Source organism: Vibrio sp. 2130-1, assembly GCF_033339515.1.
The window spans coordinates 1-51,678 of the sequence record NZ_JAWOUT010000021.1 but is presented as its reverse complement, the minus strand read 5'-3'; the positions used below and the strand labels follow the sequence as shown (position 1 = coordinate 51,678).

At 45.0% G+C, this 51,678-nt stretch carries 47 protein-coding genes and 1 pseudogene; 36 read left to right on the top strand and 12 right to left on the bottom strand.

The genetic code is table 11. The annotated features are described in order from the left end of the window. From R7Q09_RS21920 to R7Q09_RS21905, 4 genes and pseudogenes are all read left to right on the top strand, one after another. A pseudogene (locus tag R7Q09_RS21920) lies at window positions 1-71 on the top strand (elongation factor Tu); the annotation flags it as partial. Window positions 72-402: 331 nt separating this feature from the next. Then, window positions 403-591, top strand: a complete 189-nt coding sequence (locus tag R7Q09_RS21915; protein WP_005381360.1) for a (2Fe-2S)-binding protein — start codon at window positions 403-405, stop codon at window positions 589-591. A gap of 93 nt (window positions 592-684) precedes the next feature. Then, window positions 685-1,161, top strand: a complete 477-nt coding sequence (bfr, locus tag R7Q09_RS21910; protein WP_005381359.1) for a bacterioferritin — start codon at window positions 685-687, stop codon at window positions 1,159-1,161. 206 nt (window positions 1,162-1,367) lie between these two features. Continuing rightward, window positions 1,368-2,645 (top strand): malic enzyme-like NAD(P)-binding protein, encoded by a 1,278-nt coding sequence (locus R7Q09_RS21905; RefSeq protein WP_005381358.1) that lies wholly within the window; start codon window positions 1,368-1,370, stop codon window positions 2,643-2,645. A gap of 113 nt (window positions 2,646-2,758) precedes the next feature. On the opposite strand, the gene metJ is transcribed toward R7Q09_RS21905, so the two are convergent. Next, window positions 2,759-3,079, bottom strand: coding sequence for a met regulon transcriptional regulator MetJ (gene metJ / locus R7Q09_RS21900; RefSeq protein WP_005381353.1), 321 nt, complete (start codon window positions 3,077-3,079; stop codon window positions 2,759-2,761). A 225-nt stretch (window positions 3,080-3,304) separates the two neighbouring features. Between metJ and R7Q09_RS21895 the strand changes: the two genes are divergently transcribed. The 3 genes from R7Q09_RS21895 to metF all read left to right on the top strand — a co-directional run bounded on the left by R7Q09_RS21895 (window position 3,305) and on the right by metF (window position 8,054). Continuing rightward, window positions 3,305-4,465, top strand: a complete 1,161-nt coding sequence (locus R7Q09_RS21895; RefSeq protein ID WP_005382793.1) for an O-succinylhomoserine (thiol)-lyase — start codon at window positions 3,305-3,307, stop codon at window positions 4,463-4,465. Window positions 4,466-4,480: 15 nt separating this feature from the next. Then, a complete protein-coding gene (locus tag R7Q09_RS21890; protein ID WP_115386339.1) occupies window positions 4,481-6,889 on the top strand; it encodes a bifunctional aspartate kinase/homoserine dehydrogenase II in 2,409 nt (802 codons plus the stop codon). A 262-nt stretch (window positions 6,890-7,151) separates the two neighbouring features. Next, window positions 7,152-8,054 (top strand): methylenetetrahydrofolate reductase, encoded by a 903-nt coding sequence (gene metF, locus R7Q09_RS21885; RefSeq protein WP_005381345.1) that lies wholly within the window; start codon window positions 7,152-7,154, stop codon window positions 8,052-8,054. Window positions 8,055-8,124: 70 nt separating this feature from the next. On the opposite strand, the gene R7Q09_RS21880 is transcribed toward metF, so the two are convergent. From R7Q09_RS21880 to argE, 3 genes are all read right to left on the bottom strand, one after another. Next, window positions 8,125-8,664, bottom strand: a complete 540-nt coding sequence (locus R7Q09_RS21880; protein ID WP_005382791.1) for a PadR family transcriptional regulator — start codon at window positions 8,662-8,664, stop codon at window positions 8,125-8,127. A 425-nt stretch (window positions 8,665-9,089) separates the two neighbouring features. Beyond that, on the bottom strand, window positions 9,090-11,723 hold the full coding sequence (ppc, locus tag R7Q09_RS21875) for a phosphoenolpyruvate carboxylase (RefSeq protein ID WP_318071198.1): 2,634 nt from the start codon (window positions 11,721-11,723) through the stop codon (window positions 9,090-9,092). Between the two features lie 272 nt (window positions 11,724-11,995). After that, the gene (gene argE, locus R7Q09_RS21870) at window positions 11,996-13,132 is read right to left on the bottom strand and encodes an acetylornithine deacetylase (RefSeq protein WP_005381335.1); all 1,137 of its coding nucleotides are present in this window, start codon (window positions 13,130-13,132) and stop codon (window positions 11,996-11,998) included. A gap of 144 nt (window positions 13,133-13,276) precedes the next feature. Between argE and argC the strand changes: the two genes are divergently transcribed. From argC to argH, 4 genes are all read left to right on the top strand, one after another. Beyond that, window positions 13,277-14,281 (top strand): N-acetyl-gamma-glutamyl-phosphate reductase, encoded by a 1,005-nt coding sequence (argC, locus tag R7Q09_RS21865; RefSeq protein ID WP_017633525.1) that lies wholly within the window; start codon window positions 13,277-13,279, stop codon window positions 14,279-14,281. Between the two features lie 21 nt (window positions 14,282-14,302). Then, on the top strand, window positions 14,303-15,094 hold the full coding sequence (argB, locus tag R7Q09_RS21860; RefSeq protein WP_005381333.1) for an acetylglutamate kinase: 792 nt from the start codon (window positions 14,303-14,305) through the stop codon (window positions 15,092-15,094). 84 nt (window positions 15,095-15,178) lie between these two features. Continuing rightward, entirely contained in the window at window positions 15,179-16,393 is a 1,215-nt protein-coding gene (locus R7Q09_RS21855) for an argininosuccinate synthase (protein WP_005381332.1), read from the top strand. 242 nt (window positions 16,394-16,635) lie between these two features. Next, window positions 16,636-18,510 carry an argininosuccinate lyase gene (gene argH / locus R7Q09_RS21850; RefSeq protein ID WP_318071199.1) on the top strand — a complete coding sequence of 625 codons (1,875 nt, stop codon included), beginning with the start codon at window positions 16,636-16,638 and terminating at the stop codon, window positions 18,508-18,510. 194 nt (window positions 18,511-18,704) lie between these two features. Here the strand turns inward: argH and R7Q09_RS21845 are convergent, their stop codons facing one another. From R7Q09_RS21845 to R7Q09_RS21835, 3 genes are all read right to left on the bottom strand, one after another. After that, window positions 18,705-18,986, bottom strand: a complete 282-nt coding sequence (locus tag R7Q09_RS21845; protein WP_017821737.1) for a DUF3624 domain-containing protein — start codon at window positions 18,984-18,986, stop codon at window positions 18,705-18,707. Between the two features lie 373 nt (window positions 18,987-19,359). Then, window positions 19,360-20,832 (bottom strand): dihydrolipoyl dehydrogenase, encoded by a 1,473-nt coding sequence (locus R7Q09_RS21840; RefSeq protein ID WP_213898971.1) that lies wholly within the window; start codon window positions 20,830-20,832, stop codon window positions 19,360-19,362. 191 nt (window positions 20,833-21,023) lie between these two features. Then, window positions 21,024-21,752 carry a redoxin family protein gene (locus tag R7Q09_RS21835; protein WP_005382781.1) on the bottom strand — a complete coding sequence of 243 codons (729 nt, stop codon included), beginning with the start codon at window positions 21,750-21,752 and terminating at the stop codon, window positions 21,024-21,026. A 169-nt stretch (window positions 21,753-21,921) separates the two neighbouring features. On the opposite strand from R7Q09_RS21835, the gene oxyR reads away from it, so the two are divergent. Continuing rightward, window positions 21,922-22,833 carry a DNA-binding transcriptional regulator OxyR gene (oxyR, locus tag R7Q09_RS21830; RefSeq protein ID WP_005381326.1) on the top strand — a complete coding sequence of 304 codons (912 nt, stop codon included), beginning with the start codon at window positions 21,922-21,924 and terminating at the stop codon, window positions 22,831-22,833. A gap of 53 nt (window positions 22,834-22,886) precedes the next feature. Here oxyR and R7Q09_RS21825 read toward each other — a convergent pair whose 3' ends face one another. Next, complete coding sequence (locus R7Q09_RS21825; protein WP_005381325.1) at window positions 22,887-25,448, bottom strand: penicillin-binding protein 1A; 2,562 nt, start codon at window positions 25,446-25,448, stop codon at window positions 22,887-22,889. A gap of 144 nt (window positions 25,449-25,592) precedes the next feature. On the opposite strand from R7Q09_RS21825, the gene pilM reads away from it, so the two are divergent. From pilM to rplI, 14 genes are all read left to right on the top strand, one after another. Beyond that, window positions 25,593-26,609: a type IV pilus biogenesis protein PilM gene (pilM, locus tag R7Q09_RS21820; protein ID WP_064354359.1), complete on the top strand. Its 1,017-nt coding sequence runs from the start codon at window positions 25,593-25,595 to the stop codon at window positions 26,607-26,609. Then, a complete protein-coding gene (locus R7Q09_RS21815; protein WP_064354358.1) occupies window positions 26,593-27,168 on the top strand; it encodes a PilN domain-containing protein in 576 nt (191 codons plus the stop codon). The genes pilM and R7Q09_RS21815 overlap by 17 nt, the downstream gene beginning before the upstream one ends. Next, window positions 27,161-27,754 carry a type 4a pilus biogenesis protein PilO gene (locus tag R7Q09_RS21810; RefSeq protein WP_064354357.1) on the top strand — a complete coding sequence of 198 codons (594 nt, stop codon included), beginning with the start codon at window positions 27,161-27,163 and terminating at the stop codon, window positions 27,752-27,754. Before R7Q09_RS21815 ends, R7Q09_RS21810 begins: the two co-directional genes overlap by 8 nt. Next, the gene (locus R7Q09_RS21805) at window positions 27,744-28,259 is read left to right on the top strand and encodes a pilus assembly protein PilP (RefSeq protein ID WP_005382766.1); all 516 of its coding nucleotides are present in this window, start codon (window positions 27,744-27,746) and stop codon (window positions 28,257-28,259) included. Before R7Q09_RS21810 ends, R7Q09_RS21805 begins: the two co-directional genes overlap by 11 nt. 25 nt (window positions 28,260-28,284) lie before the next feature. After that, window positions 28,285-30,030, top strand: coding sequence for a type IV pilus secretin PilQ (locus R7Q09_RS21800; protein WP_005382765.1), 1,746 nt, complete (start codon window positions 28,285-28,287; stop codon window positions 30,028-30,030). Window positions 30,031-30,217: 187 nt separating this feature from the next. Continuing rightward, the gene (gene aroK, locus R7Q09_RS21795) at window positions 30,218-30,736 is read left to right on the top strand and encodes a shikimate kinase AroK (protein ID WP_005381319.1); all 519 of its coding nucleotides are present in this window, start codon (window positions 30,218-30,220) and stop codon (window positions 30,734-30,736) included. A 32-nt stretch (window positions 30,737-30,768) separates the two neighbouring features. After that, window positions 30,769-31,869, top strand: coding sequence for a 3-dehydroquinate synthase (gene aroB, locus R7Q09_RS21790; RefSeq protein WP_318071200.1), 1,101 nt, complete (start codon window positions 30,769-30,771; stop codon window positions 31,867-31,869). 52 nt (window positions 31,870-31,921) lie between these two features. Continuing rightward, window positions 31,922-33,433 carry an SPOR domain-containing protein gene (locus R7Q09_RS21785; RefSeq protein WP_213894364.1) on the top strand — a complete coding sequence of 504 codons (1,512 nt, stop codon included), beginning with the start codon at window positions 31,922-31,924 and terminating at the stop codon, window positions 33,431-33,433. Between the two features lie 69 nt (window positions 33,434-33,502). Then, complete coding sequence (locus R7Q09_RS21780; protein ID WP_005381301.1) at window positions 33,503-34,342, top strand: Dam family site-specific DNA-(adenine-N6)-methyltransferase; 840 nt, start codon at window positions 33,503-33,505, stop codon at window positions 34,340-34,342. Between the two features lie 92 nt (window positions 34,343-34,434). Next, window positions 34,435-35,106, top strand: coding sequence for a ribulose-phosphate 3-epimerase (gene rpe / locus R7Q09_RS21775; RefSeq protein ID WP_005381300.1), 672 nt, complete (start codon window positions 34,435-34,437; stop codon window positions 35,104-35,106). 244 nt (window positions 35,107-35,350) lie between these two features. Then, entirely contained in the window at window positions 35,351-35,740 is a 390-nt protein-coding gene (gene rpsF, locus R7Q09_RS21770; protein ID WP_005381299.1) for a 30S ribosomal protein S6, read from the top strand. A gap of 8 nt (window positions 35,741-35,748) precedes the next feature. Next, window positions 35,749-36,051 carry a primosomal replication protein N gene (priB, locus tag R7Q09_RS21765; RefSeq protein ID WP_005381298.1) on the top strand — a complete coding sequence of 101 codons (303 nt, stop codon included), beginning with the start codon at window positions 35,749-35,751 and terminating at the stop codon, window positions 36,049-36,051. A 16-nt stretch (window positions 36,052-36,067) separates the two neighbouring features. Next, window positions 36,068-36,295, top strand: a complete 228-nt coding sequence (gene rpsR, locus R7Q09_RS21760; RefSeq protein ID WP_000090472.1) for a 30S ribosomal protein S18 — start codon at window positions 36,068-36,070, stop codon at window positions 36,293-36,295. 33 nt (window positions 36,296-36,328) lie between these two features. Further along, complete coding sequence (gene rplI, locus R7Q09_RS21755) at window positions 36,329-36,781, top strand: 50S ribosomal protein L9 (protein WP_005382760.1); 453 nt, start codon at window positions 36,329-36,331, stop codon at window positions 36,779-36,781. Between the two features lie 77 nt (window positions 36,782-36,858). Here the strand turns inward: rplI and R7Q09_RS21750 are convergent, their stop codons facing one another. Continuing rightward, window positions 36,859-37,623 (bottom strand): DUF481 domain-containing protein, encoded by a 765-nt coding sequence (locus tag R7Q09_RS21750; protein ID WP_005381276.1) that lies wholly within the window; start codon window positions 37,621-37,623, stop codon window positions 36,859-36,861. A gap of 221 nt (window positions 37,624-37,844) precedes the next feature. On the opposite strand from R7Q09_RS21750, the gene R7Q09_RS21745 reads away from it, so the two are divergent. Both R7Q09_RS21745 and alr read left to right on the top strand, forming a co-directional pair. After that, window positions 37,845-39,245, top strand: coding sequence for a replicative DNA helicase (locus R7Q09_RS21745; RefSeq protein WP_005382759.1), 1,401 nt, complete (start codon window positions 37,845-37,847; stop codon window positions 39,243-39,245). 13 nt (window positions 39,246-39,258) lie between these two features. Then, window positions 39,259-40,335, top strand: a complete 1,077-nt coding sequence (gene alr, locus R7Q09_RS21740) for an alanine racemase (protein WP_031777284.1) — start codon at window positions 39,259-39,261, stop codon at window positions 40,333-40,335. 38 nt (window positions 40,336-40,373) lie between these two features. On the opposite strand, the gene R7Q09_RS21735 is transcribed toward alr, so the two are convergent. Further along, window positions 40,374-40,793 (bottom strand): secondary thiamine-phosphate synthase enzyme YjbQ, encoded by a 420-nt coding sequence (locus R7Q09_RS21735; protein WP_042523680.1) that lies wholly within the window; start codon window positions 40,791-40,793, stop codon window positions 40,374-40,376. 306 nt (window positions 40,794-41,099) lie between these two features. Between R7Q09_RS21735 and pgi the strand changes: the two genes are divergently transcribed. Then, window positions 41,100-42,752, top strand: a complete 1,653-nt coding sequence (gene pgi / locus R7Q09_RS21730; RefSeq protein ID WP_005381270.1) for a glucose-6-phosphate isomerase — start codon at window positions 41,100-41,102, stop codon at window positions 42,750-42,752. 98 nt (window positions 42,753-42,850) lie between these two features. Here the strand turns inward: pgi and R7Q09_RS21725 are convergent, their stop codons facing one another. Further along, window positions 42,851-43,312 carry a chemotaxis protein CheX gene (locus R7Q09_RS21725; protein ID WP_005381269.1) on the bottom strand — a complete coding sequence of 154 codons (462 nt, stop codon included), beginning with the start codon at window positions 43,310-43,312 and terminating at the stop codon, window positions 42,851-42,853. A gap of 9 nt (window positions 43,313-43,321) precedes the next feature. Continuing rightward, entirely contained in the window at window positions 43,322-43,786 is a 465-nt protein-coding gene (gene zur / locus R7Q09_RS21720; RefSeq protein ID WP_005381268.1) for a zinc uptake transcriptional repressor Zur, read from the bottom strand. Window positions 43,787-44,107: 321 nt separating this feature from the next. On the opposite strand from zur, the gene dusA reads away from it, so the two are divergent. The 7 genes from dusA to R7Q09_RS21685 all read left to right on the top strand — a co-directional run bounded on the left by dusA (window position 44,108) and on the right by R7Q09_RS21685 (window position 51,111). After that, on the top strand, window positions 44,108-45,088 hold the full coding sequence (dusA, locus tag R7Q09_RS21715; protein WP_017821727.1) for a tRNA dihydrouridine(20/20a) synthase DusA: 981 nt from the start codon (window positions 44,108-44,110) through the stop codon (window positions 45,086-45,088). A gap of 164 nt (window positions 45,089-45,252) precedes the next feature. After that, window positions 45,253-45,468 (top strand): envelope stress response protein PspG, encoded by a 216-nt coding sequence (pspG, locus tag R7Q09_RS21710; RefSeq protein ID WP_005381266.1) that lies wholly within the window; start codon window positions 45,253-45,255, stop codon window positions 45,466-45,468. Window positions 45,469-45,566: 98 nt separating this feature from the next. Then, the gene (locus tag R7Q09_RS21705) at window positions 45,567-46,226 is read left to right on the top strand and encodes a TIGR04219 family outer membrane beta-barrel protein (protein WP_130545458.1); all 660 of its coding nucleotides are present in this window, start codon (window positions 45,567-45,569) and stop codon (window positions 46,224-46,226) included. Window positions 46,227-46,383: 157 nt separating this feature from the next. Next, window positions 46,384-46,614 (top strand): hypothetical protein, encoded by a 231-nt coding sequence (locus tag R7Q09_RS21700; protein WP_005381264.1) that lies wholly within the window; start codon window positions 46,384-46,386, stop codon window positions 46,612-46,614. Window positions 46,615-46,731: 117 nt separating this feature from the next. Further along, window positions 46,732-48,603 carry an assimilatory sulfite reductase (NADPH) flavoprotein subunit gene (locus R7Q09_RS21695; protein WP_005381262.1) on the top strand — a complete coding sequence of 624 codons (1,872 nt, stop codon included), beginning with the start codon at window positions 46,732-46,734 and terminating at the stop codon, window positions 48,601-48,603. Continuing rightward, window positions 48,603-50,339, top strand: coding sequence for an assimilatory sulfite reductase (NADPH) hemoprotein subunit (cysI, locus tag R7Q09_RS21690; protein ID WP_262681895.1), 1,737 nt, complete (start codon window positions 48,603-48,605; stop codon window positions 50,337-50,339). Before R7Q09_RS21695 ends, cysI begins: the two co-directional genes overlap by 1 nt. Beyond that, the gene (locus tag R7Q09_RS21685; RefSeq protein WP_005382748.1) at window positions 50,332-51,111 is read left to right on the top strand and encodes a phosphoadenylyl-sulfate reductase; all 780 of its coding nucleotides are present in this window, start codon (window positions 50,332-50,334) and stop codon (window positions 51,109-51,111) included. The genes cysI and R7Q09_RS21685 overlap by 8 nt, the downstream gene beginning before the upstream one ends. The last annotated feature ends 567 nt before the right edge of the window (window positions 51,112-51,678 follow it).

The following is a 51,678-nucleotide window of genomic DNA, read 5'->3' as shown; positions in this document are numbered from 1 at the left end:
GTCTACGTTTCGCGATCCGTGAAGGTGGCCGTACAGTAGGTGCTGGTGTTGTTGCTAAGATCTTCGACTAATTCATAACGAATTAAACGAAATCTTGCACTGTTCTTCTTTTTGAAGAAAGCGCATCGAAAAGGGAAGCTTAGGCTTCCCTTTTTCATTTCTAGATTACATTTAGTTATAAGTGTTGAAATAAAAGACGTCACTTTTTCGATTTAAAAACAGAGTTTTACCGGCTTTATTTCTTAACGCTTTTACTCACCCCTCTTAACCCTTTGATCTTTTCCTGCAGCGGTAAAATCTTTATAACCAAATATTCTGAGCGGACACCATAATGCGACTGGTAACAAGAACTATTCTTGTTTATATTGTTTGTCACAGATTAGTTTTATAGGTTTTTTGAGTATGTACGTTTGTCTTTGCCATGGTGTCTCCGACAAAAAAATTAGGAAGTTGGCGATAGATGAAGGCGTAACAGATATTAAAGGAATCAAAAAGTGCACGGCATTGGGCAGCCAATGTGGTAAGTGCATCAGACAGGCCAAGGAAATTTTAGCGGAAACTAGTTACACGGAATTTAAACAAGCCAGCTAATTGCTGTAAGTATGCAGTAATTATTTGCCTTACATTTTGACACCTTCTCATTTGCTTCTACATTTAAATGAAGCCAAAGAGGAGGGTTTTGTCATGAAAGGCGATCCAATCATCATTCAACATCTCAATAAAGTGCTCGGTAACGAGCTCGTCGCTATTAATCAGTATTTTCTTCACGCCCGAATGTATAAAGACTGGGGCTTAAAGCACCTAGCAGACAAGGAATATCACGAATCTATCGATGAGATGAAGCATGCCGATCATCTAATTGAGCGTATTTTGTTCCTTGAAGGCCTACCGAACCTACAAGATTTAGGTAAGTTGATGATTGGTGAAGATACCAAGGAAATGCTCGAGTGTGACTTAAAGCTTGAAATGGCGGCTATTCCAGATTTAAAAGATGCGATTGCCTACGCTGAAGACATTCGAGATTATGTGTCTCGAGATCTCTTCCAAGATATTCTTGAAGATGAAGAAGAACATGTTGATTGGCTAGAGACGCAACTTGGCTTGATTGAAATGTCTGGTATTGAGAATTATCTCCAAGCGCAATACGTGGACGAAGAGTAACGATACTTTCTGAGTTTGCATACTCCAATAATAGTAAGAAGAAAGAGCACCTGACTCGAAAATCAGGTGCTTAACCCCGTTATCTGGTCTAATCTCTTTTATTATCGGCTTTTTAAGGATATTGCTCGCAATCTTGCCTATGAAGTTTGATTTCTATCCGATAGAATTTATGCCCCCTTACCTAAAAATAAAAAAGAGAAACGTCCATGTCTGAAGACAACCACCAAGCAGCCACTCCAGAAGAAGAACATCGCCAAAAAGCATTGGATTACCATGCTTATCCAACTCCAGGAAAGATTGCTGTCGAACTTACAAAGCCTGCGGAAACGGCGGGTGATCTTGCCCTTGCTTACAGCCCTGGTGTTGCAGAGCCAGTGCGTGAAATCGCACAAAACCCGGATAACGTGTACAAGTACACTGCAAAAGGGAACATGGTTGCTGTTATTTCTAACGGTACCGCTATTCTAGGTCTAGGTAACCTAGGTCCACTTGCATCTAAGCCAGTGATGGAAGGTAAAGCGTTACTGTTTAAGCGTTTCGCAGGTCTTGACTCTATTGATATTGAAGTTAAGCACCGCACGATCGATGAATTTGTGGATACTGTTGCGAGCATTGCAGACACTTTTGGCGGTATCAACCTTGAAGATATTAAAGCACCAGACTGTTTTGAGATTGAAAAGCGTCTGATTGAGCGTTGTGATGTACCAGTATTCCACGATGATCAACATGGTACTGCTATTGTAACGGCAGCGGGTATGCTGAATGCAATCGAACTTCAAGGTAAGAAACTTGAAGATTCAACAATTGTTTGTCTTGGCGCTGGCGCTGCCGCTGTAGCGTGTATGGAGCTTCTGATCAAATGCGGTGCAATGCGCGAAAAAATCTACATGCTAGATCGCAAAGGTGTGATTCACACTCGTCGTGATGACCTTAATGAATATAAGCAGTTATTTGCGAACAATACAGATAAGCGCACACTAGAAGACGTAATTGAAGGTGCAGATCTGTTCCTAGGTGTATCTGGTCCAAACCTGTTGCCAGCGGAAGCGTTGAAGTTGATGGCTGATAAGCCAATCGTATTCGCATGTTCTAACCCGGATCCTGAAATCAAGCCGGAACTTGCTCACGCAGTTCGTGATGACTTGATCATGGGTACTGGCCGTAGTGATTATCCTAACCAAGTTAACAACGTATTGTGTTTCCCATTCATTTTCCGTGGTGCTCTTGATGTGCGTGCAAGTGAAATCAATGATGAAATGAAACTTGCAGCCGTTGAGGCGATTCGCGAGCTAGCAAAAGAGCCTGTACCTGAAGCCGTATTGAAGGCTGCCGGTGTTGATAAGCTAGAGTTTGGTGCGGACTATATTATTCCAAAACCAATGGATTCACGTTTGCTACCACGTGTTGCAAAAGCGGTTGCTCAGGCGGCGGTTAATTCAGGTGTAGCTCGTATCGAGATGCCTGAAAACTACATGGCAGAGTAATATATCTTTCAGATGTGATACACAAAAAATGGGACGCTATTGCGTCCCATTTTTTATGTCATCCATTTGGCTCGAGGCAAGAGTTATTACCTGAAACCTTTTATCAGGCTTTTTTATTCTTCGTCGAATGACTCAAATTCGATGCCCATTTCCGTCATCAGCGCTTTTACTTCTGTTGGAATATCATCAGGACGGTCTTTACGAAGGTCTTCATCTGTCGGAAGTGGCTGACCTGTGTACGCGTGCAAAAATGCCTCGCATAGCAATTCGCTATTGGTTGCATGGCGTAAGTTATTGATCTGACGGCGAGTACGCTCATCAGTTAGCACCTTTAAAACTTTTAGCGGGATAGAGACGGTAATTTTTTTTACTTGTTCGCTTTTTTTGCCGTGCTCTGCATATGGGCTAATGTATTCGCCATTCCAGTCAGCCATTGCACACCTTCATTTATGTAATCGGTTAAAAATAATTTAGGTGCTGATTTTAGCTGCATTTACCGCCATAAGCAAAGACATATAGACGTCTAGAAGTGTTGACGTCTCATTTTTTGACGAGTAAAGTGAACATAACAGCAAAGGAAGCGTGTTGATCACTTTATGTTACTCATTAGATATAGCGCATTCCTATTTAGAAGTCATTACCCGTGAAAGGATACACCCATGAGCACTCGCAAACCTGCGACCATTGCAGTACGCACTGGTATTGAATCAGACAGCCAATATCATGCTGTCGTTCCACCTATTTATCTTTCCACTAACTATGGTTTTCCTGCTTTTGGTGAAGTGCCCAAGTATGATTACACACGATCTGGTAATCCAAACCGCGGACTGTTGGAAAGTGCGCTATCTGAACTTGAGTCTGGAAAAGGAGCGGTTGTTACTAACTGCGGTACGTCGGCATTAAATTTATGGGTTTCCGCTTTTCTCGGCCCAGATGATCTCATTATTGCTCCTCACGATTGTTATGGTGGTACCTATCGTCTTTTTAATACCCGAGCTAACAAAGGCGATTTTAAGGTTCAGTTTGTCGATCAATCAGACGAACAGGCTTTAGATGCTGCATTGGCACAAAAACCAAAACTCATTTTGCTAGAAACTCCGTCAAACCCTCTGGTTCGCGTAGTGGATATTGCAGCTACTTGTGAAAAAGCGAAACAAATCGGCGCGTTAGTTGCGGTGGACAATACCTTTTTGACACCCGTGTACCAAAAACCTTTAGAGCTAGGTGCGGATTTTGTTATCCACTCCACAACAAAGTACATCAACGGTCATTCGGACGTAATTGGTGGAGTAATCATCACCAACACAGAAGCGCATGCAGAAGAGCTTGCATGGTGGGGTAATTGTATTGGTGCAACGGGCACACCTTTCGATAGTTACATGACACTGCGAGGTATTCGTACGCTTGCTGCTCGTATGAGAGTACATGAAGAGAGCTCACAGCAGGTACTAGCTTACCTACAGAAACAAGCGTTAGTTAAAACTATCTATCATCCAAGCCTGCCGGAACATCCAGGTCACGACATTGCTAAAAAGCAGCAAACGGGCTTTGGCTCTATGTTGAGTTTTGAGTTTGCTGGTTCGTTTGAGCAGTTAAAGGTGTTTGTGAAAGAGCTCCAACTGTTTTCATTAGCAGAGTCATTAGGTGGTGTAGAAAGTTTGATTTGCCACCCAGCATCCATGACGCACCGTGCAATGGGTGAGGAGGCGCTGGCGGAGGCTGGGGTCTCTCATCAACTATTGCGTTTGTCTGTCGGTTTGGAAGATGCACAAGACCTCATCACAGATTTAGAACAAGCGTTCGCTAAAGCTACCCAGTAATAGGAGACGATAACAATGACTGTACAACGTCAGCTGCATAAGTTTGGTGGCAGTAGCTTAGCAAACCCAGAATGCTACTTACGCGTTGTGGGTATTCTCAAGGAGTATTCGACAGAAAATGATCTTGTGGTCGTATCTGCTGCAGGAAAAACCACTAACCGCTTGATTGAGTTTTTGGAAGGGTTAAGTAAAGATGGCCGAATTGCGCATGAAGCGCTTCAAAGCTTGAGACAGTTCCAAACTGAGCTAATAGAAAGCTTGTTGGAGAGTGAAGCAAAAGAAGAGCTGTTAGCTTTATTACATGATGAGTTCAGTACTCTCTCGGAACTGACTGCACCACTCACTAATGCGCAAAAAGCTGCGGTACTGGGACACGGAGAAGTATGGTCTGCTCGCCTACTGGCCGCGTTATTATCTCAACGTTCTATCCCTGCGGTTGCACAAGATGCACGAGCGTTTTTACGTGCAGAAGCGGGAACTCAACCAGAGGTTGATCGCGCTCGTTCATACCCTTTAATTAAAGAGATCCTCGCGCAGCATAACCATAAACGTGTGGTAATTACTGGCTTTATGGCTCAGAACGAGGCAGGAGAAACCATTCTACTTGGTCGTAACGGCTCTGACTATTCTGCAACGGTCATAGGCGCGCTTGCTGAAGTCAGTACTGTCACGATTTGGAGTGATGTTGCTGGTGTTTATAGTGCCGATCCACGTTTGGTGTCTGACGCTTGTTTATTACCGTTACTTCGATTGGATGAAGCCAGTGAACTTGCTCGCTTAGCTGCCCCAGTGCTACACAGTCGTACGCTTCAGCCTGTGGCGCAAAGTACCATGGACCTTAATCTCAAGTGTAGCTATCTGCCAGAGTCGGGTTCTACTCGTATTGAGCGTGTATTGGCATCTGGTCGTGGCGCTAAAATTATTACTTCACTGGATGATGTTTTATTGGTGCAGTTGTCTTTCATGCATGGGCACGACTTCGAAAAAACACAGAGTGATGTATTACAAGCGTTGCAGCGCGCGCAATTAGAGCCATTGGCATTTGAAGCTCAATCCGATCAGCATACGCTACGCTTGGCTTACACCGCAGAAATCGCCGGTGGTGCATTGAAACACTTGCAAGAGCTTGCGGTAGAGGCAGAAATTAAGCTAAAAGAAGGTTACTCGCTCTTAGCTGCGGTAGGTGCAGGCGTTACGAAAAACGCCAATCATTGCTTTGGCTTTTATCAGAAGCTAAAGCACTCTCCGGTAGAATTTATCTCTGAAACAGACTCAGGGCTGAGCCTAGTCGCTGTTTTGCGCCGTACTGATACCGAGGCGTTGGTTCAAACGATTCATAGCCAGTTGTTCCAAGCGCAAAAACGCGTGGCAGTGGCTTTATGTGGCAAGGGTAATATTGGTTCTAGTTGGCTAAATTTATTTGCTACGCAAAAAAGTGAGCTCGAAAAACGTCATGGTATGAGCTTTGATCTTGTCGCGGTTGTGGATAGCCAAACCTATTGGTTCGATGAGCAAGGTATTGAGGCGGCGAGTGTTGCTGAACGATTTGATGATGAAAGCATAGCAAACAATGGGGATTGGCTGGCACGTTTGGGAGCGCTTAAAAGCTATGATGAAGCCGTCGTGCTTGATGTTACCGCGAGTAAAGAGTTAGCTCAGCGCTACGTAGAAATCGCACAGCAAGGCATTCATTTGATTTCCGCTAACAAAGTGGCCGGTTCCGCAGATAGCCAGTACTACCATCAGGTTCAAGATGCATTCGCTAAAATTGGTCGTCATTGGCTATACAACGCAACGGTTGGTGCTGGGTTACCGATAAACCATACCGTGCGAGATCTTCGTGAAAGTGGGGATGAAATCGTCGCTCTATCGGGTATTTTCTCGGGGACGCTATCATGGCTGTTCCAACAGTTTGATGGTTCTGTGCCATTTAATGATTTAGTCGATCTTGCTTGGCAGCAAGGTTTAACCGAACCTGATCCTCGTTCTGATTTAGATGGCTCCGATGTAATGCGCAAGTTAGTCATCTTGGCTCGAGAGTCGGGCCTAGATATAGAACCAGACAGCGTTAAAGTTGAGTCTTTGGTGCCAGAAGAATTAAGAGAACTGAGCTTAGATGATTTCTTCGATAATGGAGCGTTGTTGAGTGAAATACTTCAAGAGCGTCTGACAAAAGCACAGAGAAACGATCAAGTGCTTCGCTATGTGGCGCGTTTAGAAAAAAATGGTAAAGCAACGGTGGGAGTCGAAGCGTTATCTCGTGAGCACGCGCTCGCCAACTTATTGCCATGCGATAACATTTTTGCCATAGAGAGCAAGTGGTACAAAGATAACCCTCTGGTCATTCGAGGACCAGGCGCAGGCAGAGAAGTGACAGCCGGCGCTATTCAATCCGACCTCAACCGATTGGCTGGTTTATTTTAAAGTTGCGATTGACCTAAAAACCCTGGAATTAATCCAGGGTTTTTTATTCCCCTATCAGTGCCATACTGAAGTCATAACCCGTGCAAAATGGTGAGATGATGCTCAAGTAGAAACTTGAACTATCTTCATTATTAACTTGAGAAAAATTCATAATTACAAGGTTGACATTAAATCGTATTCAATACATTCTGTAGACATATAGACGTCTAAACGTCGATTTTAAGGATTTGTTTTCGTGGCGGAGTGCCGCAGGGAGAGTAAGATGGGATATACGCACGCAGGCCATATCGACGCCTTGAACCAGAATATTGCTGAGTTATCAGATAACATCAATGTATCGTTTGAGTTTTTTCCGCCAAGCAGCGCTAAGATGGAAGAAACACTTTGGAATTCAGTGCACCGTCTTAAAACGCTTCAACCTAAATTTGTTTCTGTGACTTACGGTGCGAACTCCGGCGAGCGTGACAGAACACACTCCATCATTAAAGAAATTAAAGCAACAACCGGATTGGTTGCCGCTCCCCATCTCACTTGTATTGATGCGACTCGTGAAGAGCTGATTAATATTGCCGATGACTATTGGAACAATGGTATTGAAAATATCGTCGCTCTGCGTGGTGATATTCCTCCAGGTGGCGGTGCGCCTGATATGTATGCCTCGGATTTGGTTGAGCTGCTGAAATCACGCCACGATTTCGATATCTCCGTTGCTGCATTCCCTGAGGTTCACCCTGAAGCTAAAAGCGCTCAGTCTGACTTATTGAACCTAAAACGTAAGGTAGATGCAGGTGCAAACCGTGCTATTACTCAGTTCTTTTTTGACGTTGAGTCTTACCTGCGATTCCGTGACCGTTGTGTCGCAGCAGGAATTGACGTAGAAATTGTGCCAGGAATTTTGCCTGTATCGAACTTTAAGCAAGCTTCTCGCTTTGCGGCACAGAACAACGTGAAAGTACCAGGATGGATGAGCAAACAATTCGATGGTTTGGATGATGATCCGGTGACTCGCCAGCTTGTAGGAGCTAGCCAAGCTATTGATATGGTGCGTGTACTGAGTCGTGAAGGGGTTAAGGACTTTCACTTCTACACACTAAACCGTGCAGAGATGACTTACGCGTTATGCCATACGTTGGGTGTTCGTCCTCGCGCAGTAGTCGGTGCGTAAATCTGGTTTCAAAAGGATAAAAGGCTTGCCAAGTGGCAAGCCTTTTTCGTTTTATCAAAGCAAAAGGAGTTTAACCAATCACTTCAAGTTCAGTTAGAACTTCTTCTGCCCAAGTGATCCAAGTTTCACGTAACAGAAGGTTACGGCGAAGCGTTAGACGTTCTAGGCGAGCTTGTTTATCTAAAGTTGACGGCGTTGCGTAGTAAGCCGCTTCAATTTCTTTGTAGTGAGAAACCAGTTTGCGAGACTCTTCAACTAGCTCGGCGAGTTGGTCACGGAATGGAGCTGCAGGTTGAACGGCACATGCCATCAATTTCGCTGAAAACTCATCACGAACTGTTGGGTGTGCAGTTGGTTGATCAAACCACTCTCCTAAAGCGCTGCGACCAGCGTCTGTAATGGAGTAAACCTTGCGGTCTGGTTTGCCTTCTTGGGGTTCTAATACGCAAGTAACCAGTTCTTTCTCAGCCATTTTGTTGAGTTCACGGTACACCTGTTGGTGGCTTGCTTTCCAGAAGTAACCGATGCTAGCAGAGAATTCTTTAGTGATATCGTAACCGGTTGCGTCGCGAGTGCTAAGAACAGTTAAGATTACGTGTGGTAATGACATGTCTTCAATCCAAATGGTCAATAAACTTGTAAACAAGCTACTTATACTTTCAGCTGCGCTCTTACTGGCACTTGAGTTTTTTAATGTATAAGTAGCACCAACAATGTTGGTCCTGTCACCTTAAAGCCGTTTATCACCTAGAGAGATGGGGAGTCCCATCAAGGCTGGAGCAGGTATGATTGGATTTATGAGCTCTCAGCAGGCAAGTAGTATATAAATAATAAGCATGAAGTGGAATAGTAGGACAAAATTACCCTAAAAAACTAACATAATAATCAATAGTGTTAACTTGTGGTTTTTTATTCTTTTGTTTTGGTATTTTTTGGGTCTTTAGTGGTTTATTTGACTGCTTTTGTTTTGGTGCGATTATCCTGTGATAAAAAAAAGCTGAGCATTTGCCCAGCTTTTTATTAAAAATGAAACGATTAGCCTGTGTTACGCATACCTGCAGCAATACCAGCAATCGTCACCATCAACGCTTCTTCCAAGTTTGCAGAAGCTTCTTCGGTTTGACGCGTGCGGTATAGCAGCTCTGCTTGTAGCATATTCAATGGCTCAACGTAGATATTGCGTAAGCGAATAGACTCGAGTCCCCAAGGGTCATGCTGCATCAAGTTTTCATTGTTCTCTACATTCAGTACCGCTTTGATGTCTTCTTGAAGCTGAGCACGAAGCTTTTCACCGAGTGGACGGAGCGACTCATCCACCAATCGCTCATCGTAGTAGCGAGAGATATCAATATTACACTTCGAGTACACCATTTCCAGCATGCCGAGACGAGTTGAGAAAAATGGCCATTCGCGGCACATCTCTTCGAGCAATGCTTGGTGGCCTTTATCGATCGAGTATTGAATCGCTTCACCTGCGCCTAGCCATGCAGGAAGTACCAAACGGTTTTGACTCCATGAGAAGATCCACGGGATTGCACGTAAGCTTTCTACTCCGCCCTTAGGGTTGCGTTTTGCAGGACGAGAACCAAGTGGCAACTTGCCGAGTTCGAGTTCTGGTGTTGCTTGGCGGAAGTAAGGCACGAAATCTGGCTCGCCACGAACCACATTTCGGTAAGACTCACAGCTTACTTCTGATAGCACTTCCATCAAGTCGCGCCATTCTTGTTTTGGCTCTGGTGGCGGTAACAAGTTGGCTTCCAGAATCGCACTTGCGTATAGGTTAAAGCTGTTTACTGCGACATCTGGGAGACCCAGTTTAAAGCGGATCATCTCGCCTTGCTCTGTTACACGTAAACCGCCTTTCAAGCTTTTTGGTGGTTGCGACAAAAGCGCAGCATGCGCAGGTGCGCCACCGCGACCGACTGTGCCCCCACGACCATGGAATAGAGTTAGCTCAACGCCTTCTTCTTCAGCCACTTTAACTAACGATTCCATCGCATGATACTGAGCCCAACCTGCAGACATAACACCTGCATCTTTCGCTGAGTCAGAGTAACCAATCATGACCATCTGGTGGTTTTGGATAAAACCACGGTAAAGGTCAATCCCCATAAGCTGCTTGATGACCGATTCCGCGTTGTTCAAATCGTCTAGCGTTTCGAACAGAGGACACACATCCATGCGGTAAGGGCAACCAGCTTCTTGTAGCAGTAGATGAACGGCTAGTACGTCAGAGGCGGTACGTGCCATTGAAATAACGTAAGCGCCAAACGCTTCACGCGGTTGTGCTGCAACAATCTTGCAGGTATCCAAAACCTCTTTGACGGGTTCAGACGGTTCCCAATCACGAGGGAGAAGCGGACGTTTAGATGCCAGCTCGTTAGTTAGAAAAGCAATCTTATCTTGCTCACTCCATTGTTCGTAATCACCAATACCTAAGTAGCGAGTCAGTTCAGACAAGACGTCTGAGTGACGCGTGCTCTCCTGGCGGATATCAAGACGTACAAGATGGATACCAAATGCTTTTACGCGGCGTAGTGTATCCAGTAGTGAGCCGTTGGCTATTACACCCATGCCACATTCGTTTAGTGACTGGTAGCAGGCATACAGCGGTTCCCAAAGTTGCTCGACTTTTTGCAGTGGTGCTTTAACAGCCAGCTTTTGACCGTGGATCTTAGCATCGAGAATATCTTTGGTTTCATTGAGCAGAGTGCGTAATTGCTTCAGGATCGCACGGTATGGTTCGTGCTGATCTTCGCCAGCAAGTTCACGGACTTGATCGTTTGAAACTGTCATTGACAGCTCGCTGATCAACTCGTTGATGTCATTGAGATAAAGATCGGCGGCTTTCCAACGAGACAATAGTAAGACTTCACGCGTAACGTTGTGAGTAACAAACGGGTTACCGTCACGGTCACCGCCCATCCAAGAGGAGAAGTGCACTGGGCGAGCATCAATGGGTAAACCTTCTCCAAGGTAAGATTTTAGACGGTCATTCATCTCACGTAGGAAGTCCGGTACCGCTTCCCATAGCGAGTTTTCAACGACCGCAAAGCCCCACTTTGCTTCATCCAACGGAGTAGGGCGTTGTTGTCGAATCACGTCTGAATGCCAGCCTTGGGCAATCAGTTGCTCTAGGCGGCGTTCGGTTTTTCTGCGCTCTTTAGAAGAAAGATCGCTTAGCTCCAACTTTGATAAGCACTCGTTTATCTTGACCAGTTTGTTGATCATCGTACGGCGCGTAATTTCTGTTGGGTGAGCCGTCAATACCAATTCAATATTTAGATCACGAACCGCTTGGGCAGTGTCCAGTTTGCTCACATCGTTTTGTACCAGTTTGGAAAACAGCGAGTTAATCGCGTCTGGTTCACAAATGTGCTCTTCACAATGGCGTGAAATCGTGTGGTATTGCTCAGCGATATTGGTGAGGTTTAGAAATTGGTTAAACGCGCGAGTAACGGGCGTTAGCTGCTCATCAGGTAGATGTTTGATTTCTTCGATCAAGCTGTCCCTGTCTGCTTGATTCCCTGCTTGAGCTGATTTGGATAATTTACGAATGGTTTCCACTTTCTCGAAGATTTCTTCGCCATGGGCATCGCGAATGGTGCTACCCAATAAGTGGCCTAACATGCGCACATTACTTTTGAGTGCGGCGTATTTCTCGTTCATTGTCGTCCTGCCTCGTAAAAAAACTACATCCATTGTCCTTGTTAAGACTCCAATCTAGCGAAAAGCACCAGTTATAGTCAAATAAAGCAGACTAAGTTTGCAATTATTCCGCTGTCTCCTGATTTAGAGCAAATTTACGGCAGCCATAGAGTAAGAAGTGAAAATTAATTACAAAATAACAAGTTAAATAAGTGTTAAGACTAGCGCTAAATTGTGAAGATAAAAAGATGCAGCTCAATCGAGCTGCACAGACTTTTGAGCTTAAACGCGTATTAACAGCAGTACTTGACCATCGCCTTTGAAAGCACATCAATTGTGGGGTCGATAAAGTCGAAGGATAGAAACTCATCCGGTTGATGGGCTTGGTCGATTGACCCAGGGCCGAGCACCAAGGTTGGACACAACTGCTGTAGAAATGGTGCTTCAGTACAGTAGTTCACGGTTTCTGAACTGGTTTGGCAGATCTCTTCAACACCACCAATAAATGGGTGGTCATGTTGGCATTCGTAACCCGGAATAGGCTCATGCAATGGAATAATCTCCAGTCTCCCAGGCCATTTCGCTTCGACTTCTTTTAATGCTCCGCGCAACATGTTCTCTAAACCATCAAGGCTAATGCCGGGAAGAGGACGCACGTCGTAATGCAGCTCACAGCAACCACAAATACGGTTAGCGCTGTCACCACCGTGAATGTGTCCAAGATTTAGGGTAGGGCTTGGAATGGCAAAACCCGGATGGTGATATTCTTTAATCAATTTGTCACGCAGTTGCATCATGGCGAACATGACTTCATGCATGATCTCAATAGCGTTAACGCCAAGCGCTGGGTCCGATGAGTGACCGGACTTGCCTGTTACGCGAATGGCATTTGCCACATGCCCTTTATGACCTCGAATTGGTACAAGGCTGGTGGGTTCACCAATGATGCAGTAATCCGGCTTAAATGGGGCGTTTGCTGTGAAATGTCGCGCGCCCAGCATGGTGGTCTCTTCGTCACAAGTGGCTAATACGTAAAGTGGTTTGCTCTGCTTGCTCCAATCGACTTTCTTCACTGCTTCATAAATAAAGGCGAAAAAGCCTTTCATGTCTGCTGTGCCTAAACCGTAGAAGCGGTTGTCTTTTTCCGTCAGTTTATGCGGATCAAAATTCCATCGCCCTTGATCGAATGGCACGGTATCACTATGGCCAGCAAGTAAAAGGCCACCTTCTCCCTCTCCCATACGTGCGATCATATTGTGCTTGCCTGGCTCGACTTCGATCACTTCAACGCTAAAACCCAGATCTTTAAACCAAGATGCGAGTTTTTCGATGACTTTTGCATTGCCCTGATCCCAGCTCGGATCCGTGGAGCTGATAGAAGAGGTGCTGATGAGTCCTTCATAGACCTCTAGAAAAGTTGGTAATTGCATGGATTCTTCAAATCTCCTGTTGACAGACAGACCACAAAAATGTAAAAAACATATTAAATCATATTTAATGAATAAAAAATCAAAATAAAGCAAAAATTAAATATGAATAGTCATTTGAGCCTTTAAGTATATGGATGTCACACAATGCTAAAAACCACGATTATTGGAGCCAGCGGTTACACCGGCGCAGAGTTAGCGTTAATGGTTAATAAACACCCACAACTCACGCTATCAGGTTTATACGTTTCCGCCAACAGTGTTGATGCGGGAAAGAGCATCGCGCAGCTGCACGGTAAGCTAGCGGGCATCATTGATATGCCAGTTTTACCACTAACGGATCCACTGCAAATCGCTCAAGAATCGGACGTGGTGTTTTTGGCAACGGCTCACGAAGTCAGCCATGATTTAGCCCCAACTTTCTTGGAGGCAGGCTGTCAGGTATTCGATTTATCGGGTGCATTCCGTGTGAAAAGTGAAGGCTTTTACGACACTTTTTATGGCTTCGCACATCAACATAACAACTGGCTAGATAAAGCAGCATACGGCTTAGCTGAGTGGAACCAAGAATCAATAAAAACCACTCCTTTGATTGCAGTAGCAGGTTGCTACCCAACCGCTTCACAGCTTGCAATCAAACCTTTATTAGAACATGCGTTGCTCGATACCAACCAATGGCCAGTGATCAACGCAACCAGTGGTGTATCAGGTGCAGGGCGTAAAGCCTCCATGGTTAACAGCTTCTGTGAAGTGAGCTTGCAACCCTATGGTGTATTTAACCATCGTCACCAGCCAGAGATTGCTCAGCACTTGGGTTGCGATGTGATTTTTACTCCGCACCTCGGCAACTTTAAACGCGGCATTCTTGCCACTATCACCATGAAGCTTGCGCAAGGTGTGACAGAAGCACAAGTGGCACAGGCGTTTGAACAAGCTTATCAAGGCAAGCCTGCGGTGCGTCTTAAAGGCGACGGTATTCCACGTATTCAGGATGTCGAAAATACCCCTTTCTGTGATATCGGCTGGAAGGTACAAGGCGAACACATCATTGTGATTTCAGCTATCGACAACCTACTTAAAGGTGCATCGAGTCAAGCGATGCAATGTCTCAATATTCATTACGGTTACCCAGAACTGACAGCGTTGCTGTAGTCGTTTAAAGAGGGAAATGCGATGACGCAAACCAATCAAGCTCCTTTAGTCATTAAGCTAGGTGGTGCAGCTCTATCATGCACTCAAACCTTAAGCCAACTTTTTGGTGCCATTGCGGCTTACCAAAAATCGGCACAGCGACAAATCGCCATCGTTCATGGCGGTGGCTACCTAGTTGATGAGTTGATGGCAAAGCTTCAGCTTGAAACCGTTAAGAAAAACGGTTTACGCGTAACGCCTTACGATCAAATTCCTGTGATTGCAGGCGCGCTTGCAGGCACTGCGAATAAGTTACTTCAAGGTCAAGCGATTGCGGACGGTCTTAACGCTGTGGGCCTTAGCCTTGCGGATGGTGGTTTGTGTCTTGTTGAAGAACTTGACCCAGAACTCGGCGCGGTAGGCAAAGCATCACCGGGTGACTCAGCACTATTACAAGCGGTGCTAAACACAGGTGCACTGCCGATCATCAGTTCAATTGGTTTAACCAAAGATGGCCAGATGATGAATGTGAATGCTGATCAAGCAGCAGTCGCGGTTGCGGGCGCATTAGATGCGGAGTTAGTCCTGTTATCAGACGTGAGTGGTGTATTAGATGGAAAAGGCCATTTGATCAAAACCCTGTCAGAGCAGCAAGCTAACTCGTTGATCGATGGACATGTGATCACCGATGGCATGATCGTCAAAGTTAAAGCCGCTTTGGAGGCCGCCAATGATCTTGGCCGTCCAATTGAAGTCGCGACCTGGCGTTACCCAGAAAAATTAGCACAGTTATTCGCTGGTGAAAGTATTGGTACTCAATTCTTGCCTCAATAAGCATCAGCAAAAGAATTCAATATTAGGAAGTCGTAGTTGGCACTGACCGCCGAGCGCAGCGCCAGTTAAGTTTGGAGAAAAAACATGAGCAAAGTGAACGTAAATAAAGTGGTAGTCGCATACTCAGGCGGTCTAGATACTTCAGTAATTATCCCGTGGCTAAAAGAGAACTACGACTGTGAAGTAGTGGCTTTCGTTGCCGATGTTGGTCAAGGTGCCGAAGAGCTAGAAGGCATTGAAGCGAAAGCAAAAGCCTCTGGTGCTTCTGAGTGCTACATCGCTGACTTGAAAGAAGAAATGGTCGCAGACTACATTTACCCAACGCTAAAAACCGGCGCGTACTACGAAGGTAAGTACCTGCTAGGTACATCAATGGCGCGTCCAATCATTGCCAAAGCGCAGGTTGAAGTGGCACGTAAAGTGGGCGCGGACGCTCTGTGTCATGGCTGTACAGGTAAAGGTAACGACCAAGTACGTTTTGAAGGCGCATTCGCAGCACTAGCACCGGACTTACAAGTGATTGCACCTTGGCGTGAGTGGGACCTAGTGAGCCGTGAAGAGTGTTTGGATTACCTAGCTGAGCGTAATATTCCTTGCTCTGCGTCTCTTACTAAGATCTATTCACGTGATGCAAACGCATGGCACATTTCGACGGAAGGCGGCGTTTTAGAAGATACGTGGAACGCACCAAACGAAGACTGCTGGGTGTGGACTGTCGACCCAGAGCAAGCGCCAAATGAAGCGGAATACGTCACGCTGAAAGTAGAAAAAGGTGAAGTGGTCGAAGTTGATGGTGAAGTGATGACACCATACAACGCACTGGTTTACCTAAACGAGAAGGGCGCTAAGCACGGTGTTGGCCGTATCGATATCGTGGAAAACCGTCTTGTTGGAATGAAGTCTCGTGGTTGCTATGAAACACCGGGAGGCACCATCATGATGGAAGCGCTGCGTGCTGTAGAGCAGCTTGTGCTAGACAAATCATCATTCGAATTCCGTGAGGAGCTAGGTCTAAAAGCGTCTCACCTTGTATACGATGGCCGTTGGTTTACGCCACTATGTAAATCTATCCTTGCTGCTTCAGAAGAGCTAGCGCAAGACGTTAACGGTGAAGTGGTTGTTAAGCTCTACAAAGGTCAAGCGACAGTGACGCAAAAACGTTCTGACAACAGCTTGTATTCAGAAGAGTTCGCGACTTTTGGTGAAGATGAAGTTTACGACCAAAGCCATGCAGGTGGGTTCATCCGTCTTTACTCGCTATCAAGCCGTATTCGTGCATTGAACAGCCAGAAGAAATAATCCCTTAACATCCATCTTGGATTGAATAAAGACCCGCCATTTATAGGCGGGTCTTTTGGTTTCTAAAAGCGGGTACCTAAATTTTGCTTGAATATATATGTGAAAATATTGAATTTATACTTTATTTTTTATCGAAATTGCCGTAACGTTGACCCATAAGAAAAAGTGAGCAAATGACCATCAAATTGGTTACTACTCATTCGAGAACGTTAGAGTAAGCAATAGTCATCAGGAGAGACGCAATGGCATTATGGGGCGGAAGATTTACCCAAGCGGCAGACACCAGATTTAAAGAGTTCAATGATTCGTTGCGTTTTGACTACCGATTGGCTGAGCAAGACATCGTAGGTTCAATCGCATGGTCTAAAGCTCTGCTTTCTGTTGGTGTGCTATCGGCAGAAGAACAGCAAAAACTGGAACTTGCTTTAAATGAGCTGAAGTTAGAAGTGATGGAAGACCCTCACCAAATTCTTCGCTCTGATGCAGAAGATATCCACTCTTGGGTTGAACAGCAGCTAATCAGTAAAGTGGGAGATTTAGGTAAAAAACTCCACACTGGGCGTTCTCGTAATGACCAAGTCGCCACAGACTTGAAACTTTGGTGTCGTCAGCAAGGTCAGCAATTGTTGATTGCTTTAGATCGCCTACAAGCACAAATGGTCCATGTTGCTAAACAGCACCAAGGCACCGTATTACCAGGCTATACTCATCTTCAGCGTGCTCAACCTGTAACCTTTGCTCACTGGTGCTTGGCTTATGTTGAAATGTTCGAGCGTGACTACTCTCGTCTGAATGATGCCTTACAGCGTCTCGACACTTGTCCACTTGGCTCGGGTGCGTTAGCGGGAACGGCTTATCCGATTGACCGCGAACAATTAGCACATAATCTCGGTTTCCAACGTGCTACGCGTAATTCACTCGATTCGGTTTCAGATCGTGATCATGTGATGGAACTGATGTCGGTGGCGTCGATTTCTATGCTTCACCTTTCTCGTCTTGCAGAAGATATGATCTTCTACAATTCAGGCGAGTCAAACTTCATTGAGTTAGCGGATACGGTGACATCTGGTTCGTCATTAATGCCACAGAAGAAAAATCCAGATGCACTTGAGTTGATCCGTGGTAAGACAGGGCGTGTCTATGGCGCATTATCGAGCATGATGATGACAGTTAAAGCCTTGCCATTGGCGTACAACAAAGACATGCAGGAAGATAAAGAAGGGTTGTTTGATGCTTTAGATACATGGAACGACTGCATGGAAATGGCAGCTCTGTGTTTTGACGGTATTAAAGTGAATGGCGAGCGCACACTAGAAGCGGCGAAACAAGGTTACGCAAACTCGACGGAGTTAGCTGATTACCTAGTGGCGAAAGGCATCCCATTCCGTGAAGCTCACCACATCGTCGGTGTCGCGGTCGTTGGTGCTATTGCTAAAGGTTGTGCGCTAGAAGAGCTGTCTATCGAAGAGTTAAAAGCCTTCTCAGAAGTCATTGAAGCGGATGTGTATGACATCCTGACTATCGATTCGTGTTTGGAAAAGCGTTGTGCTTTGGGTGGTGTTTCGCCTCACCAGGTCGCTTACGCGGTAGAACAAGCGGATAAGCGCCTGAGCCAACGTGACAGCTCGGCGGTGAAAGTGCGTCCTGCACGTTTGACGGACATTGAAACGCTGGAAGGTATGGTTGCTTACTGGGCGAACCTTGGTGAGAATCTTCCGCGCTCTCGTAATGAGCTCGTGAGAGATATTGGCTCTTTCGCGGTGGCTGAGCATCATGGTGAAGTGACGGGCTGCGCTTCTCTATATGTGTATGACTCAGGGTTGGCTGAAATACGCTCTCTTGGTATCGAAGCGGGCTGGCAAGGCCAAGGGCAGGGCAGTGCGATTGTGAACTATTTGGTTGAGAAAGCGCGCCAGATGGCGATCAAGAAAGTCTTTGTTCTAACGCGAACGCCTGAGTTCTTTATGAAGCAAAGCTTTTTGCCGACATCGAAGTCATTACTGCCGGAGAAAGTTCTGAAAGATTGCGATCAGTGCCCACGTCAACATGCATGTGATGAGGTAGCGCTTGAGATCAATTTAATGGAGCAAGTGATCCAAAAAACGCATGTGGCATGAACTGAAGTTGTGGAGTGATTTTATTAGCATTCAATGACATAGTCATTTTCCTGCTTACTTACATCAGTATTCGCTAAAAAAATCGAAAAAATTTGGAACCTTTGAGAGGAAGCCCGGTCTATTAAAGTACCACTGCTTTTTCTTAGAAGAATCTAAGAGAGCCCCAGAACTGACATTGGTTTTGGGGCTTTTTTCTATCTGTCACTTTTCTCTTTTTTATTCGTCTTTTTTTGTCCCCGTCGACGCTGCCAAGGCAAGATGACAAAACGCATCCATAAGTGTAAAAACAACAAAACGTTGAAAGCGAAGCCGGCAAAGATCAAAGCGATCGACTCGATGCTTTGTGGATCATCTTTGAGCGTAAACCACCATACAATCCAACACAGTACAGAAAGTACCGTCAATTGATCCAAGCATCGTTGGCAACGTCCAAGTTTTTTCCAAAACCAATGTTCTTCGCAGCGGCGACAAGTCATAGTGTTTTCCAAACCATTAGTGTTGCTTCAGATTATATATCTAACTATATGGTGGAAAGCGTTTCTTGTACCGGACTTAGAGCGCTATGACACAACCAAAAATGGAAAGTTAGCTTTGTAAAAGCTTCGTGGCACGTAATTGATGTATGGTGCGCTGTCAGTCTTTAACAGGAAATATAATGATGTCGACAGAGTTGAAACTTGCGCTGAGTATCGCTGGTGGGTTCTTTATGATCGGTGTTGTCGCGATTTGTATGGTCAGCCGCTATGCAATGATGGCAGCGTAAGAGAGATTTCATTGCGCCGAAGTAGTAAAGCAAAGCCTCGTTGATGAAGAGGCTTTGCTTTATATTTAGATAGAAGCCTGAAAGCGTTAGCAGCCAGGGCCGCAGTCAAGACAATGTTTCACCATTTCTGGCCCTAAGTGTAGTTTTGCATTCAAATCACGTAGAGCGGTGCGGACGCCTTCTTCAATCACTGGGTGATAGAAGGGCATATCTAACATCTCAGAAATCGTCATCCTATTTTGGTGCGCCCACGCTAAAAGGTGCGCAAGATGCTCTGCATTCGGGCCCATCATTTCTGCACCTAAAAAACGTCCAGTGCCTTGCTCTCCGTAGACATGCATAATACCTTTATTACGAAGCATGACGCGCGAACGTCCTTGATTTTCAAACGAGACTTCACCGGTTGCGAAACATCCACATGTGCCTAGACGTGTTTCTAGTTGTTTATATGTTTCGCCAACCATAGCAATTTGAGGGTCGGAGAACACGGCTGAAATTGGTGAGCGACGCAGACCCGCACGAATATCTGGGAAACGGCCTGCGTTGTCTCCAGCAATACGGCCTTGGTCAGCGGCTTCGTGCAGCAGTGGAATTTGGTTACTTGCATCACCTGCGATGAAGATGCTCTCTACCGAAGTTTGCAATGTATAGTGATCCGCCGTTGGTACGCCTCGTTCATCGAGCGCCACATTGGTGTTCTCGATCGTCAGCTTATCGACGTTTGGACGACGACCCGTTGCGGCCAATACGTAATCGACAACGAAAGTTTCTAATTTGCCATCATGGTTGATGAATTGGATTTCGACCTTGTCTTCGCCGTCATTGTCTGACGAAGCAATGCGTTTCATGCTTTCGACTTTTACATCTGCATCAAGGTAGAACTCTTCCTTAAAGGCTTTATCTGCATACGCCATCACCTCTGGGTCCGTCAGTGGGCCCACTTGTCCTCCAAGGCCAAAGAGCTTCACGTTCACTCCTAGGCGGTGTAAAGCCTGACCCAATTCAAGGCCGATGACTCCTGGGCCAAATACTGCCACGGACTCTGGTAAGTCATCCCAGTCAAACACATCATCGTTAATCACTAGGCGATCACCCAGTTCATTCCAAGCTGCCGGATATGCTGGACGAGATCCTGTCGCAATAACAATGCGCTGTGCGGTGACCTGAGTATGATCATCTATGATGAGAGTGTGGTCATCGGCAAACTTCGCGTAGCCGGATAGTTTGTCTTCAGCGGGAATATCATCGACACTTTCAAGCACAAAGCCAACAAAACGATCGCGTTCGCGCTTTACACGATCCATAACTTCTCGTCCGTTAATTCGTACTTCACCTTGCGGGTGTATCCCAAATCCAGGTGCTTTTTCGATTTGATGAACACTTTCTGCTGCCGCAATTAACAGCTTAGACGGCATGCATCCGACACGAGCACAGGTTGTTCCGTAGGGACCGCCCTCAATCATTACCACGCTGTTGGTATGAGCTTTTGCTGCTCGATAAGCACCAAGACCAGCCGTCCCGCCACCAATAATCGCTACGTCGACATTAACTTGTTTCATCGTGAACTCTCGCTTTTGTTTTAAGCCAAGCTAGCTACATTGAGCTTGGAGAGTGAATTGGATAGTTGAATCTGGATAAGTAGTCACCTTATTGGCAGATGACTACTTATCTAGACTAGTAGAAGAAGTGGTTTAGGGTTGGCCTCCGAGCCAAAAGGCACCGGAGACCGAGGGTGTAGGCTATGGACAGCTTAGCCTAGATACGCTTCTAGCTCTTCGCTACCGCCGATATGCTTGCCACCGATAAAGACTTGTGGAACAGTCGTGCGACCAGATATAGCTCGTAGACTAACTGTTGTTGCGTCTTTACCCAGAATCACTTCTTCATATTGAAGACCGTGGTCAATCAGATTTTGTTTCGCTTTCATACAGAAAGGGCAGCCTGGTTTAGTGAACACCGTGATGGATTCTTGCGTTTTGTAGTCAGGCGCTATGTAGTTCAGCATCGTATCTGCGTCTGACACCTTGAATGGGTCGCCTGGTTCGTTTGGCTCAATGAACATTTTTTCCACTACGCCATCTTTTACTAGCATGCTGTAACGCCATGAACGTTTGCCAAAGCCGATGTCGTTTTTATCCACTAACATACCCATGCCATCGGTGAATTCACCATTACCATCCGGGATGAAGGTAATGTTTTCTGCTTCTTGGTCTTGTTTCCATGCATTCATCACGAACGTATCATTGACCGAGACACAAATAATCTCATCCACTCCGTGCTCTTTAAATACAGGGAACAATTCGTTGTAACGAGGTAGATGGCTTGATGAACAGGTTGGAGTAAATGCACCCGGTAAGCTAAATACGATAACGGTCTTACCTTTAAATAGCTCATCGGTCGTTACATTCACCCAAGAGTCACCTTGACGAACTGGAAAAGTAACTTGAGGGACTTGTTGACCTTCTTTAGATACAAACATAATGATTTCCTTTAACTATTTTAAATTATGCGTATAGAGCTTAGCGTTTTTCGTCGCTCTGTTTCGTTTTGTTGAGCCCATTATTGTAAAAATCCTTTGATAGCTCTAATCGTTTGGTGTTATGGTTTTGATAGGTATTAGCTATTGTTAAAGAAGCGAAGCGTGAAGTATGAATATTCGAGATTTTGAGTACTTAGTTGCACTTGCGGAACATAAGCACTTTCGCAAAGCGGCAGAGGCATGTTTTGTTAGCCAGCCAACATTGAGTGGGCAAATTCGTAAACTAGAGGATGAACTCGGGACCACGCTTTTAGAGCGAAGCAGCCGACGTGTTTTGTTTACCGATTCAGGGTTACAGCTGGTGGAGCAGGCTAAACGCATCTTAAGTGAAGTGAAAACCTTCAGAGATATGGCAAGCGGTCAAAGCGGAGCCATGACTGGACCGATGCATATTGGTTTCATCCCGACGGTTGGGCCTTATCTATTACCCAAAATTCTGCCGCAGATAAAAGAAGCATTTCCTGAGTTGGAACTATTTCTGCACGAAGCTCAGACACATCAATTAGTGCGTCAATTGGAAGAAGGCAAACTAGATTGCTTAGTTTTAGCTTCGGTTGATGAAACTGCGCCATTTAAAGAGATCGAAGTGTATCAAGAGCCATTAAGTGTCGCAGTGCCATGTGACCATGAATGGGCCTCTCTCGACCATGTTGATATGTTGGAGCTGAATGGTAAAACCGTTTTAGCGTTGGGAGATGGCCACTGTCTGCGAGATCAAGCGTTAGGTTTTTGTTTTGCCGCTGGAGCAAAAGACGATGAGCGTTTTAAAGCCACCAGCTTGGAGACGTTACGCAACATGGTTGCTGCCGGTGCGGGGATTACGTTATTGCCTCAGCTTTCTATCCCTAATGAGAAGCAAAAAGATGGAGTATGCTACGTACCAGCTGTTAACCCAACCCCCTCGCGTAATATCGTTCTCGTATACCGTCCGGGCTCACCATTACGAGCTAGGTTTGAAGCTTTAGCAGCGAAGATTAAAGAGGTGTTGGCTTCTTATCCATCATTGAATGCAGCAGCATAAAAAGCAGAAATAAAAAAGGGAGAGCTTGATGCTCTCCCTTGTGCTTTTGTGATTTAGAACAGTTCTTCTGCGCCAGAGCCTGAAGAATAAATACTATCTTCTAAACGGTCGCCAGCGTATTCGGTAGGCTCCGTGCCTTTTTCAAAGTATTCGAACATTGATGTGCTATCTACTTTGTGCGTTAGCATACCGCTGTTGCGATCAATACGAACTCGAATAATATCCTCTGGAATATTTTTACCTTGCTCCGGCGTCCCTTCTAGCGCAACACGCATGAAGTCAATCCAAGCAGGCTCTGCGGTTTTCGCACCCGACTCGGCACCAGAAATTTGGCCTTGCCCTAGGTTGCTGTTAACAGTGGTGCGGCCAAGTGCACGTGAATGATCATCAAAGCCAACCCAAGCTATCGCAACGACACCAGGTCCATAGCCATTGTACCAAGCATCCTTGGAATCATTCGTTGTACCCGTTTTACCCCCGATATCTCGACGACCAAGTTTTTGCGCGCGCCAGCCTGTACCATTCCAACCTGTGCCTTCACGCCAGTTACCGCCACCCCAAATGTTGCTGTACATCATCTCACGCATTAAGAATGCATTCTGTTCAGAGATAACTTGCGGTGCATATTGAGGTTCATCATTTTCAAGGGCATTGTCTGTTGCAAGGCCATCAATTGCGACGTCTTGTTCGCCAAATTCATCAGCGTAGCGATTTTCTGGCTGCTCGCTCATTTGCGGACAATCCTTATGACAAACACTCTTTGGATTGGCTTTAAACAGTACTTCACCGAATGCATCTTCCACGCGTTCTACATAGAATGGTTCAACGTAATAACCACCGTTCGCAAACACAGAGTAACCTTGTGCCACTTTCATTGGTGTTAAGCTGCCAGCTCCGAGTGCGATGGTCTCTGAGCGCGGTACTTGGTTAATATCAAAACCGAAACGAGTAAGGTACTGACGTGTCTCCTCGAGGCCAACTTCACGGAGTGTACGCACTGCCATGACGTTTTTTGATTGAGCTAAGCCGAGGCGAAGACGCGTTGGACCACCATAAGTCGGTGGTGAGTTTTTTGGTCGCCAAGCTGAACCAGAACCTGCATCCCACTTGTTAATCGGCGCATCGTTAATCAAAGTGGCTAGAGTCAGCCCTTTGTCAATTGCTGCCGAGTAGATGAAAGGCTTGATACTTGAACCAACCTGACGCACTGACATGGTTGCACGGTTAAACTTGCTGTGAACAAAGTTGAAACCACCAACCAGCGACAATATCGCGCCATTTTCTGGGTTCATCGCAACAAACGCGGTGTTTGCTGTCGGCACTTGGCTCAGTTTCCAGCTCAGTGTTGTGTTGTCATCTTCATCGGTTTCACTTACTTCGCGAACCCAAACTTGTTGACCTGTCGCTAGCACATCATGCGCTGACTTTGGTGTTGAGCCTTGGCGGTTATCAGTAATGTACTTACGCGCCCAGTGCATTCCAGTCCAAGGGATGGTTTGCTCTTCATGGTTCTTAACCCATACTTGTGCCGTCTTATCATCGACTTTCGTCACAACCGCAGGGTAAAGGTCACCATAAGTTGGCTGTTTCTTCAGGTGCTTTTCTATTTGCTCATTGTCCCAGGCCGCTTCCCCTTCTTTCCAAAGCACACTTTCTGCACCACGGTAGCCATGACGTTCATCGTATGACAAGAGGTTATTTACCGCAGACGTATTTGCAGCATCTTGCAGTTTAGAATCCACAGTCATGTAGATATTCAAGCCAGAGGTATAAGCTTCTTCTTCACCGTATTCTTTTACTGCCCATGCACGAGCCAACTCTGCTACGTAAGGTGCGGAAAGCTCAATCTCAGCGCTATGATAACGCGCCACAATAGGCTCATTGCGTGCTTCGTCATACTGCTCTTGTGTAATGTATTTCTCATCAAGCATTCGCATTAATACAACGTTACGGCGTTTTGTTGCGCGCTCAAGAGAGTAAATTGGGTTCATGGTTGATGGCGCTTTTGGCATACCAGCGAGTGTTGCAATCTCACTTAACGTCAATTCATCAAGGCTCTTGCCAAAATACACTTGAGCGGCAGCACCAAAGCCATATGAGCGGTAACCAAGGAAGATTTTATTGACATAAAGCTCCATGATTTCTTGCTTACTTAAAAGCTGCTCAATATGGATAGCAATAAAAATCTCTTTAATCTTACGCATGATCTTCTTCTCATTAGATAAGAAGAAGTTACGAGCTAGCTGTTGCGTAATCGTACTTGCACCCTGTTTAGCCGAGCCTGAAACCGCAACAACAACCGCTGCACGAGTGATGCCGATAGGGTCGATACCAGGATGCTCATAGAAACGACTATCTTCGGTTGCGATGAGCGCGTGAATTAAGTCTTGAGGAATTTCGTCATAAGTAACAGGAATACGACGCTTTTCACCGAACTGTGCGATCAGCTTCCCGTCTTGACTAAACACCTTCATAGGTGTTTGTAATTCAACGTCTTTTAGAGTTGCAACATCTGGCAATTCAGGCTTCACGTACTGATAGAAGCCAAATATTGTGGTGACTCCAAGAATTATGCAAATCAATGTTAAAAATAATAAACGCTTTATGAACTTCACCGGAGAATCCCTGATTGGTTGAGGCTGTGTAACGGCAAACCCTTGTACTCTTAGGTCAAAAATTTAGCACATAAGAGATATTAACTCTTATTTGGATGCTAATAACAACCTTTGCACGAAGAAATTTCGGAGCGAGAGTAAGAGATGGATAAGCTAATCGTTACCGGCATCGATATAGGCCATAACAGCCTCAAAGCCGTAGTACTTAAACCCACAGGCAACAATTACGCTCTGTTGGGTTACAAAGAAATATTACTAAAGGAAGGTATTGTCGCTGAAAATAACACCATAAATCATCAAGAAATTGTAAAGACCCTCAAGCAGATAAAAAAAGAACTGCCTTTTGGCGCTAAAAAAGTTGCGATCTCAGTTCCTGATAACTCGGTAATTAGCAAGAAACTGCAAATAGAACAAAATCTTGAAGAGAGTGAAGTTGAGTTTGCAGTGATACAAGCCTTTTCTCATCAATCGCCATTCCCTGTCGAAGAGCTGAGTTTAGACTTCGTTCGTCTTCGCGCTGAGGGCGGGCAGAGTGGCAGTGATAGCTATCAAGTGTTTGCGACAAGAAAAGATGTGGTAGAAGGCCGAGTCGATGCATTACAAAAGTCCGGACTAAAACCTGTTTTAGTGGACGTGCATTCGCAAAGCCTTGGTCATATCTGGAAGCTCACCGCCGATCGCTTTCCTGACAAAAACAAATACTGCTTACTCGATATTGGCACCTTATCGAGCTCCTTCACCATGTTTACCGAACAAGGTGAACTGTTTCACAAAGAGTTTGCTTACGGCACACGCGGAGTAAACTGCGCTTCTCCAGTCGATTTTCTGTCCGATGATGCTCAGGAGAAAACAGAGCTGTTTAACCGTCAAATCGTAGAGCGAGTAAAGCGCCAGATGCAGCTCTATACCTCAATCAATGGCTCACAAAACATCAAGGGTATCTGGTTATCAGGGGAAGGGGCCTCCACTCCCATGCTCGCAGAGGGGTTGTCTCAACAATTGTCGTTAGAGTGTGAATTGCTAAATCCGCTAGGGCTATTTGAGATGAAGGTGTCTAAGCGTAAGCGTCGTGCTGTGGATTGGCAGCATTTCTCAACAGCAGCCGGACTGGCCGTTCGTGGCATTCATTGGCTGGGAGGCGCCCGTGCTTTATCGCATTAATTTACTTCCTTGGCGAGAGAGTCAAAGAGAAGAGCACCGACGTCGTTTCATCAGTTTGGTCGCATTAGGCATGTTGGTCGCTGTTGGCATCCAGTGGGGTATTGGAAAGTTTTTTGAGTACCAACAAGATCAACAACAGGAGCGGCTCGATTACCTCACTCACTACATTGCCGAACTCGACCTGCGTATTGAAGCAATGAAAATTGCAGAGCAAGAGCATAGCAAAATCCTCGAACGCCTAAAGGTAGTTGAAGGTTTACAAAACGGACGAAACAAAACGACCGAGTTCATGAACTTAATGCCTGCCGTTATCCCTGAAGGTGTATATGTCGACAAGATCAAAATGAATGATCTGGAAATTGAGATCTCTGGGATCTCAGATAGCACTCCAAAACTTGCCACGATGCTGGACAACATGGAGCGCTCGGCCAAGTTGAACGACGTAGAAATGCATTCCATCGTTCACGGCAAAGCCCGTTTTGGGAAAGAGTTTCAAACATTCAAAGTGTCTTTCATGTTCAAAGTAACGGAGAAGAAATTGGAGGCTCAACGTGGTTGATTGGCAGGATCTCGAAATCGATGAAATGGCCGAGTGGCCATTGTTGCCCCAGATTATAGTAATCGCGCTTCTGATCATGGTGATTCAAGGCTTAGGTTATTGGTTTTACCTTAAACCGAAAGACGAACAGTTGAATCACTTGATCCAGCAGGAGCAGACACTCAAGGTGGCATTGAAGATCAAAGCGAACAAAGTGGCAGCGTTGCCTCAGCTTCAATCTCAATTGGATGAACTTACCACCCGTTACGAGTTATTACTGCAGCAACTGCCTGCGCAAAAAGAGCTGGCTACAATGCTCGCTTCAGTGAATGAACTTGGCATCGACAATAAGCTGACTTTCACCCGAATCGACTGGGGCGAAAAACAATCAGAGCACTTCCTTTATCGTCTCCCTTTAAACATTGAGTTAACGGGCGACTTTCATGACATCGGCCATTTTTCTCAGGCGATAGCGACGCTACCTCGAATCATCACGTTTAAAGATGTGACTTGGCAACGTGTCAGCCAAGAGAGCGAAACTCTGCACTTTCGGGTGCGCGCTAACACCTATCAGTTTAAGCCGGAGGAGACGAAAAATGACAAGTAAGTCTTTGTTGCTGGTACTGATGGGTTCTCTATTGATGGGCTGCCAGGCGAATGATGAATCATTGACGGATTTTATTCGAGGAGTGGAAACACAGGCGCGTCGAGAGGTCGAGAAGCTTAAGCCCGCAGACAAGTATGTTGCAGTCACGTACGCACCGGAAGTACAGCGTGCACCCTTTGAATTACCCAAAGAAGCCACTATCGCGACTCAGCCAGTTGCAAGAAAAGATTGTTGGCAACCGCCCTCAAGAAGGCGAACTGGTAAATTAGAAAAATTCCCATTAAGCCAATTACGTTTGAAAGGTGTCATGGGCATGGATAACACGGTTTCTGGCCTTGTTCAGGCTCCCAATGGCACCGTCTATAAAGTTAAGCCGGGTCAATACCTCGGACGCAATAATGGCAAAGTGACCCATGTCAGCCACTCCTACTTGTTGATTAATGAAACGTTGCCCGACGGCTTAGGATGTTGGCAAAAACGTAAAGTTAAGTTGGCTTTGAGATAGCCCCATTTATTTTTGATATTGAGTAATGAAAATGAGACAAGGATTAACACGTACACCAAGGATACTTACTGGGCTCTTCTCCTTATGGTTGTTTGTATTTTTAGCCCCTTTAGCGGCAGCTGAAGAAGTTTCGTCCAATGCCCTAAAAAGTATCGACTTTCGAACTAATAAAGATAAAGACGCCGTGATTGTCGTCGAATTGGCGTCACCGGCCGCGATTGTAGATATCAAGCGTGTACAGGAAGGGTTAAGTATCGATTTGCTTAACACTTCAGTAAAAGACGAGCAATTGTATCTCCTAGACGTGAAAGATTTTTCGACTGTGGTTGAGAGCGTAGAAGTGTTTCGCGACACCTCGACGACGCGCTTGGTTGCGCACATCAATGAAGAATACATGCATGATTACCGTTTAACGGGGCGTTTTTTGGAAATCAAAGTAGCGAAGATCAAACCCAATGAGAAAGCCCCAGATAAAAGCATTTTAGAAAGAGAAGGTAAGCTTATTTCGATTAACTTCCAAGATATTCCTGTGCGAAACGTCTTGCAGCTTATTGCTGATTACAACCAATTCAATTTGGTTGTCTCCGACTCTGTAGAAGGCAACCTCACGCTTCGTCTTGATGGTGTCCCTTGGCAGCAAGTGCTGGATATTATTTTGCAAGTTAAGGGGTTAGATAAGCGTGTTGATGGCAACGTGATTTTAGTTGCTCCGACTGATGAGTTGGACTTGCGTGAGAAGCAGCAGTTAGAAAAACAAAAACTTACGGAAGAAATGGGAGAGCTTTCATCTGAAATCATCAAAGTTAATTTTGCTAAAGCATCAGACATTGCGGAGATGATCAATGGAGAAGGAAATATCAGCATGCTGTCAGAGCGCGGTAGTATGACCATTGATGAGCGAACTAACTCGTTATTGATTAGAGAGTTACCTGAAAACATCGAGGTGATTCGAGAAATTATTGAGTCTTTGGATATTCCAGTTAAACAGGTTCAAATTGAGGCGCGTATTGTTACCATCAATGAAGGTAACATGGACGAGTTAGGGATTCGTTGGGGTTTTACGTCTATTAATGGCAGTAATACAGTGGGCGGTTCTATTGAGAACAACCTCGCCACGATCGGTCTCTATAATGGAGAAGGGGGTGATGACGGTGGTGACGGTGATGGAGTAGGGATCGATGACTTCCTAAATGTAAACTTAGCTGCAACCAGCCCGAATGCGACCAGCATTGCTTTTCAGGTCGCAAAGTTAGGTTCAGACACCTTGTTGGATCTTGAGCTTTCTGCGCTGCAACAAGAGTCTAAAGCTGAGATTATCTCGAGCCCACGTTTGATCACTACCAATAAGAAACCAGCCTATATCGAACAAGGTACAGAGATTCCTTACCTAGAGTCATCATCAAGTGGTGCAACGACGGTGACGTTCAAAAAGGCGGTATTAAGTTTGAAGGTGACCCCGCAAATCACACCGGATAACCGCTTAGTGTTGGATTTAAGTGTCACGCAAGATAGACCTGGACAAGTCGTGAAGACAGGCACTGGTGAAGCTGTTGCGATTGATACTCAACGTATCGGGACGCAAGTGTTAGTGAATAACGGTGAAACGGTCGTTCTTGGTGGTATTTTTCAGCACAGCATTACTAACTCGGTGGACAAAGTGCCTTTGTTGGGCGATCTGCCGCTATTAGGTGCGCTTTTTCGTCGAAGCTATGAAAATGTTGGCAAAAGTGAGCTGTTAATTTTCGTCACGCCTAAGGTGGTGATTCAGTAGTTCTGTCTCGGGAAAAACTGATTAAATCAAAAATAAAGTTGCAATAGTGGCACCATGCTTGGATAATTTCGGGTCTTATCACGAATTATCTGTGAGGAACTGGTGCCACAAGCCTTGTAGAACAGCAGTTTAGCTGTGTTTTCTTGTGGCGATCTTATTGAATCAATGTTGTAAATTACTGCTAAACATGGCTGAGAAACGTAATATTTTCCTTGTTGGCCCAATGGGCGCCGGCAAAAGTACAATTGGTAGACATCTAGCACAGCAACTGCATATGGAGTTTGTTGACTCCGATACAGTGATCGAAGAACGCACTGGTGCAGACATCTCTTGGGTTTTTGATGTAGAAGGTGAAGAAGGCTTCCGCAAGCGTGAAGAAGCGGTACTTGAAGACCTAACACAAGAGCAAGGCATCGTGCTTGCGACTGGCGGTGGCTCTGTTAAGAGCAAAGAAAACCGCAATCGTCTTTCGGCACGTGGTGTTGTTGTTTACTTAGAGACGACGATTGAAAAGCAACTTGCGCGTACAAACCGCGACAAGAAGCGTCCTTTACTTCAAACGGATAACCCTCGCGAAGTACTGGAGCAATTAGCTGAAGAACGTAATCCTTTATATGAAGAAGTAGCGGATTACACTGTTCGCACTGACGATCAAAGTGCAAAAGTGGTAGCCAACCAGATCGTAAAAATGCTAGAAGAGAGATAAGTCTTTATCTTTTTTTTAATTGGAGCAAACCGATGGAACGGATTACGGTCAACCTAGCTGAGCGTAGCTACCCAATCTCTATTGGCGCCGGGTTATTTGAGGACCCGGCGTACCTCTCTCAAGTTCTCTCAAACAAAAATGCAAAACAAAAAGTTGTTGTGATCAGTAATGTCACAGTGGCGCCTTTGTATGCAGACAAAATTTTAAAGCAACTCGAGCAGCTCGGCTGTAGTGCATCCTTGTTAGAATTGCCTGACGGTGAACAGTACAAAAACTTGGATGTATTTAATCAAGTAATGAACTTCTTACTGGAAGGGAGTTATGCTCGTGATGTTGTGATCATCGCGTTAGGTGGTGGTGTTATTGGCGACCTTGTGGGTTTTGCGTCTGCCTGTTACCAGCGTGGGGTCGACTTTATTCAAATACCGACCACATTACTATCCCAAGTGGACTCTTCGGTTGGTGGAAAAACCGCGGTTAACCATCCGTTGGGTAAGAACATGATAGGTGCGTTTTACCAACCTAAAGCCGTGATCATTGATACGAACTGCCTGTCGACGTTGCCTGAACGTGAGTTCGCTGCGGGTATCGCCGAAGTCATTAAGTACGGCATTATTTACGATGCAGATTTTTTTGTATGGTTAGAAGACAATCTTGAGCGCTTGTATGCGTTGGATGAAGAAGCACTAACTTATGCGATCGCACGTTGCTGTGAAATAAAAGCGGAAGTGGTGGCTCAGGATGAGAAAGAATCGGGCATCCGTGCTTTGCTTAACTTAGGTCACACCTTTGGTCATGCGATTGAAGCGGAACTTGGCTATGGCAATTGGCTGCATGGTGAAGCGGTATCTTCCGGCACTGTTATGGCGGCCAAAACGTCGCATCTACGCGGTCTGATCTCGGAAGAGCAATTTGAGCGTATTGTTGCGATTTTGCGTCGTGCAAAACTGCCTGTGCATACTCCAGACAGTATGAATTTCGATGACTTCATCAAGCACATGATGCGAGATAAGAAAGTCCTCTCTAGTCAATTACGATTGGTTTTGCCTACAGGCATTGGCACTGCCGAGGTAATTGCTGATACGACGCAAGACGTACTCAAGCAGGCAATAGACTTCGGTCGCGATATTTAACCTTGTAATGGCGCCTTTGGGCGTCATTCTTGTAGTGTATTAAGGTTATTAGATGAGTGTTGCTCACGTACTGGAATTAGATTCTCAAATCGAGTTGCTTGATAGATTAGGTCTACTGACTAACTTTGGTTCCAATCTCATTGCGATTAATGGTCATGATGGGTACGGGAAATCTTGGTTAGCGCAGCGATACCTTGAAGTGGGTGCCAGTAACAAGAATCAATGTTTGTTACTTTGTCATTCTAATCAAGACGATGTGCAGCATCGCGTCCTTATTTTGAGTCAACTAGTTTCGGACGCATTGTTTAATCAGCAAGAGCCTTTACTTGATAGCCTTGAAAGGCTTTTAGGTGATGAGCCGTGTGACATTGCAATTGTTGTAGATGATGCGCATTTATTGAGTGAGACACTTATCTCTGAGCTTTGGATGCTGGTCTTAGAGGCGCACCATAAGCCAAATTGGACCATCAATGTCTTACTGTTTACACAGTCTGGACGTTTAGAAGGTTTGCTAGCACGTCTCAGTTATGGACAAGAGATAAAGCCTGTTGAGCTTGATATTGATATGTTGTCCGAAGTGGAAGCTCGTCGTTTCTTTGAGTCACTTGTAGCGCGCTACGTCAATGATGAGTCTGAGAAACGGGTTCGAGATGCATTTAAAAAAGTCGACCCAGTACCGGGGGACATCATGGCGTTAGGAGAAATGAAAGTGGAAAAAAGGATCATTATCCGCTCGATTGTCGGTTCACCCCTGAATATTGCGTTGGTGGTATTAGTATTACTGTTGCTTGCTGCTGGTGGCTATTGGTGGATGCTTAGTCAACCAAGTCCTGATGATAAGGCGCAGCAAATTGCTGGCAGTTTAGAGCAAACGGCTATTCCAACTTTTGAAGAGTCAGGAATCAGTGCAGCGCAGTCTTCACTGCAACCTGTAACCGATGGCTCTAGCAGTCCTGATAAGTCTGGTGCGGTTGATGATTCTGATTCATTACCGCCAGCAGTGACAGAAGAAGTAGCGAGCGTAGGCAGTGATGACAATCAACAAAGAGTGGTGATTGAGTCGAATGTGGTCGATGCATTGCTTGAAGGTAAAACTGATTCAGCAGACACAAAAGCGATTGATGACGTCGTAGGTATTGAGAAGACAGAAACCGCCGATGAAACTAGCTCTCCTTTGATTAAAGTCGTAAAACCGAATCAAGATATGGCGCAAGCACCTGCTCAGTCAGAAGAGGGTGACGTAAACCAACCTGTTGTGAAGTTTTCATTTGCCCGTGAAGAACTAAAAGCGCTATCGCCAAGAGCTTATACTTTACAACTCGCAGCTATGACCTCAATGGAAGATGTACAATCCTTTCTCAATGAGCATCAACTGAATAATCAAGTGCGAATTTATCCTACCGTTCGTAATGACACCGAGTGGTATATCATCACATATCAAGATTATCCGACAATTCAAATGGCTCGTGATGCCGTCGCAAGCTTGCCAGATTCGGTTAAGTCGGTGAGTCCTTGGGCAAAATCACTCCGTCAGGTTCACCGTGAAATTGAACGAGTGAAATAAACCTGAGCTTCCCTGAAAAATATGTTACATTCCGCAGCCTTAATTTTTGGTCGATAGATAGAGCAGTAGATGAAAAAGCAACGAGCCTTTCTTAAATGGGCAGGAGGAAAATACGGACTGGTTGAAGACATCCAACGTCATTTGCCGCCGGCTCGAAAGCTAGTTGAACCTTTTGTTGGTGCGGGCTCAGTGTTTCTGAATACCGATTATGACCATTATCTACTTGCAGATATCAATCCAGATTTGATCAATCTGTACAACCTGCTGAAAGAACGCCCTGAAGAGTATATCTCTGAAGCGAAGCGTTGGTTTGTCGCTGAGAACAACCGCAAAGAAGCCTACCTACACATTCGCGCTGAGTTTAATAAAACCGATGACGTGATGTACCGCTCTTTAGCGTTTTTGTACATGAACCGCTTTGGTTTTAATGGCCTATGCCGTTACAACAAAAAAGGTGGCTTCAATGTACCGTTTGGCTCTTACAAAAAGCCGTATTTCCCTGAGGCGGAATTGGAGTTTTTTGCAGAAAAAGCCAAAAAAGCTACGTTCGTTTGTGAAGGTTATCCTGAAACATTTCGTCGTGCGCGCAAAGGGAGCGTCGTGTATTGCGATCCACCTTATGCGCCGCTTTCAAATACGGCAAATTTCACCTCATACGCAGGTAATGGTTTCACGTTGGACGACCAAGCTGCATTAGCCGACATTGCTGAAAGAACAGCGACTGAACGTGGCATTCCTGTGTTGATTTCTAACCACGACACTACCTTGACACGTCGGTTGTATCACGGTGCGGATCTTAATGTGGTAAAAGTAAAGCGTACCATTAGCCGTAATGGTAACGGTCGTAATAAAGTTGATGAGCTACTTGCGCTTTTTCATGCCCCAGACATGGATAAATCAAACTCTTAATTCTCACACTATTATATCTAAATAGTGGATCTCCCCACTGGCTTCGGTAGAATTGCGCGCAGATTGTTTGCTCATTACTACTGAGGTCAGGTATGAAAGATTTTCTTATTGCTCCATCCATTTTATCGGCAGATTTTGCTCGTCTCGGTGAAGATGTAGAAAAAGTACTCGCAGCGGGTGCGGATGTGGTGCATTTCGACGTTATGGATAACCACTATGTACCAAACCTGACTTTTGGTGCGCCTGTGTGTAAAGCACTACGCGATTATGGCATCACAGCGCCAATCGATGTTCACCTAATGGTGAAACCCGTTGACCGTATTATTCCTGATTTCGCAAAAGCGGGTGCGTCGATGATTACGTTCCATGTAGAAGCTTCTGATCATGTAGACCGTACACTGCAGTTAATTAAAGAGCACGGCTGTCAGGCTGGTGTGGTACTAAACCCAGCAACGCCACTTGCAAGTCTTGAGTTTATTATGGATAAAGTCGACATGATTCTACTGATGTCGGTAAACCCTGGTTTTGGTGGTCAATCATTCATTCCTCATACACTAGATAAACTGCGTGCCGTTCGTAAGATGATTGACGAGTCTGGCCGTGATATCCGCTTAGAAATCGATGGCGGTGTGAAGGTTGACAACATTCGTGAAATTGCAGAAGCGGGCGCAGACATGTTTGTCGCAGGCTCGGCGATTTTCGGTGAGCCAGATTATAAACAAGTGATCGATCAAATGCGCGCTGAACTGGCTGAAGTTAAATAAGCAACGATAAGCCAACGCAATAACACGCTGATTTTAAAGGCTGCTAGCTTGTTGGCAGCCTTTGTGTTTTCTAGTATTAGAAGAAATTAAATATCCGCTGCGCTGAGCAAATAATCACTTGCCTATTTTACGCCCTTTCTGTACTATTCGTGCTCCTTAAACTCAGTCAATTATCTTTAGTTCCTTGCTTCCTCTGGACGACTGAGCCATTTGTGGAAGCTGAATAATCCGTAAGGAGCAACCAATGCGTCATTACGAAATCGTATTCATGGTGCACCCAGATCAAAGCGAGCAAGTTGCTGGCATGATCGAGCGTTACACTGGTTCAATCACTGAAGCTGGCGGTAAAATCCACCGTCTAGAAGACTGGGGCCGTCGTCAACTGGCTTACCCAATCAACAAGCTTCACAAAGCTCACTACGTTCTTATGAACGTTGAAGCTGACCAAGCTGTAATTGATGAGCTAGAAACTGCTTTCCGTTTCAACGATGCAGTTCTACGTAACATGATCATGCGTACTAAAGCAGCGATCACTGAGCAATCTATCATGCTTAAGCAAAAAGAAGAGCGTGCTCCACGTCGTGAAGAGCGTTCTGAAGCTAAGCCTGAAGCTAAGTCAGAAGCTGCTGAGTAAGTTTTCTTATGGCCAATCGAATGGAGCTGAGCGGCACCATTGCCAAACCGCCCATTCGTAGTAAAAGCCCTGGTGGCATTGAACACTGTCGGTTTTGGCTAGAGCATCGCTCTACTATTATCGAAGCTGACTTACCTCGACAAGTTTATTGTCGTATGCCGGTAGTCGTCAGCGGGCTTGGGTCACAAGCACTAACTCAGAATTTAGTTCAAGGCAGTAACATTAAGGTAAGTGGTTTTGTCACTTATCAAACCGGCCGAAATGGCGTGGGAAAATTAGTGTTACACGCCGACAACATTACTCAAATTTAAGATCAGGAGATAGCCCATGGCTCGTTTCTTCCGTCGTCGTAAATTCTGCCGTTTCACTGCAGAAGGCGTACAAGAGATTGATTACAAAGACGTAGCAACTCTTAAAAACTACATCACTGAAGCTGGTAAAATCGTACCTAGCCGTATCACTGGTACAAGCGCTAAGTACCAGCGTCAACTAGCACGTGCTATCAAGCGTTCACGCTACCTAGCTCTACTACCGTACACTGACAAGCATCAGTAATCGGTTCATTTTATTAAGAAAGAGGATTAAGCAATGCAAGTTATTCTACTTGATAAAATTGGTAACCTAGGTGGTCTTGGCGATACTGCAAACGTTAAATCTGGCTACGCTCGTAACTTCCTTATCCCACAAGGTAAAGCAGTTATGGCAACTAAAGCTAACGTTGAAATGTTTGAAGCTCGTCGTGCTGAACTAGAAGCTAAAGTTGCTGAGCAACTAGCTGCTGCAGAAGCTCGCGCAGAGAAAGTTAACGCTCTAGAAGCGGTAGTTATCGCTTCTAAAGCTGGTGACGAAGGCAAACTATTCGGTTCTATCGGTACTCGTGACATCGCTGACGCTATCACAGCTGCAGGCGTTGAAGTTGCTAAGAGCGAAGTTCGCCTTCCTGAAGGTGCTCTACGTAACACTGGTGAGTTCGAGATCAGCGTTCAACTTCACTCTGAAGTTTTCGCGACAGTTAACCTACAAGTTGTTGCTGCTGAGTAATTCAGTATCAAGACGAAATACTAAAAAGCACCTCCTTGGAGGTGCTTTTTTTATTTCTAAAACTGAGAGAAAAAGGGTTAAAAAGCGAAAAGTAAATTAACGGAAAATACGCTGTCCGCTTTGCTTAAGCCTTCAGGCACTTTATCGTGATACTGACGAGAGTGCGCCAGTTTCAGTGCAATATCTTCAGTAATATCATTGGTTACACTGAGTTCACTATCAGTACGTGTGTTACTTCTACCTGTTACCAACGTAATATCAGCTGCGAAACTTAAATTATCCAACGCATGCCAAGTTGTGTTGATATTTCCTCGAAAAATGCCTTCTCTAACGATATCGGGAAAGACAATATCGTCATCATCTATTTCGTCTAAGTTTGGCTCTTGATAGCGAAAACCAGGGCCTACCTCTACCTCTAAAATGAAGTTCTCAGTGTAGGAGAACTGGTAACCCAAACCACCTGACAACGTATAGTCTTTAAAATAAGCACTGTAGCGAGAATCCACTCCTTTAAAGCTGCCATACAAATACGTCTTAGGGCCTAACTTGTAGTCACTCTGCAGGGAATAGGTGGATGAGCGTTTGTCTTCTTCACCGTCTTTGTACAAGTTGTAGTACTTCCATTCACCATTAGAACGGTGTCGACCTGACGTATATTCAGCACTCAAACGAGCATTCAGGGAACGAGAGTCCGTGTTACCTGTGTGAGCTTGATAGCCGAACTCCACCTCGGTTTTTAGTGGGTCGGGTACATCAATATTTTGCTCTGGCTGTACTGATTCGTCAGCATACGATGCACTAGCGCACAGTAGGCTAAAGCTAAGTAACCAGTATCGGGACACATCAACCTCGAACGTAATCAAAAAGGAGGGGCATGATACTGATACAGATATTTGGTTGGGTCAATGGTAGGTTAATTTTTATTAGAGCTAGGCGGAAGAACCAGGCTATTACCCGGGTGGTTCACATGATGATTTCTTAACAAGTAATTGTCGCTTCGGGGAAGCATCTCAGTTAGGTTAAGGTTATAATCGTGGGTCAATAGTAGTTATCGAGCAAAGTCATGGCGGAAAACAGAAATCGCAAACCTTCAGACAGTCAGGTCGACGCAATCAAAGTGCCACCTCACTCACTAGAAGCCGAGCAATCAGTAATTGGTGGTCTTTTACTGGATAATGAACGTTGGGACACCGTTGCCGAACGTGTTGTGAGCAGTGATTTCTATAGTCGTCCACACCGCCTGATTTTTGAAGGTGTAAAAACCATTCTTGAAGCGGGTAAACCTCTCGATCTTATTACTTTATCGGAATATCTAGAGCGTCATGAGTTGTTAGAAGATGTAGGCGGTTTTGCTTACCTCGCTGACTTGGCGAAGAATACGCCAAGTGCAGCTAACATCAATGCGTATGCTGATATTGTCGCTGAGCGTGCGATTGTTCGTGGCCTTATTGGTGTCGCGAATGAAATTGCGGACGCGGGCTATGACCCTCAAGGTCGTAGTTCTGAAGATTTAATAGACATGGCGGAGAGTAAAGTTTTTGCTATCGCCGAGTCTCGAACTAGTGAAAACGAAGGACCACAAAACGTCGACAACATCCTCGAAAAGACGTTAGAACGTATCGAGTTGTTGTATAAAACGCCACAAGATGGTGTTACGGGGGTCGATACCGGTTTCACCGATCTCAATAAGAAAACCGCAGGTTTGCAAGGCTCTGATTTGGTGATTGTCGCAGCGCGTCCATCGATGGGTAAAACGACCTTTGCGATGAACTTGTGTGAAAATGCGGCCATGCAACAAGAAAAGCCCGTACTTATTTTCTCGTTAGAGATGCCAGCTGAACAGTTGATGATGCGTATGTTGGCCTCTTTGTCTCGTGTAGACCAAACCAAGATCCGTACGGGTCAGCTAGATGACGAAGATTGGGCGCGTATTTCTTCTACTATGGGTATCCTGATGCAGAAGAAAAATATGTACATTGATGATAGCTCTGGTCTAACTCCGACCGAAGTGCGTTCGCGCGCTCGCCGTATCGCTCGTGAACATGGCGGTCTGTCGATGATCATGGTCGACTACCTTCAGTTGATGCGCGTGCCTTCGTTAACCGATAACCGCACTCTTGAGATTGCTGAGATCTCGCGCTCTCTTAAGGCGCTGGCAAAAGAGCTAAATGTGCCTGTTGTGGCACTGTCGCAGCTAAACCGTTCCCTAGAGCAACGTGCGGATAAACGACCAGTAAACTCGGACTTGCGTGAATCCGGTTCCATCGAGCAGGATGCTGACTTGATCATGTTCATCTACCGTGATGAGGTTTATCACCCAGATAGTCCGTACAAAGGTACGGCCGAAATCATTATTGGTAAACAGCGTAACGGTCCTATCGGCTCTGTTCGCCTCACTTTCCAAGGTCAACATTCGCGTTTCGACAACTACGCGGGTCCTGCATTCGATATTGATGATGAGTAATCCCATGAGCTATATGAAAGCGGCCAAGGCGTGCATTGATTTGTCTGCGTTGCAGCACAACTTACAGCGCGTAAAAGCTCAAGCGCCACAAAGTAAAGTGATGGCTGTCGTCAAGGCCAATGGTTATGGTCACGGATTACGTCATGTTGCAAAACATGCTAACCATGCGGATGCGTTTGGTGTGGCTCGTATTGAAGAAGCATTGCAACTGCGCGCTTGTGGAGTAGTAAAGCCGATTCTATTGCTAGAAGGTTTTTACTCTCCTGGTGACTTACCTGTTCTTGTGACGAACAACATCCAAACCGTGGTGCACTGTGAAGAGCAGCTTATCGCCTTGGAGCAAGCAGACCTTGAAACTCCGGTTGTCGTGTGGCTGAAGATTGACAGTGGCATGCACCGCCTTGGGGTTCGTCCTGAACAATATGACGAGTTTGTAACGCGGCTAAAGGAGTGTCCAAATGTAGCGAAACCGTTGCGTTACATGAGCCACTTTGGCTGTGCAGATGAGCTGGATAGCGATATTACCCCACAACAGATTGAGCTGTTTAAATCGTTGACTTCTGGTTGCCAAGGGGAACGTTCACTGGCGGCATCTGCGGGGTTATTGGCATGGCCTCAAAGCCATTTAGATTGGGTTCGTCCGGGTATTATCATGTATGGTGTGTCGCCATTCGATGACAAAACGGCGCAAGATCTTGGGTATCAACCTGTTATGACACTTAAATCCCACCTTATTGCGGTACGTGAAGTGAAGAAGGGCGAAAGTGTTGGCTACGGTGGTATTTGGACCAGTGAGCGAGATACAAAAGTGGGTGTCATCGCTGTAGGGTATGGCGACGGTTACCCAAGAAGTGCTCCAAACGGTACGCCGGTGTGGGTTAATGGCCGTAAAGTACCTATTGCAGGTCGAGTTTCCATGGATATGCTGACGGTCGATTTGGGACCAGACGCAACGGATAAAGTCAGCGACGAAGCGATTCTTTGGGGGAAAGAGCTCCCAGTAGAAGAAGTGGCGGGTCACATTGGTACGATTGCGTATGAACTCGTGACTAAGCTAACGCCTCGCGTCGAGATGGAATACTCAAAATAAACAATGAAAGGCTAACCCAAGGTTAGCCTTTGTTTTATCTACTCACCGTTAATCGTAGCAATAACGCGGCGGCCGCCACCAAAGTCTCGATGCTCACCCAAGTAAATACCTTGCCATGTTCCTAAAGCTAATCGACCATTTTGGATTGGTACCGTCACACTACTGCCAAGCAGTGATGCTTTAATATGTGCCGGCATGTCGTCGTCACCTTCATAGGTGTGCTGATAATAAGGAGCACGCTCTGGCACAAACTTATTGAAGTGCGCTTCCATGTCCATACGCACGGTTGGATCAGCATTCTCATTTAAGGTCAAACTGGCGGAGGTGTGCTGAATAAATAAGTGTAATAAACCTACTGAAAGTTCGTTTATTTGTGGTAATTGTTGTTCAATTTCATCAGTTATCAGGTGAAAACCGCGGCATCTCGCTTTTAATTGCAGTGTTTTTTGTGCCCACATACGTGTTCCTTTGGAAATTTATAAATTGGCGTCTATCCTATTCCAATTAGAGCCTGTCATTAGTAAATGATATGATTCTTGTCATCGTAAATGAATTGTTCAATTTCAGGGCAGGGAACGTGACCTAACTCAATGTGAGTGTAAAAGCTCTCGGTCATAATTGGCGCCTGAAAAAAAATTACAAAGACTTGTTTTGTGGCAATTTGCCCAAACATCTAATTTATATTCTATTTGCTAAATCGGGGATTCCACAGTTTTCGCTAGACTGTAAGGAATGGAACCTACTGTAACATCGGGATAAAGACCATGTTGAAAAATATCAATCCAACGCAAACACAAGCTTGGAAAGCGCTAACGGCGCATTTCGAATCTGCACAAGATATGGATCTTAAAGAGCTGTTTGCTCAAGACGCAGCGCGTTTCGACAAATACTCTGCACGTTTCGGCTCAGACATCCTAGTCGATTACTCAAAGAACCTCATCAATGAGGAAACTCTGAAGCACCTGTTTGCTCTTGCGAAAGAGACCGAGCTGAAATCTGCAATTGAAGCGATGTTCAGTGGTGAAGCGATCAACCAAACAGAAGGTCGCGCTGTTCTTCACACTGCACTACGTAACCGCGCTAATACTCCAGTTATGGTAGATGGCGAAGACGTAATGCCAGCAGTGAACGCGGTTCTAGAAAAAATGAAATCATTCACTGAGCGCGTTATCGGCGGTGAATGGAAAGGTTACACAGGCAAAGCAATTACCGATATTGTGAACATCGGTATCGGCGGTTCTGACCTTGGCCCTTACATGGTGACGGAAGCTCTAGCGCCATACAAAAATCATCTAAACCTTCACTTCGTATCTAACGTTGATGGTACACACATCGTTGAAACGTTGAAGAAAGTTAACCCAGAAACGACGTTATTCTTGATCGCGTCTAAGACGTTTACAACACAAGAAACCATGACTAACGCGCACACTGCTCGTGATTGGTTCCTAGAATCGGCGGGTGATCAGGCTCATGTGGCTAAGCACTTTGCTGCGCTTTCAACAAACGCGACAGCCGTGTCTGAATTTGGTATCGATACAGCGAACATGTTTGAATTCTGGGACTGGGTTGGTGGCCGTTACTCACTATGGTCTGCGATCGGTCTATCAATTGCACTAGCAGTAGGTTTCGACAACTTTGTTGAGTTGCTTGATGGTGCTCACGAGATGGACAAGCACTTCGTATCAACAGATCTAGAAAGCAATATTCCAGTGATTCTTGCTTTGATTGGTATTTGGTACAACAACTTCCACGGTGCGGAGTCAGAAGCTATCCTACCTTACGATCAATACATGCACCGTTTTGCAGCATACTTCCAGCAAGGCAACATGGAATCAAACGGTAAATACGTTGACCGTGACGGCAATGCTGTAACTTACCAAACTGGCCCAATCATTTGGGGTGAACCAGGTACCAACGGTCAGCACGCGTTCTACCAGCTAATTCACCAAGGTACTAAGCTTATCCCATGTGACTTCATTGCACCTGCAATTAGCCACAACCCAGCTAGCGATCATCACCAAAAACTGATGTCTAACTTCTTCGCGCAAACTGAAGCTCTAGCGTTTGGTAAAAATGAAGAAACCGTGAAAGAAGAGTTGGTGAAAGTTGGTAAGAATGCTGAAGAAGTGGCAGCGATTGCGCCATTCAAAGTGTTTGAAGGTAACCGTCCAACAAACTCTATTCTAGTGAAGCAAATCACGCCTCGTACGCTAGGTAACTTGATCGCAATGTACGAACACAAAATTTTCGTACAAGGTGTTATCTGGAATATCTTCAGCTTTGACCAGTGGGGCGTGGAGCTAGGTAAACAACTGGCTAACCAAATCCTACCTGAGCTTGCAGATGAGTCTCAAATCAGCTCGCATGACAGCTCAACAAACGGTCTAATCAACGCATTTAAAGCGTTCAAAGCTTAATGTTTGAATAGATAAAGAAAAGGTCAGCAAATGCTGACCTTTTTATTGCCTGAGGCAAAAACAAAATAGGTTGGCCAGTGCCAACCTATTTTTCTCTTTTATTCGAAGCAAATTTCGATAAAGGCATTTCCCCATTGGGAAGAGAAAGGCATGATAATAATTGAGCCTTCACACTTGTGGCGAATCGTATGACCTCGGCCCGAAACCACAACCGGTGTTGCCATATCAAAGTCAAAACCACTTTCTGCCAGAATGCGTTTCGCACCACCAGTAACCATGTTGGTGATCTCACCCACCATATCGGTCACTTCTTCATTGAGCCCATTTGGACGTTCACCAAGCATGTTCTGCATGATTTCTAGGGCGAGTGCTTCATCAAAGGTGATCGACATTGAACCACGAGTTTGTGGGCCTACCATACCAATCAGACCAGAAACGTCACCTCGTGCGATCTCATCTTTTTTGATTCGCGGTTTTTGTGGCTTCAGCTCAAGAGAAGCCATAGTTTTTAGCACGTTCATTAAAGAAGCTAAAAACGGGTTTACAAATTCAGCGCGCATAACGTTCTTCTATACTTTTTCTTTCGTCTCGGAGGAACAGGCCTGGCATTCACCATGAGTTTCAATAACTTGGTTGGTCAGTTTGAATCCATGCTTCTCGGCGTTTTCGGCTAACAAGGATATCAGCGTCTCATCTTCGAGTTCAACGACATCACCACATTTATCGCAAATTAGTAATTGGAAAAAGTGCTGCTGAGTATTGAAAGAACAACAAGTAATAAAGCTATTTGTCGATTCCACTCGGTGGATGAAGCCTTGCTCTAGGAGAAAATCTAATGCTCGATAAACAGTGGGCGGCTTAGCCTGAGGCTCACTCTCTTTTAGTTGCTCCAATAGCTCATACGCACTTGAGGCGCGGCGATTAGAACAAATGAGTTCAAATACGCGTCGGCGTTGCGGAGTCAGTCGTACTCCACGCTCTGCGCAGATACTTTCAATTTGTTCAATGATTGTTGGGTTCAAACCTTTCACCATAACTATCGGACGTGCTCTATGATAAATCATTTCTATACGAAGTTCGTTTAGAAATGCTTCATTTTACCCACTATCAGAACGAAAATCATGAATTAAAGCAAGTCGGTGGTGGTGTGAAGGCGGAATAATCATCACAGAATGAATCAACGAATGACAGATTCGTATTACTTCTGCGTATTCCTAAGCACTTGGCTAGTCAGCCAACCAAATCATTCTCGCTGAAACTAGCACCCAGAGGTGCTTGGGTATACAATACCCGACTTATTTTTTGAGCGTACTGCTGCGCTCGACCTTGGCAACATAAAAACGGGTGTTTATATCATGACTCATTCTTGCAGGCTCTCCGTAGCACCAATGTTAGATTGGACTGATCGTCATTGTCGCTACTTCCATCGCTTAATGACCAAAGAAACCCTGCTGTACACTGAAATGGTGACGACAGGTGCGATCATTCATGGAAAAGGAGATTTCCTGGCTTATAACGAAGAAGAGCATCCGTTAGCCCTTCAACTTGGTGGTTCAAACCCAGCAGATTTGGCTACGTGTGCCAAGCTAGCGCAAGAGCGTGGCTACGATGAGATTAACCTAAATGTGGGGTGTCCATCTGACCGCGTACAAAATGGTCGCTTCGGTGCTTGCCTAATGGCTGAACCGCAGTTAGTTGCGGATTGTGTCGCAGCAATGAAAGACGTGGTCGATATCCCTGTAACAGTAAAGACTCGCATTGGTATTGATGATCAAGACTCCTACGAGTTCCTAACGGATTTCGTTTCTATTGTTTCAGAAAAGGGTGGCTGTGAGCAGTTCACTATCCACGCACGTAAAGCATGGTTAAGTGGTCTAAGCCCAAAAGAAAACCGCGAGATCCCACCATTGGATTACCCACGCGCTTACCAATTGAAGCAAGACTTCTCACACCTAACGATTGCGATTAACGGTGGCGTGAAATCATTAGAAGAAGCGAAAGCACATCTTCAGCATCTTGACGGTGTGATGATTGGTCGTGAAGCATACCAAAGCCCATATTTACTGGCATCGGTAGACCAAGAGTTGTTTGGCTCTAATGCTCCAGTGAAGAAACGCAGCGAAATTGTTGAAGAGATGTACCCATACATTGAAGCGCAATTAGCGAAAGGTGCGTACCTTGGTCATATTACCCGTCACATGTTAGGTTTGTTCCAAAGCATGCCCGGTGCTCGTCAATGGCGTCGTCATATCAGTGAAAATGCGCACAAACCAGGTTCTGGTCTAGAAGTATTGCAAGACGCGCTAGCTAAGATTCCAAAAGAATTGAATGTGTAAAATTCGCCAGTGAATGGCTAAAATTACCAACTAAAGAATGATAAAGCCAGAGTGCAGAAATGCCTCTGGCTTTGTTTTTTTATTAAAAATCATAATCTTAACTTCGTTTCTGTAAGTTGGTATGGAAACTGCTCTGTTTATTGAAAACAAATGGAGAAGTGATTATGTTGGAGCTAATCTTTATTTTAGTCTTTGCGGCGACCTTGTTGGTTACGGGTATCACAATGATGACCGTATTCGCAGCAACTGGTATTGCGTTAGTTGTGATGTTTTTACTGGGAATGGTTGGAGCGGTACTCAAACTATTACCATGGTTAATCGTGATTGCATTGGGTATTTGGTTCTTCAAGAATTACGTTGCTCAGCCCCGCTATAAATAATGAGTAACATCATTTAGTTGATGGAGAGGCGTGAGAATATGGTATATTTCATCTCACGTCCTCTACGTGAATATCAGCTATCTCGGAGTAAATACTACATGACAAATAAAGCGAACATCGCTTTAACGGCATTATCGTTGGCAGTATCTTTTCCTGTTTTTGCAGAGTACTCTGTATCGACAAAAGTCGGCGCAGAGGTATGGGCTGCCGACACTAAAGTTAATGAAGCGAGACGAGATAGCAGTACCACAGGCACTTTTTACGCGGCGATTGAACATGATGTTAAATACGTCCCTAATGCGCGCCTTCGTTACTCAAGTGTTGATGCGAATTACATGGGGTTCGATAAGCTCGATTTAACCTTGTATTACCACGTTCTAGAGCATGATTTATTGCACTTTGATGCGGGTCTTACGTTCAGTAATTTAAGTGACACTAAATATATTGATGCTGGCTCAAGCAGGCGTGTAGAAGAATTTGATGAGCTGATTTGGGCTTGGTATGGCTACGCAGAAATTCAAGTTCCGGATACAAACTTTGATGTGATTGGTGAGATAAACTTTGGTGACAACAAAGGTATCAAAAGCACCGATTTCATGGCAGGTGTTCAATACAATGTACCGCTCGAAAAAGCTCGACTGGCTTTTCGTGGAGGTTACCGTGTGATTGATTTAGAGTCCGATAAATTCATGTCGGATCTAGGGAAAGAGTTTATTTTTGCTAACGGCTTCTTTGTGAGTGCGGAATACGCGTTCTAAACTCAGCCATACTAGATATTCGATTTACTTAAAACGTCGCTTTATAAGCGGCGTTTTTTTATATCACTTCATTATATCTAATCGAAATTTCTCCCTATTTGGCTGACTTAGACCATGCTTACCTAGGAGCAATGTGAAAGTTAAAGCAGGGATAGCGATGACAATAAATGAACTAAGACATCTATTCCGTGAAAATCAGCTTATCGAAGCGATTATTGAGCCTGCAATCCAAGAGGGTGGTTGGGTTGTAGAGTTCAGACATGCGCGCGGTGGTTTTGTTTTTCTAACGGACAGTCACGGCGAAGAATGTCTTTATGAAGATTTGGATACTGCGTCAAAATCGGCAATGGCAGTAGGCTTTCAACAAGTCCGCATTGAAGACCGATGAGCAAAAAGTAAGCCGTTCTTACTTCCAAAAAGTTATAAAACATTCACTTCTATTCTTTCTTGTTATTAAGGAGAGTGGGTACTCTATCGTCACGCAATGAATAGGGATGTCGTGATAATGTCTTTTCAAAAGAATGAGTATTCTCACAAGAATGTGTCTGAAGATAATAATGGGCAAGGAGGAAATCCTCCAATCGCAAGCCCTCTGAATGACCAACAAATTAGCTCACTCCAACAAACTGTCTCTGAGTTGTCTTCACAGCAACTTGCTTGGGTCAGTGGGTATTTTTGGGGATTAGCTCAAAATCAACCAAACACAGCGGTAACTCCAATTGCACAAGCAACGGCAGCCGTATCAGCGAAGCCAGCAGGTAAGTTGAGTATTATTTTTGCTTCCCAAACGGGCAATGCTAAAGGTGTTGCTGAAGCTCTGGAACAGGAAGCAAAAGCAGAAGGAATTGCAGTCGAACTTTTTGATGCAAGCGATTACAAAGGTAAAAACTTAGCCAAAGAAACGCATGTCATTATTGTGGCATCGACTAACGGCGAAGGCGAAGCGCCAGACAATGCCATTGAGCTACATGAGTTTTTGCAATCGAAGAAGGCTCCTAAGCTGCCAAACCTGCAATATGGTGTTATTGCACTGGGAGATTCTAGCTACGAATTCTTCTGTCAGACCGGTAAAGACTTCGACACTTACCTATCAAAGCTAGGCGCGACTCCATTTATCGAGCGTCTTGATTGCGATGTGGATTATGAAGCCCCTGCAACTGAATGGCGTAAGAATGCGTTAGACAAGGTAAAAGATACACTGTCTTCTGGCTCTGAAGCGGATGTGGTTCAACTTCCTGTGGGTCAAGCTGCGACTGCGCACTCTCCTTACAATAAACAAAATCCGTACACTGCGACGTTACTGACCAGTCAAAAAATCACGGGCCGTGACTCTGGAAAAGACGTTCGTCATATAGAAATCGACTTAGAAGGCTCGGGCTTAACGTATCAGCCTGGTGATGCACTAGGTGTGTGGTTTGAAAATAGCTCGGAACTTGCAAATGCCATTCTTGGTAAGGTCGGTTTGTCTGGGGTTGAGACTGTTGACGTTGATGGTGAAAGCTTGTCAATCCACAGTGCTCTTGTGAGTAAATATGAAATCACAACATCTAACCCACAGCTCATCACAAAGTTTGCCGAGTTATCCGGTAGCAAGAAGCTACAAAAGTTAGTTGAAGATAAAGATAAGCTTCGCGAGTACTCTGCAAATACTCAAATCGTTGATGTACTGGCAGAAAAGAAAACCAAGTTAACCGCAGATGAATTGATTGGTTTGCTTCGTCGTCTTACTCCACGCCTTTACTCTATTGCATCAAGCCAAGAAGAGGTCGATGAAGAAGTACACCTAACGGTTGCTTTGGTTGAGTACGAACAAAACGACGAAAAACGATATGGTGGTGCGTCTAGTTTCTTAGCACAGCGTCTCGAAGAGGGAGATGAAGTTAAAGTATTTGTTGAGCATAACAACAACTTTAAACTGCCGGAAGATGATAGTACTCCAATTATCATGGTTGGTCCTGGCACAGGGATCGCACCATTCCGTAGCTTTATTCAGGAACGTGAAAACCGCGATGCTGAAGGCAAAAACTGGTTGTTCTTTGGTGATCGCACGTTCACTCAAGACTTCTTGTACCAAGTGGAATGGCAAAAGTATCTCAAGTCAGGAGTACTAAGCCGATTGGATGTTGCCTTTAGTCGTGACCAAGTAGAAAAGGTTTACGTACAACATCGCATCTTAGAAAACGCAGCTCAAGTGTGGCAGTGGATCCAAGAAGGCGCTTATATCTATGTCTGCGGTGATGCAACGCGTATGGCAAAAGATGTGCACGACGCATTGGTTATCGTTGCTGAACAAGAAGGCAAGATGCCGCGTGACGATGCAGAACAATTTATTAATGACCTACGTAAAGCGAAACGTTATCAGAGGGATGTTTACTAATGACTTTTTCTACGGACAATAATAAGCAGGTTGTATTAGGTGAAGAGTTAGGGCCGCTATCTGATAACGAGCGCCTGAAGCGAGAAAGCAACTTATTACGTGGCACTATTGAGCAAGATTTACAGGACCGTATTACAGGTGGCTTTACTGCCGACAACTTCCAGTTAATTCGTTTCCACGGTATGTATCAACAAGACGATCGTGATATCCGTAATGAACGCACAAAGCAAAAACTGGAACCATTACATAATGTGATGCTTCGTGCTCGTATGCCTGGAGGCATCATCACGCCAACGCAATGGTTAGCGATCGACAAGTTCGCAACGGAGCACTCTTTATATGGAAGTATTCGTCTGACGACTCGCCAAACGTTCCAGTTTCATGGGGTATTAAAACCGAATATTAAGTTGATGCATCAAACGCTCAACAGTATTGGCATTGATTCGATTGCAACCGCGGGTGATGTAAACCGTAACGTGTTGTGTACCACTAACCCAGTGGAGTCAGAGTTACACCAAGAAGCTTACGAATGGGCGAAGAAGATCAGTGAGCATCTATTACCAAAGACGCGCGCTTATGCAGAGATTTGGCTAGACGGTGAAAAAGTAGAAAGTACAGAAGAAGACGAGCCGATTCTAGGCAAGAACTACTTACCACGTAAGTTTAAAACCACAGTGGTTATCCCACCGCAAAATGACGTAGATGTACACGCTAACGATCTCAACTTCGTAGCGATTGCAGATAACGGCAAGCTGGTTGGTTTTAACGTCCTGGTCGGCGGCGGCTTAGCGATGACGCATGGCGATACATCAACTTATCCGCGCCGCGCTGACGACTTTGGCTTTATTCCGCTGGACAAGACACTTGATGTTGCCGCAGCTGTAGTAACAACTCAGCGCGACTGGGGTAACCGTTCAAACCGTAAGAACGCAAAAACCAAATACACATTGGATCGTGTAGGTAGCGATGTCTTTAAAGCGGAAGTCGAGAAACGTGCTGGTGTTAAGTTTGAGCAAAGCCGTCCATATGAATTCACAGAACGTGGTGACCGTATTGGCTGGGTAGAAGGAATTGATGGTAAATATCATTTAGCGCTTTTCATCGAAAATGGTCGCTTATTAGACTTTCCAGGTAAACCACTTAAGACGGGTGTTGCTGAAATTGCCAAAATCCACAAAGGCGATTTCCGCATGACAGCAAACCAAAACCTAATTGTTGCGGGTGTACCTAAAAACGAAAAAGCGAAGATTGAAAAGATCGCTCGTGAACATGGCTTAATGGACGACGGCGTAAGTGAACAGCGTAAGAACTCAATGGCTTGTGTTGCTTTTCCAACTTGTCCGCTAGCGATGGCAGAAGCTGAACGTTTCCTTCCTCAGTTTGTTACTGATGTTGAGGGGATTCTGGAGAAGCACAACCTACCAGAAAATGACAACATCATTTTGCGTGTAACTGGGTGTCCAAATGGTTGTGGTCGCGCAATGTTGGCTGAAATTGGTCTAGTTGGCAAAGCGCCGGGTCGTTACAACTTGCACCTAGGTGGTAACCGTGCCGGTACTCGAGTACCAAAAATGTATAAAGAGAACATCACGGATAAGCAAATCTTAGAAGAGATTGATCTGCTGGTGGCCCGATGGTCGAAAGAGCGTGAAGAAGGCGAAGCCTTTGGCGATTTCACTATTCGTGCTGGCATTGTCCAAGAAGTGCTCGTATCAAAGAGGGACTTTCATGCTTGATTCTGTAGCATCCAAGCTGGAGCTCACAGAGTTACTGACATTAACAAAGACGGAGCAAATCCTCCGTCTTGCTCAAATTAATGTCGAGCTCGAAAAGCTTTCAGCACAAGAGAGAGTAGCGTGGGCTTTAGATAATCTAGAAGGCGAGTTCGCGGTTTCTTCTAGTTTTGGTATTCAAGCCGCGGTTATGCTTCATTTAGTTACTCGCGCCAAAGCGGACATCCCCGTCATTCTAACCGATACTGGTTACCTGTTTGCTGAGACGTACCGATTTATCGATGAGCTGACAGATGCTCTCAACCTAAATTTAAAAGTTTATCGAGCCAAGGAAAGTGCGAATTGGCAAGAAGCTCGATATGGAAAATTATGGGAGCAAGGCGTAGAGGGAATTGAAAAATACAACAAGCTCAATAAAGTTGAGCCGATGCGTCGAGCGTTAAAAGAGCTTAATGTTGGAACGTGGTTCTCTGGACTGCGTCGAGAGCAAAGTAAATCTCGTGCAGGTTTACCGATTCTATCAATTCAGAACGGTGTGTTTAAATTTCTACCAGTAATTGATTGGACTAATAAAGACGTTCATTACTACTTAGAACAACACGGCCTTAAATACCACCCATTGTGGGATGAAGGTTACCTTTCAGTTGGTGATACACATACTACTCGTAAATGGGAGCCGGGAATGTCAGAGGAAGAAACTCGATTCTTTGGCTTAAAGCGAGAATGTGGCCTACACGAAGATGATGGCTCTGAACAAGATGGGTCTGGCATATAGCCATAATGCTCTTTAAATAGAGTTTAGGTTAAGTTTAATAAAGATAGCTGCAATAAAGCAGCTTTCTTTATTTATGGTACTTGAAAAACACGTCTCAAAGAACAACTCTGTGGATAAGTTGTGTGATAGTTTGGGGTAAAGTTGAATAAATAAAGGTTTGATCGAAAACTCATCGTTTAACCACTGTTTTTGCAATTTTTGAAAAATAACACTTGCCAATGTGAGCGCGATCTCTATAATGCCTCCTCGTCGACAGGGCAAGGCCTCACAAGGGTTTAAGCGAAGTTGATAAGGCTGAAAAGAAAAACGAAATAATTTGAAGAAAGTGTTTGACACAATAAATTATCTCGCTAGAATGGCCGCCTCTTCCGAAGTGATGTCAATCACAAAGAAGAGTTGCTCTTTAACAATATAGACCTATCAATCTGTGTGGGCACTCGTTGATGATAATCCAATTAGAAACTTCGGTTTCAAATTAGGTTTCAATGAAACGAAGTGACCATTGAATCTTCGGATTCAGCACAGTCAATTCAAACATTACTTTATGTAATGTTCAGTATTCATTGA

What these genes read in the sequence shown, in the direction of transcription:
- R7Q09_RS21915 (WP_005381360.1), top strand. Translation starts at nt 403, where the DNA reads ATGTACGTTTGTCTTTGCCATGGTGTCTCCGACAAAAAAATTAGGAAG.
- bfr (WP_005381359.1), top strand. Translation starts at nt 685, where the DNA reads ATGAAAGGCGATCCAATCATCATTCAACATCTCAATAAAGTGCTCGGT.
- R7Q09_RS21905 (WP_005381358.1), top strand. Translation starts at nt 1,368, where the DNA reads ATGTCTGAAGACAACCACCAAGCAGCCACTCCAGAAGAAGAACATCGC.
- metJ (WP_005381353.1), bottom strand. Translation starts at nt 3,079, where the DNA reads ATGGCTGACTGGAATGGCGAATACATTAGCCCATATGCAGAGCACGGC.
- R7Q09_RS21895 (WP_005382793.1), top strand. Translation starts at nt 3,305, where the DNA reads ATGAGCACTCGCAAACCTGCGACCATTGCAGTACGCACTGGTATTGAA.
- R7Q09_RS21890 (WP_115386339.1), top strand. Translation starts at nt 4,481, where the DNA reads ATGACTGTACAACGTCAGCTGCATAAGTTTGGTGGCAGTAGCTTAGCA.
- metF (WP_005381345.1), top strand. Translation starts at nt 7,152, where the DNA reads ATGGGATATACGCACGCAGGCCATATCGACGCCTTGAACCAGAATATT.
- R7Q09_RS21880 (WP_005382791.1), bottom strand. Translation starts at nt 8,664, where the DNA reads ATGTCATTACCACACGTAATCTTAACTGTTCTTAGCACTCGCGACGCA.
- ppc (WP_318071198.1), bottom strand. Translation starts at nt 11,723, where the DNA reads ATGAACGAGAAATACGCCGCACTCAAAAGTAATGTGCGCATGTTAGGC.
- argE (WP_005381335.1), bottom strand. Translation starts at nt 13,132, where the DNA reads ATGCAATTACCAACTTTTCTAGAGGTCTATGAAGGACTCATCAGCACC.
- argC (WP_017633525.1), top strand. Translation starts at nt 13,277, where the DNA reads ATGCTAAAAACCACGATTATTGGAGCCAGCGGTTACACCGGCGCAGAG.
- argB (WP_005381333.1), top strand. Translation starts at nt 14,303, where the DNA reads ATGACGCAAACCAATCAAGCTCCTTTAGTCATTAAGCTAGGTGGTGCA.
- R7Q09_RS21855 (WP_005381332.1), top strand. Translation starts at nt 15,179, where the DNA reads ATGAGCAAAGTGAACGTAAATAAAGTGGTAGTCGCATACTCAGGCGGT.
- argH (WP_318071199.1), top strand. Translation starts at nt 16,636, where the DNA reads ATGGCATTATGGGGCGGAAGATTTACCCAAGCGGCAGACACCAGATTT.
- R7Q09_RS21845 (WP_017821737.1), bottom strand. Translation starts at nt 18,986, where the DNA reads ATGACTTGTCGCCGCTGCGAAGAACATTGGTTTTGGAAAAAACTTGGA.
- R7Q09_RS21840 (WP_213898971.1), bottom strand. Translation starts at nt 20,832, where the DNA reads ATGAAACAAGTTAATGTCGACGTAGCGATTATTGGTGGCGGGACGGCT.
- R7Q09_RS21835 (WP_005382781.1), bottom strand. Translation starts at nt 21,752, where the DNA reads ATGTTTGTATCTAAAGAAGGTCAACAAGTCCCTCAAGTTACTTTTCCA.
- oxyR (WP_005381326.1), top strand. Translation starts at nt 21,922, where the DNA reads ATGAATATTCGAGATTTTGAGTACTTAGTTGCACTTGCGGAACATAAG.
- pilM (WP_064354359.1), top strand. Translation starts at nt 25,593, where the DNA reads ATGGATAAGCTAATCGTTACCGGCATCGATATAGGCCATAACAGCCTC.
- R7Q09_RS21805 (WP_005382766.1), top strand. Translation starts at nt 27,744, where the DNA reads ATGACAAGTAAGTCTTTGTTGCTGGTACTGATGGGTTCTCTATTGATG.
- R7Q09_RS21800 (WP_005382765.1), top strand. Translation starts at nt 28,285, where the DNA reads ATGAAAATGAGACAAGGATTAACACGTACACCAAGGATACTTACTGGG.
- aroK (WP_005381319.1), top strand. Translation starts at nt 30,218, where the DNA reads ATGGCTGAGAAACGTAATATTTTCCTTGTTGGCCCAATGGGCGCCGGC.
- aroB (WP_318071200.1), top strand. Translation starts at nt 30,769, where the DNA reads ATGGAACGGATTACGGTCAACCTAGCTGAGCGTAGCTACCCAATCTCT.
- R7Q09_RS21785 (WP_213894364.1), top strand. Translation starts at nt 31,922, where the DNA reads ATGAGTGTTGCTCACGTACTGGAATTAGATTCTCAAATCGAGTTGCTT.
- R7Q09_RS21780 (WP_005381301.1), top strand. Translation starts at nt 33,503, where the DNA reads ATGAAAAAGCAACGAGCCTTTCTTAAATGGGCAGGAGGAAAATACGGA.
- rpe (WP_005381300.1), top strand. Translation starts at nt 34,435, where the DNA reads ATGAAAGATTTTCTTATTGCTCCATCCATTTTATCGGCAGATTTTGCT.
- rpsF (WP_005381299.1), top strand. Translation starts at nt 35,351, where the DNA reads ATGCGTCATTACGAAATCGTATTCATGGTGCACCCAGATCAAAGCGAG.
- priB (WP_005381298.1), top strand. Translation starts at nt 35,749, where the DNA reads ATGGCCAATCGAATGGAGCTGAGCGGCACCATTGCCAAACCGCCCATT.
- rpsR (WP_000090472.1), top strand. Translation starts at nt 36,068, where the DNA reads ATGGCTCGTTTCTTCCGTCGTCGTAAATTCTGCCGTTTCACTGCAGAA.
- rplI (WP_005382760.1), top strand. Translation starts at nt 36,329, where the DNA reads ATGCAAGTTATTCTACTTGATAAAATTGGTAACCTAGGTGGTCTTGGC.
- R7Q09_RS21745 (WP_005382759.1), top strand. Translation starts at nt 37,845, where the DNA reads ATGGCGGAAAACAGAAATCGCAAACCTTCAGACAGTCAGGTCGACGCA.
- alr (WP_031777284.1), top strand. Translation starts at nt 39,259, where the DNA reads ATGAAAGCGGCCAAGGCGTGCATTGATTTGTCTGCGTTGCAGCACAAC.
- R7Q09_RS21735 (WP_042523680.1), bottom strand. Translation starts at nt 40,793, where the DNA reads ATGTGGGCACAAAAAACACTGCAATTAAAAGCGAGATGCCGCGGTTTT.
- pgi (WP_005381270.1), top strand. Translation starts at nt 41,100, where the DNA reads ATGTTGAAAAATATCAATCCAACGCAAACACAAGCTTGGAAAGCGCTA.
- R7Q09_RS21725 (WP_005381269.1), bottom strand. Translation starts at nt 43,312, where the DNA reads ATGCGCGCTGAATTTGTAAACCCGTTTTTAGCTTCTTTAATGAACGTG.
- zur (WP_005381268.1), bottom strand. Translation starts at nt 43,786, where the DNA reads ATGGTGAAAGGTTTGAACCCAACAATCATTGAACAAATTGAAAGTATC.
- dusA (WP_017821727.1), top strand. Translation starts at nt 44,108, where the DNA reads ATGACTCATTCTTGCAGGCTCTCCGTAGCACCAATGTTAGATTGGACT.
- pspG (WP_005381266.1), top strand. Translation starts at nt 45,253, where the DNA reads ATGTTGGAGCTAATCTTTATTTTAGTCTTTGCGGCGACCTTGTTGGTT.
- R7Q09_RS21705 (WP_130545458.1), top strand. Translation starts at nt 45,567, where the DNA reads ATGACAAATAAAGCGAACATCGCTTTAACGGCATTATCGTTGGCAGTA.
- R7Q09_RS21700 (WP_005381264.1), top strand. Translation starts at nt 46,384, where the DNA reads ATGACAATAAATGAACTAAGACATCTATTCCGTGAAAATCAGCTTATC.
- R7Q09_RS21695 (WP_005381262.1), top strand. Translation starts at nt 46,732, where the DNA reads ATGTCTTTTCAAAAGAATGAGTATTCTCACAAGAATGTGTCTGAAGAT.
- cysI (WP_262681895.1), top strand. Translation starts at nt 48,603, where the DNA reads ATGACTTTTTCTACGGACAATAATAAGCAGGTTGTATTAGGTGAAGAG.
- R7Q09_RS21685 (WP_005382748.1), top strand. Translation starts at nt 50,332, where the DNA reads ATGCTTGATTCTGTAGCATCCAAGCTGGAGCTCACAGAGTTACTGACA.